At 42.8% G+C, this 57,671-nt stretch carries 48 protein-coding genes (2 of these 48 cut by a window edge); 21 read left to right on the top strand and 27 right to left on the bottom strand.

Translation table 11 applies throughout. The annotated features are described in order from the left end of the window. Together ACE1CD_RS25485 and ACE1CD_RS25490 are read right to left on the bottom strand one after the other, a co-directional pair. Positions 1 to 1,517 carry the start of a PAS domain-containing protein gene (locus ACE1CD_RS25485; RefSeq protein WP_374826654.1) on the bottom strand. 3,511 nt of this gene lie to the left of the window's left edge, so the window shows 1,517 of its 5,028 coding nt (coding positions 1–1,517); the start codon lies at positions 1,515 to 1,517; its stop codon lies off the left edge, out of view. Positions 1,518 to 1,531: 14 nt separating this feature from the next. Then, positions 1,532 to 3,493 carry a response regulator gene (locus ACE1CD_RS25490; RefSeq protein WP_374826655.1) on the bottom strand — a complete coding sequence of 654 codons (1,962 nt, stop codon included), beginning with the start codon at positions 3,491 to 3,493 and terminating at the stop codon, positions 1,532 to 1,534. Between the two features lie 210 nt (positions 3,494 to 3,703). Here ACE1CD_RS25490 and ACE1CD_RS25495 point away from each other — a divergent pair, with 210 nt between their 5' ends. Further along, positions 3,704 to 4,039 carry a hypothetical protein gene (locus tag ACE1CD_RS25495; RefSeq protein WP_374792758.1) on the top strand — a complete coding sequence of 112 codons (336 nt, stop codon included), beginning with the start codon at positions 3,704 to 3,706 and terminating at the stop codon, positions 4,037 to 4,039. Here ACE1CD_RS25495 and ACE1CD_RS25500 read toward each other — a convergent pair. After that, on the bottom strand, positions 3,988 to 5,082 hold the full coding sequence (locus tag ACE1CD_RS25500; RefSeq protein ID WP_374826656.1) for a glycosyltransferase family 4 protein: 1,095 nt from the start codon (positions 5,080 to 5,082) through the stop codon (positions 3,988 to 3,990). The two genes, ACE1CD_RS25495 and ACE1CD_RS25500, sit on opposite strands and share 52 nt — an antisense overlap. A 246-nt stretch (positions 5,083 to 5,328) precedes the next feature. After that, complete coding sequence (locus ACE1CD_RS25505) at positions 5,329 to 7,878, bottom strand: glycogen/starch/alpha-glucan phosphorylase (RefSeq protein ID WP_374826772.1); 2,550 nt, start codon at positions 7,876 to 7,878, stop codon at positions 5,329 to 5,331. Positions 7,879 to 8,250: 372 nt separating this feature from the next. Here ACE1CD_RS25505 and ACE1CD_RS25510 point away from each other — a divergent pair, with 372 nt between their 5' ends. Both ACE1CD_RS25510 and ACE1CD_RS25515 read left to right on the top strand, forming a co-directional pair. Further along, positions 8,251 to 11,241, top strand: a complete 2,991-nt coding sequence (locus ACE1CD_RS25510) for an ATP-binding protein (protein ID WP_374826657.1) — start codon at positions 8,251 to 8,253, stop codon at positions 11,239 to 11,241. Between the two features lie 408 nt (positions 11,242 to 11,649). Continuing rightward, a complete protein-coding gene (locus ACE1CD_RS25515) occupies positions 11,650 to 11,979 on the top strand; it encodes a hypothetical protein (protein ID WP_374792764.1) in 330 nt (109 codons plus the stop codon). A gap of 491 nt (positions 11,980 to 12,470) precedes the next feature. On the opposite strand, the gene ACE1CD_RS25520 is transcribed toward ACE1CD_RS25515, so the two are convergent. The 10 genes from ACE1CD_RS25520 to ACE1CD_RS25565 form a co-directional block, all read right to left on the bottom strand. Further along, entirely contained in the window at positions 12,471 to 14,093 is a 1,623-nt protein-coding gene (locus tag ACE1CD_RS25520) for a response regulator (protein ID WP_374826658.1), read from the bottom strand. A 147-nt stretch (positions 14,094 to 14,240) separates the two neighbouring features. After that, complete coding sequence (locus ACE1CD_RS25525; protein WP_374792768.1) at positions 14,241 to 14,681, bottom strand: response regulator; 441 nt, start codon at positions 14,679 to 14,681, stop codon at positions 14,241 to 14,243. Between the two features lie 2 nt (positions 14,682 to 14,683). After that, entirely contained in the window at positions 14,684 to 17,002 is a 2,319-nt protein-coding gene (locus tag ACE1CD_RS25530) for a PAS domain S-box protein (RefSeq protein WP_374826659.1), read from the bottom strand. Positions 17,003 to 17,304: 302 nt separating this feature from the next. Next, complete coding sequence (locus ACE1CD_RS25535; protein ID WP_374826660.1) at positions 17,305 to 21,765, bottom strand: response regulator; 4,461 nt, start codon at positions 21,763 to 21,765, stop codon at positions 17,305 to 17,307. A 238-nt stretch (positions 21,766 to 22,003) separates the two neighbouring features. Beyond that, entirely contained in the window at positions 22,004 to 24,664 is a 2,661-nt protein-coding gene (locus ACE1CD_RS25540) for an EAL domain-containing protein (protein WP_374826661.1), read from the bottom strand. A 122-nt stretch (positions 24,665 to 24,786) separates the two neighbouring features. After that, entirely contained in the window at positions 24,787 to 25,203 is a 417-nt protein-coding gene (locus ACE1CD_RS25545) for a hypothetical protein (protein WP_374792777.1), read from the bottom strand. A gap of 323 nt (positions 25,204 to 25,526) precedes the next feature. Further along, complete coding sequence (locus ACE1CD_RS25550) at positions 25,527 to 25,907, bottom strand: response regulator (protein WP_374792779.1); 381 nt, start codon at positions 25,905 to 25,907, stop codon at positions 25,527 to 25,529. Next, positions 25,879 to 29,850: a PAS domain S-box protein gene (locus ACE1CD_RS25555; RefSeq protein WP_374826662.1), complete on the bottom strand. Its 3,972-nt coding sequence runs from the start codon at positions 29,848 to 29,850 to the stop codon at positions 25,879 to 25,881. Before ACE1CD_RS25555 ends, ACE1CD_RS25550 begins: the two co-directional genes overlap by 29 nt. Before the next feature lie 46 nt (positions 29,851 to 29,896). After that, entirely contained in the window at positions 29,897 to 31,897 is a 2,001-nt protein-coding gene (locus tag ACE1CD_RS25560) for a response regulator (RefSeq protein ID WP_374826663.1), read from the bottom strand. 209 nt (positions 31,898 to 32,106) lie between these two features. Then, positions 32,107 to 32,775 carry a dienelactone hydrolase family protein gene (locus tag ACE1CD_RS25565; protein WP_374826664.1) on the bottom strand — a complete coding sequence of 223 codons (669 nt, stop codon included), beginning with the start codon at positions 32,773 to 32,775 and terminating at the stop codon, positions 32,107 to 32,109. 244 nt (positions 32,776 to 33,019) lie between these two features. Between ACE1CD_RS25565 and ACE1CD_RS25570 the strand changes: the two genes are divergently transcribed. From ACE1CD_RS25570 to ACE1CD_RS25605, 8 genes are all read left to right on the top strand, one after another. After that, complete coding sequence (locus tag ACE1CD_RS25570; protein ID WP_374792787.1) at positions 33,020 to 34,297, top strand: DUF6745 domain-containing protein; 1,278 nt, start codon at positions 33,020 to 33,022, stop codon at positions 34,295 to 34,297. A 54-nt stretch (positions 34,298 to 34,351) separates the two neighbouring features. Next, positions 34,352 to 35,005, top strand: coding sequence for a hypothetical protein (locus ACE1CD_RS25575; protein ID WP_374826665.1), 654 nt, complete (start codon positions 34,352 to 34,354; stop codon positions 35,003 to 35,005). Positions 35,006 to 35,268: 263 nt separating this feature from the next. Further along, entirely contained in the window at positions 35,269 to 36,210 is a 942-nt protein-coding gene (locus ACE1CD_RS25580) for a hypothetical protein (RefSeq protein WP_374826666.1), read from the top strand. Positions 36,211 to 36,266: 56 nt separating this feature from the next. After that, positions 36,267 to 37,187: a hypothetical protein gene (locus tag ACE1CD_RS25585; RefSeq protein ID WP_374792792.1), complete on the top strand. Its 921-nt coding sequence runs from the start codon at positions 36,267 to 36,269 to the stop codon at positions 37,185 to 37,187. Then, positions 37,187 to 37,924 (top strand): hypothetical protein, encoded by a 738-nt coding sequence (locus ACE1CD_RS25590; RefSeq protein WP_374792794.1) that lies wholly within the window; start codon positions 37,187 to 37,189, stop codon positions 37,922 to 37,924. Before ACE1CD_RS25585 ends, ACE1CD_RS25590 begins: the two co-directional genes overlap by 1 nt. 324 nt (positions 37,925 to 38,248) lie before the next feature. Continuing rightward, positions 38,249 to 39,421 (top strand): serine/threonine protein kinase, encoded by a 1,173-nt coding sequence (locus ACE1CD_RS25595; RefSeq protein ID WP_374826667.1) that lies wholly within the window; start codon positions 38,249 to 38,251, stop codon positions 39,419 to 39,421. A 148-nt stretch (positions 39,422 to 39,569) separates the two neighbouring features. After that, entirely contained in the window at positions 39,570 to 41,354 is a 1,785-nt protein-coding gene (locus ACE1CD_RS25600; RefSeq protein ID WP_374826668.1) for a pentapeptide repeat-containing protein, read from the top strand. Positions 41,355 to 41,651: 297 nt separating this feature from the next. Next, on the top strand, positions 41,652 to 42,263 hold the full coding sequence (locus ACE1CD_RS25605) for a DUF1349 domain-containing protein (RefSeq protein ID WP_374792798.1): 612 nt from the start codon (positions 41,652 to 41,654) through the stop codon (positions 42,261 to 42,263). A gap of 169 nt (positions 42,264 to 42,432) precedes the next feature. Here ACE1CD_RS25605 and ACE1CD_RS25610 read toward each other — a convergent pair whose 3' ends face one another. From ACE1CD_RS25610 to ACE1CD_RS25620, 3 genes are read right to left on the bottom strand one after another with little or no spacing between them, the layout of a single operon-like run. After that, positions 42,433 to 42,669, bottom strand: coding sequence for a type II toxin-antitoxin system HicB family antitoxin (locus ACE1CD_RS25610; protein ID WP_374792799.1), 237 nt, complete (start codon positions 42,667 to 42,669; stop codon positions 42,433 to 42,435). Next, the gene (locus tag ACE1CD_RS25615) at positions 42,666 to 42,881 is read right to left on the bottom strand and encodes a type II toxin-antitoxin system HicA family toxin (RefSeq protein WP_374792800.1); all 216 of its coding nucleotides are present in this window, start codon (positions 42,879 to 42,881) and stop codon (positions 42,666 to 42,668) included. The genes ACE1CD_RS25610 and ACE1CD_RS25615 overlap by 4 nt, the downstream gene beginning before the upstream one ends. Continuing rightward, positions 42,865 to 43,095 carry a hypothetical protein gene (locus ACE1CD_RS25620; protein WP_374826669.1) on the bottom strand — a complete coding sequence of 77 codons (231 nt, stop codon included), beginning with the start codon at positions 43,093 to 43,095 and terminating at the stop codon, positions 42,865 to 42,867. The genes ACE1CD_RS25615 and ACE1CD_RS25620 overlap by 17 nt, the downstream gene beginning before the upstream one ends. Before the next feature lie 7 nt (positions 43,096 to 43,102). Between ACE1CD_RS25620 and ACE1CD_RS25625 the strand changes: the two genes are divergently transcribed. The 4 genes from ACE1CD_RS25625 to ACE1CD_RS25640 are packed head-to-tail and all read left to right on the top strand — an operon-like array spanning position 43,103 to position 43,832. Next, positions 43,103 to 43,366 (top strand): hypothetical protein, encoded by a 264-nt coding sequence (locus ACE1CD_RS25625; RefSeq protein WP_374792803.1) that lies wholly within the window; start codon positions 43,103 to 43,105, stop codon positions 43,364 to 43,366. Then, positions 43,366 to 43,518, top strand: a complete 153-nt coding sequence (locus ACE1CD_RS25630; RefSeq protein WP_374792805.1) for a hypothetical protein — start codon at positions 43,366 to 43,368, stop codon at positions 43,516 to 43,518. The genes ACE1CD_RS25625 and ACE1CD_RS25630 overlap by 1 nt, the downstream gene beginning before the upstream one ends. Beyond that, a complete protein-coding gene (locus ACE1CD_RS25635; RefSeq protein WP_374792807.1) occupies positions 43,515 to 43,679 on the top strand; it encodes a hypothetical protein in 165 nt (54 codons plus the stop codon). Before ACE1CD_RS25630 ends, ACE1CD_RS25635 begins: the two co-directional genes overlap by 4 nt. Before the next feature lie 18 nt (positions 43,680 to 43,697). Beyond that, entirely contained in the window at positions 43,698 to 43,832 is a 135-nt protein-coding gene (locus tag ACE1CD_RS25640; RefSeq protein WP_374826670.1) for a hypothetical protein, read from the top strand. On the opposite strand, the gene ACE1CD_RS25645 is transcribed toward ACE1CD_RS25640, so the two are convergent. The 3 genes from ACE1CD_RS25645 to ACE1CD_RS25655 all read right to left on the bottom strand — a co-directional run bounded on the left by ACE1CD_RS25645 (position 43,829) and on the right by ACE1CD_RS25655 (position 45,472). After that, positions 43,829 to 44,068, bottom strand: a complete 240-nt coding sequence (locus ACE1CD_RS25645; RefSeq protein WP_374826671.1) for a hypothetical protein — start codon at positions 44,066 to 44,068, stop codon at positions 43,829 to 43,831. The genes ACE1CD_RS25640 and ACE1CD_RS25645 overlap by 4 nt on opposite strands. Before the next feature lie 229 nt (positions 44,069 to 44,297). After that, complete coding sequence (locus tag ACE1CD_RS25650; RefSeq protein WP_374826672.1) at positions 44,298 to 45,011, bottom strand: GUN4 domain-containing protein; 714 nt, start codon at positions 45,009 to 45,011, stop codon at positions 44,298 to 44,300. A 146-nt stretch (positions 45,012 to 45,157) separates the two neighbouring features. Further along, positions 45,158 to 45,472, bottom strand: coding sequence for a hypothetical protein (locus ACE1CD_RS25655; RefSeq protein WP_374826673.1), 315 nt, complete (start codon positions 45,470 to 45,472; stop codon positions 45,158 to 45,160). Between the two features lie 178 nt (positions 45,473 to 45,650). Here ACE1CD_RS25655 and ACE1CD_RS25660 point away from each other — a divergent pair, with 178 nt between their 5' ends. Next, on the top strand, positions 45,651 to 47,036 hold the full coding sequence (locus ACE1CD_RS25660; protein WP_374826674.1) for an ATP-binding protein: 1,386 nt from the start codon (positions 45,651 to 45,653) through the stop codon (positions 47,034 to 47,036). A gap of 148 nt (positions 47,037 to 47,184) precedes the next feature. Here the strand turns inward: ACE1CD_RS25660 and ACE1CD_RS25665 are convergent, their stop codons facing one another. Genes ACE1CD_RS25665 through ACE1CD_RS25675 form a run of 3 tightly spaced genes read right to left on the bottom strand, consistent with a single transcriptional unit; the run spans position 47,185 to position 48,315 of the window. Then, positions 47,185 to 47,760 (bottom strand): Uma2 family endonuclease, encoded by a 576-nt coding sequence (locus ACE1CD_RS25665; protein WP_374826675.1) that lies wholly within the window; start codon positions 47,758 to 47,760, stop codon positions 47,185 to 47,187. 47 nt (positions 47,761 to 47,807) lie between these two features. Beyond that, positions 47,808 to 48,056 (bottom strand): BrnA antitoxin family protein, encoded by a 249-nt coding sequence (locus tag ACE1CD_RS25670; RefSeq protein WP_374826676.1) that lies wholly within the window; start codon positions 48,054 to 48,056, stop codon positions 47,808 to 47,810. Then, entirely contained in the window at positions 48,031 to 48,315 is a 285-nt protein-coding gene (locus tag ACE1CD_RS25675; RefSeq protein WP_374826677.1) for a BrnT family toxin, read from the bottom strand. Before ACE1CD_RS25675 ends, ACE1CD_RS25670 begins: the two co-directional genes overlap by 26 nt. An 82-nt stretch (positions 48,316 to 48,397) precedes the next feature. Here ACE1CD_RS25675 and ACE1CD_RS25680 point away from each other — a divergent pair, with 82 nt between their 5' ends. The 4 genes from ACE1CD_RS25680 (at position 48,398) to ACE1CD_RS25695 (ending at position 49,419) form a co-directional block, all read left to right on the top strand. Continuing rightward, entirely contained in the window at positions 48,398 to 48,619 is a 222-nt protein-coding gene (locus tag ACE1CD_RS25680) for a hypothetical protein (RefSeq protein ID WP_374826678.1), read from the top strand. 66 nt (positions 48,620 to 48,685) lie between these two features. Continuing rightward, a complete protein-coding gene (locus ACE1CD_RS25685) occupies positions 48,686 to 48,931 on the top strand; it encodes a hypothetical protein (RefSeq protein WP_374826679.1) in 246 nt (81 codons plus the stop codon). Beyond that, positions 48,924 to 49,175 carry a type II toxin-antitoxin system RelE/ParE family toxin gene (locus ACE1CD_RS25690; protein ID WP_374826680.1) on the top strand — a complete coding sequence of 84 codons (252 nt, stop codon included), beginning with the start codon at positions 48,924 to 48,926 and terminating at the stop codon, positions 49,173 to 49,175. The genes ACE1CD_RS25685 and ACE1CD_RS25690 overlap by 8 nt, the downstream gene beginning before the upstream one ends. Further along, complete coding sequence (locus tag ACE1CD_RS25695) at positions 49,162 to 49,419, top strand: hypothetical protein (RefSeq protein WP_374826681.1); 258 nt, start codon at positions 49,162 to 49,164, stop codon at positions 49,417 to 49,419. Before ACE1CD_RS25690 ends, ACE1CD_RS25695 begins: the two co-directional genes overlap by 14 nt. A gap of 10 nt (positions 49,420 to 49,429) precedes the next feature. On the opposite strand, the gene ACE1CD_RS25700 is transcribed toward ACE1CD_RS25695, so the two are convergent. From ACE1CD_RS25700 to ACE1CD_RS25710, 3 genes are all read right to left on the bottom strand, one after another. Beyond that, positions 49,430 to 50,269, bottom strand: coding sequence for a TdeIII family type II restriction endonuclease (locus ACE1CD_RS25700; RefSeq protein WP_374826682.1), 840 nt, complete (start codon positions 50,267 to 50,269; stop codon positions 49,430 to 49,432). A gap of 14 nt (positions 50,270 to 50,283) precedes the next feature. Next, positions 50,284 to 51,654 (bottom strand): DNA cytosine methyltransferase, encoded by a 1,371-nt coding sequence (locus ACE1CD_RS25705; RefSeq protein WP_374826683.1) that lies wholly within the window; start codon positions 51,652 to 51,654, stop codon positions 50,284 to 50,286. 154 nt (positions 51,655 to 51,808) lie between these two features. Next, positions 51,809 to 55,777, bottom strand: coding sequence for a magnesium chelatase subunit H (locus ACE1CD_RS25710; protein ID WP_374792819.1), 3,969 nt, complete (start codon positions 55,775 to 55,777; stop codon positions 51,809 to 51,811). A gap of 555 nt (positions 55,778 to 56,332) precedes the next feature. On the opposite strand from ACE1CD_RS25710, the gene ACE1CD_RS25715 reads away from it, so the two are divergent. Further along, positions 56,333 to 57,259, top strand: a complete 927-nt coding sequence (locus ACE1CD_RS25715) for a hypothetical protein (protein ID WP_374792821.1) — start codon at positions 56,333 to 56,335, stop codon at positions 57,257 to 57,259. A gap of 243 nt (positions 57,260 to 57,502) precedes the next feature. Here ACE1CD_RS25715 and ACE1CD_RS25720 read toward each other — a convergent pair whose 3' ends face one another. Further along, a protein-coding gene (locus ACE1CD_RS25720) for a methyltransferase (protein ID WP_374826684.1) crosses the window boundary here: on the bottom strand, positions 57,503 to 57,671 show its 3' portion. It continues 950 nt past the right edge of the window; 169 of the gene's 1,119 nt are visible here — the last part of the coding sequence; its start codon lies off the right edge, out of view; the stop codon is at positions 57,503 to 57,505.

A 57,671-nucleotide genomic window follows, 5' to 3' on the forward strand; every position in this document is an offset into this window, starting at 1 on the left:
CTATCTTCGGGATGAATAATGCTGGCAAAACTTCGCACTTTATTGGCAATAAATTCACTTGATGGATAGCCAGAAATTTCTAAAATAGCATCGCTGATAAACTCCATTGTCAAGTTAGAATCGCAAGCACAGCGGTAAACAACGCCTTGAATATTCGATACTAAAGTTCTGTATCGTTCTTCTCTTTCTTGCAGTTCTGACTCTGCTTGTTTGCGTTCCAGTTCGGCTCCCGCACGAGCGGCAAAAATTTGTAAAATTAATTCTTTATCCGGAGTGCAATCGATCGGCTCCGTATCCATCACTGCCAAATGGCCTATGATATTTCCGTTAGAATCTACAAACGGAATTCCCACAAAGCTTTCTATACCTAGCTCCGCTAAAGTTATATCTTCGGGAAAGAGCGCTTGCACGCCCGAATGGTAGTAGCAAGTTATCCCACCTAAAACTTTTTCGCAAGGAGTATTTGCAATTTCGTACTCAATATTTTCATCCCATGTTTCTTCATTCCAGAATGCCAAACTACGAGCTATAGTCTTGTCATTATCGGCAAATTCGGTAATGAGGGCGTAACGAACTTGCAGCACCTCAGCGAGATAACGAACGCAGCTGCGAAAAAATTCCCTGCCGGTAGCCGAAGCAGTTCCCTCGAAGATTAATCGTAGCGCTTCTTCCCGGTGTTTGCGATCGCTGATATCGTAACACGACCCGATAAAGCCAGCAAAATTACCTTCAATATCGTTAAAGGGTCTGCCGAAATTAACTATCCATCGGTACTCGCCGTCGCTGCGCCGCAAGCGATATTCTGTCTCAAATGGCTGACGATACTCCAATGCCTGAAGGTATATTCTCAGACAGAACTCTCGATCGTCAGGATGAATTCCTTGTGTCCATCCATCTCCCCATTCTTGCGACGCGGTTCGACCCGTAAAACTCAGCCAAGCTTCGTTGAAGTAATTACAGTTGCCGTATCGATCCGATTGCCATATTAGTGTTGGAAAAGACTGAAATAACGTTAAGTAAAAATCTCGCGATTTGGCCAATGCCGTTTCTGTATCTTTGCGATTGCGGATTTCCTGTTGCAAGCGAGCATTTTGCTTCTTTAATTGCCTTTGTAACCTTTGTATCGTCAGTTGATTCTCAATCCTAGCTAAAATTTCTTCGGCTTGAAATGGCTTAGTAATGTAGTCTACTGCACCTTCCTGAAAAGCTTTTACTTTTTCTGTTACATCTTCTAAAACGCTAACAAATATTACAGGTATTTCCTTAGTTTTTTTATTAGCTTTCAACTTTTTGCACACTTCATAGCCATTCATTTCCGGCATTACAATGTCGAGCAAAATCAAGTCGGGCGGAGAATCGAACGCTGCATTCAATGCTAGCTGCCCGCAAATAGCTCTTTGAACCTTATAACCTTGCGATATTAATATATTGGATAAAAAACGGAGATTTGCTGGTTGGTCGTCAACTATTAAAATTTTGGCTTGCTTGTTATTAAACACCGACATTAACAACTCCATTATTGCTAAAAATATTATGAATTATCCAACAATAATTTGGTCAACCGCACGATCTCATCTAGACGAAAATCATTAACCAAATCTGTTAAAGCTTCAGCCAGAGTAGATCTATCTGACCCTATTTGTTCAATTAGTTGTACAATCAACTCCTCATTAACTTTATTAGCTGCCTGATATAGTTTTCTCACCCAAGTTGGAGACATTTTTGCTAATTCCTCACGCCAGAATGAGTCCGGTCTAGAGACAGGATAGCATTTGACGGCAAAAGCCGTCGTCGATCGTGATAAGTCTTCGTAAATATATCGCACTCCTAAATATTCAGCTAATTTCTGAAAAATCACCTCTTTTTGGAAAGGCTTGCTCACAAAATCATTACAGCCAGCTGCCAAAATATCCCCTCGCCTCTCCTCAAAAACACTGGCAGTCAGGGCAATAATAATGGTTGGCGACTGATAATTGCCAGAAATAGGTTTTTCTCTTGTTTTTGCTGCCTCAAAGCCTCTTTTACTCTTTTTTTCCCTCGCTCTAATCTGTTTGATCGCTTCTACCCCATTAAGCACTGGCATCCGGGTATCCATCCAAATTAGGTGCGGTTGCCAATTTTCCCACACTTCAACAGCTTGTTGACCGTTGGCTGCTTCGCGCACTTCAAACCCGATCGGTTGCAACAATTTAACTACCAATAAACGGTTGTCTTTCGTATCATCAGCTACCAAAATTTTATATGCTTTTTGGTTCGGTTCTAAGCCTATTACCTGCTGAATCGGTTGCATTATTACTTCCGAGGAATCGGCTTCTTTAAATTTAATATTAAATTTAAAAGTCGAGCCTTGGCCTAAAATACTCTCCACGGTAATATCGCCTCCCATCAATTGTACGTACTTGCGGGTAATCGTTAAACCCAAACCAGTTCCTTCGGCAGATTTCCGCCCAGTTTCTGTTTGTACAAATGCGTCAAACAATTTTTCAATTTCGTCAGGAGCAATGCCGGGGCCTGTATCGGCAACTGCAAACAAAAGTCGAAAATCGTTCTCGGTAGATGGCGAACCATCTACTCTTACGCGCAGCGTTACGTTACCTTTTTCGGTAAATTTAATGGCGTTACCCAAAAGATTTATTAAACAGCCACGTAACTTTTTTTCATCAGTCTTTATATACTGCGGCACATCTGATGAAATATAGAATCTCATCTGTAACTTCTTTTGTTCTACTTTCAAATGAAAGGTTTCTTCTATATTATCGAGAAGGCGATACAAGTCAAAATTACTTTCATTTAGTGCTATGATGCCTGCTTCAATTTTAGATAAATCCAAAACATCATTAATTAGCTCCAGCAAATGTTTGCCGCTGCGACTGATGATTTTCAGATTTTCCCGGACTTCGTTACTGAGCGATGAATCGCGGTTGATTATTTCAGTGAAGCCAAGAATAGAATTTAACGGCGTTCTCAGTTCGTGGCTCATATTAGCGACAAATTCACTTTTGGCTTTCGATGCAGCTGCGGCGGCTGCTTCTGCGTTGCGGCGCTGTTCAACCTCTTGTTGTAGTTTTTGATTTTGCTCTTGTAGTTGCTTTTGCAGCTTTTTGATAGTCAACTGATGCTCAACTCGCGCCAAAACTTCTTCCACTTGAAACGGTTTGGTGATGTAGTCTTCGCCACCAACAGTGAAAGCTTTAACTTTGTCGAACACTTCATCGGATGCACTAATAAAAATTATGGGTATTTCGCAAGTTTTCTCATCTGTTTTCAGTTGTTCGCAAACTTCGTAGCCGTTCATTTCCGGCATTCTGATATCGAGTAAAATTAGATCTGGTGGAACCGATCGCGCAGATCTGATCGCCATTCCACCTTTAATCGCTCCCCGGACTGCATAACCCCGTTCGCGAAGAGTTGCGGATAACACTTCTATGTTTTCTGGGGTATCGTCTACGATTAAAATGTTGCCTCTGGTTGTCTCCGTAGAATTACTGTTCATTCTGTTAAAATTCTATCCAAAAAGTTTAACCCTTCACTCATTCCTTTTTATTGTCATATATCTCTAGAGGTATTATCGGATGATTAGCCGCAATAGGCCACCTGGCAAGGATGACTGGGGTTTGGCCGCAGTTGGCAATGCCAAGGACAGAGGGACTCCAATACTGTTCGGGAAAAACTAGATCCCTCGGACGGAACCTAAAAAAGGGGGTTGACGAGATCTCCTCCTTCCCTTGCCTTGAGAGTCCCAGGCGACTTTACACAACCGCTTTCATCCGTATTTTACCCGGTTGATATCCTCTACTTAGGTTCGATCGACAGTCCGATCGCATCGGGTGTGCGGGAGTCCGATCGCAAACTCAGTTCCCTCTCCCAGTTCGGAAATCACCTCAATTTTCCCCTTGTGCTTTTTATCAAAAAAATAGGTATCCTCAAATACATCGTACTGAGGATACCAAAGCTATTCGCCAAAAGCGATCGCGATCTGGAGGCTTACTATCTCGGATTTTCGTTGATATATGCCAACTTAGAATGTCCGTGGACGTGACCGTTTTCAGCAAAGCGTTCGGCCAATATTTTTTGATAGACTGCTAAATAACCTTCCGCCATCCTTTCCATACTGAAATTCTTGACTGCGTGTTCCCGACAAGCGTACCGATCGATCGCACCAACTCGATCGACAGCAGCGACAGCTTCTGCGACGTTGTTACATATAAAACCAGTCTTGCCATCCACAATCACTTCTGGCACCGAACCCAGCGACATCGCAATCAACGGCGTACCAACTGCCATAGATTCAATCATCACTAATCCAAACGGTTCGCGCCAAGTAATCGGGAACAAAGTTGCCACCGCACCACCCATCAAGGCGCACTTTTGCGGATGATTCGCTTCACCTAAAAATTGAATCTGTTTGCCATCAATGTGCGGTTTGACTTCCTGTTCGTAATATTCCACATCAACAACATCTACTTTTCCAGCAATCTTCAAATTCCAACCAGAACGCTTGGCAATTTCAATCGCCAAATGCGTTCCTTTCTCAGGAGAAATTCTACCCAAAAAGGCAAGGTAAGGGGGTTCTTCCGGCTGTTGATGAAACTCGTAAATGCTCGTATTAATACCGTTGTAGACAGTGCCAACATAATTTAAATTTAACCTTGGCTCTCGCTGCGAATTGGAGATGCTAACATATGGCTGGCGGCGAGCATGAACAAAAAGCTTCTCGTTATCGGGGGTAAAAATCCCATGCAGCGTGTGAATTGTCGGCGTTTTTACTAAGTTAGTGTATGGCAGGGTGGCGCAACCCATATGAGAATGAATAATGTCAAACTCGCCCGCCCGTTCGTACACACTGCTCAGATGCAGCATTTCGTAAATATTGTATTCCTTGATACTGGGATCTAAACGCAAGGCGCGTGGGTGAATGGATTCTAATTTGGCAGAAGTGATCGAATCACCCGAAGCAAACAAAGTAACTTCATGTCCGCGCCGTACTAATTCTTCGCACAACAAGCTGACAACCAGTTCGGTACCGCCATAAGTTTGAGGGGGTACTCTTTCCCATAAAGGGGCAATTTGAGCAATCCGCATTTCAATCTCCCTTATGAAAAAGTCAACAGTCAAAAGTCAAAAGTCAAAAGAAAAAAAACGAGCTACCCACCAATAAAATAGAAACGATCGTCTGCAAATATCATCTACCAATGGTTATAAGTAAAAAGAGGTAAGTAATGTTGAAATCGCTTGTTTGTAAGCAGCGCAGTTAAGATATTTAGTTTAATTTTAATTGTAAGCTGGGTTGGTTAAGTTCAACCCAACCTACTACCATAGGGGAACTTACTATCTAGTACCCAGCGGTTTGTCATCTGGTAAATTTACACGAACTGGCTTGGTGTGCCAAATATCTTGGCAGTAATCTCGAATGGTGCGATCGGATGAAAATTTGCCCATCCGAGCGACATTCAAAATTGACATCCGAGTCCAATTAGCGCGATCGCGATAAGCTTGGCTGACTCTTTCCTGGCACTCAATATAGGATTGGTAATCAGCCATAAGCATATATTCATCTCCGATCAGGAGAGATTCTACAATCGGTGCGAACAACTTGGGATTTTCCGGGGAAAAGTAACCGGAAGCAATGCGATCGATCGTCTCCCGCAACTCGGAATTGGAATTGTAGTAATTCCACGGGTTGTATCCCCTACTTTTCATAGCGAACACTTGTTCGGCTGTTAAACCGAATAAGAAGAAATTTTCCGCTCCCACTTCTGAGCGGATTTCGATATTAGCACCATCCAAAGTGCCGATCGTCAGCGCACCGTTCATGGCAAATTTCATATTACCAGTTCCGGAAGCTTCTTTGCCAGCAGTAGAAATTTGCTCGGAAAGATCGGCGGCTGGATAAACCCGCTGACCTAAAGATACAGAGAAATTGGCCAGGAAAACAACTTTGATGCGATCGCGCACATCCGGGTCGTTGTTGACAACTTTCGCCACCGAGTTAATTAACTTGATAATCAGTTTGGCAATATAGTAACCCGGTGCCGCTTTGCCTGCAAAAATAAAAGTTCGCGGCTGGATATCAAGATGGGGATTCCTCTTGATGCGGTTGTACAGGGTAATGATGTACAGCACGTTCAACAGCTGACGTTTGTACTCGTGAATGCGCTTCACTTGAATATCAAACAAAGAATCGGGATTCACCTCAATATTGTTGTAGAGGGAAATGTAATCTGCCAGTTCTTTCTTATTTTGATACTTAATTGCAGAGAAGCGATCGCCAAACTCCGGATCGTCAACAAACGCCTCTAGCTGCCTTAACTCATCCAGATGCGTCACCCAATTATTGCCAATCTTTTCCGCAATCAATTCAGACAGCTTCGGATTGCTCAACAAAAGCCATCGGCGCGGCGTCACCCCGTTAGTTTTGTTATTAAACTTTTCCGGCCACAATTCATAGAAATCCTTCAGCACTTTCTGCTGCATCAAATCCGTGTGCAGCGCCGCCACCCCATTGATAGAATGGCTACCCACACAAGCTAAATGCGCCATGCGGACATATTTTTCAGCGCCTTCCTCGATCAGCGACATTCGCCTCAGCCGTGCATCGTCGCGAGGATATTTAGCACGCACCTCATTGAGAAAACGGCGATTAATTTCATAGATAATTTCCAAATGACGCGGCAACAAACGTTCAAACAAACTCACAGGCCAGCGCTCCAAAGCTTCTGGCAGCAACGTATGATTGGTGTAGCCGAAAGTATTTTTGGTAATGTGCCAAGCTTTGTCCCACTCAAAATCGTGTTCGTCGATCAACAGGCGCATCAATTCGGCAACGGCAATTGATGGGTGAGTGTCGTTGAGTTGGATAGCTGCTTTTTCGTGCAAGTTATCCAAATTCGGGTGAATTCGCCTATGAATAGTGATGATATCTTGTAGAGAACAGCTGACGAAGAAATACTGTTGTTCTAGTCGCAGTTGCTTACCCTGAGATGTATTGTCGTTGGGATAAAGCACTTTGGAAATATTTTCAGAGAAAATTTTGTCAGTAACAGAACCGACATAGTTGCCGCTATCGAAAACTTGGAAGTTAAAGTCTTCGCTAGCGCTGGCACGCCAGAGGCGCAGGGTATTGGCTGTATTGTTGTTATATCCCGGTACTGGGGTATCGTAGGGCGTACCCAAGACTTTCCGTTCCGGAATCCAACGCACGCGATAATTCCCTTTATCGTCGGAGTAAGCTTCTGTATGTCCGCCGAACTTGACTTCAACGGTTAATTCTGGGCGTCGGATTTCCCAAGGGTTGCCGAAACGCAGCCATTTGTCGGGGTGTTCGATTTGAGCGCCATCTTTTATCCATTGATCGAAGATACCGAATTCGTAGCGAATGCCGTAGCCAACCGCTGGGATTTCTAAGGTGGCGAGGGAGTCGAGAAAACAAGCCGCCAAACGTCCCAAACCGCCATTACCGAGTCCGGGTTCCGCTTCCATCAAGCGCAGGTCGTTAATGTCGAGTCCCGACTCTTTGATGGCTTCGGTGGCGCGTTCGTACAAACCCAAGTTGAGCAGGTTGTTCGCTAACTGGCGACCCATCAAAAATTCTGCCGAGAGGTAAAATACCGCCTTGGTTTCCGGTTTCATGTATGTTCTGACCGTGTTAATCCAGCGATGCAGGAGGCGATCGCGCACGGTGTATGCCAAAGCCGTATAATAATCGTGAGGTGTCGCCCAGGACTCATCTTTTCCCAGCAGGTAATACAGGTTATCTGCAAAAGCCCGTTTCAGGGTGTCTACAGTCATGCCGGTGCGATCGTCCTCCACCTGGATTTCAATGGCGGGGCTGGGGGTTATGGGTGTGTTTACTTCCTCGGTCTGTTCTTCAGTTTGCATTTGCGAGAAATCGCTTTGAGTCATTCTGCGTCTCCAAGTCTGCGTAATTGTTTTGCCTGCTTTTGTGGGAAGAATTGCACTGTTTTTCTGGGGTGGAAAAACCGCTCTGGGATACCGAGAATTACGGAACAGGGAACAAAGCGATCGATGTGGGGCGATCGCCTAGTTAAATGAGGAATAACCCCAAAAAAATTTTCCCTACAAATTTAAAATACATGATGGCAAGTAGCTTGTTGCGCTCGTGTAAATTTATATTAAAAAGAAGATGAAATTATTAAGAAAAGTGCCTATAAAATAGAAGTGTTTTAAGCTACAAAAAACTAACTTCATATTTGTTATTATTAAGACAACCTTTGTTCTCCTCCTGATTTTATGGCAGATCGCCCCCCGGTAAATCACAGAAAAATAGTCAAGGAACGGCGAGATTATAACGCTTGGGTTGCGAATGAAACCATCGAAGATTATTCGCTGCGCTACGCTCCGCAATCGTTTCGGAAGTGGTCGGAATTTTTAGTGGCCAACACCGCACTGGGAGGCATTTCCTTTCTGGCGTTAGAAGCGATCGGCGGTTCGCTGATCGTCAATTACGGTTTTGGTAACTCATTCTGGGCTATTTTGGTTGTCAGCACCATAATATTCCTTACCGGAATACCGATCTCATACTACGCCGCCAAATACAATATAGATATCGATTTGCTCACAAGAGGGGCTGGGTTTGGCTATATTGGCTCGACGATTACGTCATTAATTTATGCTTCCTTTACTTTTATTTTTTTTGCCCTGGAAGCAGCAATTATGGCGCAAGCATTGCAACTATATTTTCATTTGCCTTTAGCAATTGGATATATAGTTTGCTCTTTAGTAATTATACCTTTGGTTTTTTATGGAGTCACCTTAATTAATCAGTTGCAGTTATGGACACAACCGCTCTGGTTAAGCTTAATGATATTGCCTTATATTTTTGTTCTTTACAAAGAACCGGATGCTTTTAACAATTGGCTGAACTTTGCGGGAAACTCGCCTAGCAAAGCAGCGTTCGATCCCTTATTGTTTGGCACCGCTGCAACAGTATCTTTTTCTTTAATTGCCCAAATAGGGGAACAAGTAGACTACCTGAGATTTATGCCCGATCGCCAAGAAAATAATCGCTTTCGGTGGTGGCTGGCAGTAATTTTAGCAGGTCCGGGTTGGATTATTTTAGGAGGTGCAAAACAGTTAGGAGGAGCTTTCCTAGCGTCTTTAGCAATTAGTCACGGGATACCGCCATACATTGCTAAAGAACCCATCCATATGTACATAGCAGGATTTGCAGATATCTTTGCTCGTCCGGAAGTAGTTTTATCGGTTGCTACCTTGTTTGTGGCGATCTCCCAAATCAAAATAAACGTCACCAATGCCTATGGCGGTTCTCTAGCTTGGTCAAACTTTTTCTCCCGATTGACTCACAGTCATCCGGGAAGGGTAGTTTGGTTGATATTCAATGTCGCGATCGCTTTACTTTTAATGGAAATGGGAGTATTTGATACCTTAGAAGCCATATTGGGGTTGTATTCCAATGTAGCGATCGCTTGGGTGGGTGCTGTAGTTGCCGATCTCGTTATCAATAAACCATTAGGATTAAGTCCGTCTTACATCGAATTCAAACGAGCCTACCTGTACAACTTCAACCCAGTTGGATTTGGCTCGATGGTTATCGCGTCAGCCGTGGCGATCGCTGCTTTTGTAGGTATTTTTGGAATTTATGCCCAAGCTTATTCTCCCTTCATTGCTTTGAGTTTGGCTTTGATTCTCTCTCCTGCGATCGCTTTCATCACTAAAGGTAAATACTACATTGCCAGAAAAGACGATCGTCGCCACATTTGCATTTCCGATTCTTTCATAAATTGCTGTATTTGCGAACAAAAATACTCAATAGCAGATGCCGCTTACTGTCCGGTTTATGACGGTTCTATTTGTTCCTTATGTTGCAGTTTAGATGCTCGATGTCACGATATTTGCAAAACCTCTAACCACCCCAAAAACAATTTTATCGAGCCTCTAAAAAAAGTCATTTTAATAAATAAAATTTCTCCAAAAATTGGAATAAGAATTATAAAATTTCTCCAGATATTTTTATTAATAGCTGGGATAATAGGAGCTATTTTTGCATTATTCTACTCTTTGTTAAGATGGGAAATTAGAGATAGCCTCCAATTAAATTATACTCAAATATCTGAAATACTGGTATCCTTGTATGTACCGCTGTTATTATTAGCGGGAATTGCTGCTTGGTGGTTAGTTTTAAGTGAAGAAAGCCGGGAATTGGCTGAAAATGAACTAGAAAAACAAAATAGATTACTTCAGCAAGAGATATCCGAAAGGCAACAAGTCGAAGTAGCATTACAAAAACTTACTCACGAACTAGAGATTCGCGTCGAGCAACGGACAGCAGAATTATCCGAAGCTCTGAGAATTTTAAAACAAGCTCAAACGCAACTCGTGCAAACCGAAAAAATGTCCAGTCTGGGACAATTAGTAGCGGGAGTAGCTCACGAAATTAATAATCCTCTCAACTTTATACACGGCAATTTAGACTACGCCTGTACTTATGTTGAGGACCTGCTAAAGCTGATTGAAATGTATCTCAAAGAAATACCAAATGCAACGCCTAAAATTAACCAGTATATCGAAGAAATCGAATTTAATTTCATTCAAGAAGATTTACCTAAATTGCTTTCTTCAATGCGGTTAGGAACCGAGCGCATTCAATCTATTGTGGTCTCCTTGCGAAACTTTTCTCGGTTAGATGAAGCAGAAGTGAAAGCTGTGGATATCCACGAAGGCATAGACAGCACTTTAATGATTTTAGGACATCGGCTCAAAGCCAAGCCGGAGTGTCCGGCAATTCAAGTTATTAAGGACTACGGCAACTTACCTTTAATCGAGTGCCATGCCGGACAAATAAATCAGGTATTTATGAACATTTTGGGTAACGCTGTTGATGCCTTAGAAGAACAAAATTTTGGCCGCTCATTTGCGTATATTCAAGCTAACCCAAACCAAATTACCATTCGCACAACTGTTATACAAGGAGGGAAGTACATCAATATTTCGATTCGAGATAATGGGCCGGGAATGACGTCAGAAGTAAAGCAGAAAGTGTTTGATTACTTGTTCACTACAAAACCCGTCGGCAAAGGCACGGGTTTAGGATTATCTATTAGCTATCAGATAGTGGTGGACAAACACGCAGGAGTGTTAACTTGCGAGTCGGAATTAGGTAAAGGCACAGAATTTAACATTACTATTCCTATTCGTCAATCTATTTGCTCATCCATTCCTATCCAAACGAAATGCTTTCTTAAAAGCAATACCAACATTTAGGCGCAGTCAGAAGTTTGAACTCAATACTATCTAAGGGCGAGTTTACCGCGCCCTTACTTTTATTCTCCATTTGCTTTTAGTTTTTAAGCCATTGGCTTTCATCCCCGCATGGTAGAAATTGGCATCGATCGACTTCTGCCAAAGGAAGGATGTATTTCTATCTAAAGATTTAGCTTAATTATCGGTATGCTTCTACTTGTCAATCATCCAGACAACCTCATCTATTGCAAGCCGACTTAAATACCGACCCTGGAAATAATCCAAACGGAGGGTGTATCGAATGCGAAATTAATCGCTGACTTATCTCTGGCGATCGCAAATTCTCTCCTTTGAAGGAGTTAGCAGCTATTTCTATTCTTTAAACTAGGTTTAGTAACGTTGAAAATGTTGAAATTTCTGGTAAATAGCATGAATAATCAAACAGAAAATTCCATCGAGCAACCAGTTAGTGTAGATTGGCATTCCAAACAAGAACCAGGCCCAAAAGAAAGAAACTTAACCGCAAATCCTGGAGATAGAATTGCCGACGAACCTCAAACAATAGAGGAAAAAGCCAAGCAGGTAGCTGTAGATGTACCTGACATCACAGGAGACCATATTACAGTACCTACCTACTTTATTGTAGAAGACGAAAATGGCGAGAAAAAGGCACTTCACCACGTTAAGGATGCCGAAGAAATTTCTGATGTAATTCGGCAAGCACGAGTTGATGAAAATGGAAATCGGGTTTGGTGGTAGTAGCCATCAAGTCTTCGCCAGTTAAGCGAAGACTTTTCTATTCCAAAAATCCCCTAGACGAGCGGTCGGGGATTGTTTTTTTATTTTTAACTTTTAAATTCTCCGTGTCTTGAAACGGGACAGACAAACCTCAAGATGGGGACAGCCTTCACAGTATTGATGTTTACCTGGATCGGAACAGCCACAAGCAAGGTTAAGCAAACAATCGGCAGGCTGTTTCGGTGCTAAGTGAAAAGCTGTTTCTCGCAAACAGATAATTAAATCGCGACAAAGCATAAATTATATATAGTCGTGAAACCTTTAATTCTATATTCACTAATTTTTTTCCTTAGTTAATCTTCCTTTAGGCGCATCTCAAAAAGTGCCAGACTTGCGTTGCTTCCATAAAAATTTTCAAGCGATCGACACAGGACTTTCTCGCTAGGGAAGAGGGAGAGGAGCTAAAAGTCAAAAGTCAAAATTCCCCTTCCCGACGCCCGACGCCCTAATAACTAAATCCTTCCTACTAATAAAGCGATCGCACCAACCAAATCATCGGGTTCAATGGGTTTGGGTAGGTGCATTTGAAAGCCGGCTGACAAAATGCGATCGCGATCCAACTGTCCCGCATAAGCAGTCAAAGCTATGGTCGGAATTTGGCTTAAAGGCTCAATTTCTCTCACCTGACGGATCAGATCGTAACCATTTTCTTCTGTCATACCGATATCGCTAATTAACACATTCGGCGGAAACTCTTGCATTAATTTCAGCGCTTCCTTTACCGAAGCAGCCGTCTTCACTTCAGCTCGGTACTGTTCGATGACAAACTGAAGCAAATCCCGCGTGTCCGCATCATCATCGACTAGGACAATTCGCACGCCACTCAGCGAAGGTGAATAGGATGAAGTCGTTTCAAATTCCGCCAATAAATTTGTTGGCTGAGTATTGCTGTGCGGCAAAGGAAATTGCACTGTAAATGTTGCACCTTTTCCTATACCCGGACTTTCGACTTTGACGGTGCCGCCGTGCAGTTCAACCAAGTGTCGCACAATTGCTAACCCCAAACCTAAACCGCCAAAACTTCGGGTTATGCTACTATCAGCCTGCCGGAAGCGATCGAATGCGTAGGGCAAAAATTCAGGGTCAATACCTTGTCCCGTATCGCTGACCGTAATTTGGGTATAGGACATTGGGGAAGCGCTAGATTTTTCCTCTGACCGATCGTCAATTACTGTAGAGAGCCGAATTTCTACACTTCCCCCTCTGGGCGTAAACTTAACAGCATTTGATAACAGATTCCACACGATTTGTTGCAAGCGACTGGCATCACCTAAAATAGGTTGTACTTCTAAATCGTTGACAAAATTAATATCGAGCGCTTTTGTCTCTGCCGCCGGACGGACTGTATTTAAAGCAGCTTCAATTACAGGTGCAAGTTCGATTTGTTCAAAATTCAGAGAAAGATTCCCAGTAATTATGCGCGAAACATCGAGCAAATCTTCAATTAATCTGGCCAAAGATTTAGTATTGCGCTCAATAGTTTCTACCGCTCTACGATAGTCATGTTCGTTCAGTTTTTTCAGGCGCAGCATCTGCGCCCACCCTAGCATACTGTTGAGGGGCGTTCGCAATTCGTGGGAAAGGTTAGCCAGAAACTCATCTTTGAGACGGTTTGCTGCTTCCGCGTCTTCACGAGCTGCCTTTTCTTTTGCTAGCAGTTGTGAGCGTTCTGCCTCTAATTGTGTCGCTCGACTGCGAATTTCGGCTGCCTTCAAAGCTTTGCGAATAGCGATGGGGACTCGGATGTAACGATTGGGAGCCTTAATTATATAGTCATCAAGACCGGATTTCATTGCTTCTACTGCAATTTCTTCGTTCCCGCTATTGGTGAACATAATCACCGGGAGATCGGCATAGCGAGACTTAAGCTTTTTCAAAATTTCCAGTCCATTGTTCCAGCCAAGTTGATAGTCTGTAACCACAACATCAAAATTATTTTCCGTCAGCGCTTCTGACCATGTTTGGTCATTTGTAATTTCTTTTACCCGCACTTCTGCAAATTCGCGCTCTATTTCGCGCCTAATCAGAAGACGGTCTGTAGGATTATCATCTATGACGAGTATATTTAATGACATCGCAAATTTTAAATGGCAGATTTGAAATGAAAAACTTCCCCTGGGGAAACATTTTTGCTATTTATTGTTCGAGATGCTGATTAGAGCAACCTTCATGGCGTAACGAACGTTCTTAATTCCACCAAACTCTCTTCCCGACGCCTAGCATCAGGCAACTTCCGGTTGTTCGTTATGCAGGAGCCAGTACAGGTTAATAGTTTTTAGCATTTCCCCTAAAGCACCAAATCCTGGCGGCTTGACCAGATAGGAATTAACTCCTAAATCGTAAGCTTGGTTAACATCAATAGTTTCTTTTGAAGATGTGAGTATAATTACTGGCAAACGTTTGAGTTGAGGCTGCTGTCGCAACCAAGCCAAGACTTCGTGACCGGAGCGGCGCGGCAACTTTAAATCTAACAAAATTAGGGCGGGTATGGGATAACGTTCGCGATCGCAATATTCGCCTTCACCGCTGAGGTATAAAACCGCTGCATCGCCATCTTCGACTACTTGCAGCGAGATATCAGATAAATCTTCCTTGCGAAAAGCGCGTTTCATTAAAAGAACATCAGCTGGGTTATCTTCGACTAACAAAATCGTATGCTTCACGGTTATCCCTCCTTAGTAGTATCGTTTCTTAATTTAATCCAAAATTTGCTTCCTTTTCCTAGCTCGGATTCGACGCCCACAGAACCGCCCATCCGCTCTACCGCTTTTTGCACAATTGCTAAACCGATACCTGTACCGGGATAAGATTCAATGCCGTGCAAACGCTCAAAAACTCGAAAGATACGTTTTTGATGTTCTGGCGCGATGCCAATGCCGTCGTCTGCCACCCATAATTTTACGCATTCATCATCTGTTTCAGTCCAAATATGCACTTGCGGTTGACTATCTTTATCAACAAATTTAATCGCATTGCTGAGTAAATTTACGATCGCCTGAGCTAAGGTATTGCGATGAGCTTGCACTTTCGGCATTGACGGCATCGCAGTCACTTGAGCTTGGCTTTTTTCCAAATCAGTTTTTAGTTGCGCGATCGCCTCCGAAACGACCGTATTTAAATCTACCGCTCCCAGATTTAATTCCGTGCGACTGAGACGGCTGTAATCTAATAAATCGTTGATTAAATCATCTAAATGATGTGCTGAATTAACTATGTGACGGGCATACTCTTGACCGAGATCGTCTAATTTGTCACCATAATCTTCCAGCAGAGCTTCAGCAAGTCCGTGCATTCCTCGCAAAGGCGCACGCAAATCGTGAGCGATCGAGTAAGCGAATGCTTCTAAATCTTGATTGGCTTGTTCTAATTGGGCAGTGCGTTCTGCTACACGTTGCTCCAACGTTTCGTTAAGTTCGTGGATTTCAGCTTCGGCTTTTTTGCGTTCTGTAATATCAATTCCTGTGGAAATAACCAAATTTCTGCCATCATATAGTGTCCCCAAATGAGCGGAATGAAACTCCCAAATTCGGGTTTCGCCGCTGCGGGTAGCAATCGTATATTCTCCTTCTACAATTGGTTTATTTAATTTGTATAAAACGTCAATATCTGCTTTGACTGATTCTTTTCTGCTGCCATAGGCTTTTTCGAGCCAGTCGGCAATTGTGGGAATGTCGGAGTGAGCGTAGCCTGTCAGTTCTGTCCAAGTACGATTAATTTGCACAATTTCGCCATCTTCTGCATGAATCATTATCGGTAACGGAGCCTCCAGAATAGCACGACGGAAACGTTCTTCAGAAGATTGCAATTCTAATTGTGCCTGTTTGCGATCGGTGATATCTGTAGATGTGCCGCCGATCGCATACACCAACCCAGTCGCATCGTACAAGGGAAACTTGGCTGAAATGTAGGTGTGCGCTCCATCTTGCTGAAACACTTCTTCTTCAAACTGGATCGGTTCTCCCGTCTCCATTACTTGACGATCGTTATCCCTAAAGCTATCGGCCAAATCTTTAGGTAAAATGTCATAATCGGTTTTGCCAACTATGCGATCGCGAGTAATGTTAAATAACCTCTCAAAGTGTCGATTGATCGTCAAAAAATGCCCTGCGATATCTTTGACGTAGATGGCGGCTGTGGTATTATCTAAGATAGCTTGTAGCTTTTCTTGGCTTTCTTGCAATGCGGCGTTAGCTTGCGACAGATGCAGGGTTCTTTGCCCAATCTGCATTTCTAAATCGCGATAAGCTGCTTGCAGAGTTGCTTCTGCTTTTTGGCGATCGCCTATCTCTACTCCCAATTGTTTGAGAATTTGTTTGAGTTCCGATGTCCGCTCTTCGACTTTATTTTCCAGTTCTTCATTTAGTTTTTGCAGCTTTAATATTAATTCTTGGCGTTCGGTGACATCTTGGGCAACACCCGCTATGCGGTAAGTAATGCCTGCTTTGTCGTAAATTGGAAAAGCCCGATCGCGTATCCAGCGCACTTCCCCATCCGGTCGGACAATGCGATACTTGAGGTCGAAGTCTGCCTTTCCCGCCAGATATTTTTCAATGCAAGCGATAACGCGATCGCGATCGTCTGGGTGAATGGCATCCGTCCACGACATCGGCTGTTGGTATAAACTTTGACGACTTTTGCCCCAAATCTGCTCGTAAGCCGGACTGACGTAGAGGATCTCGTTCAATTGAGGAGGTTTGAGCCAGAAAACTTCGTCGATGTTTTCCGCTAGCTGACGGAAGCGTTCCTCACTCGATCGCAGCGCCGCTTCGGAAAGCTCAAGTGCTGCCATACTCTGCTTGATGAGTGCGTAAAGCATTCCGGCTGTGACGAATACGTAGAACCAACCTTTCAAAGTTTGAAGTTCTGCCAGCAAGTGAGAATTCTTGACCAGGGTGAATACCAATCCATCGGAAAATAGTATCCACACTCCACCAACAACCACGTACAGTGCAGCGATTTTCAAAGGAGTCAGTCGCCTCGTCAAGAGTTTCTTTACGATTGAAAATTTAGGCATGACGACTATGTATCCCTAAAATCGTTAGGCTTTTCCATTTGCCGAACCAGAGGGGCGAAAATAATTACTCCCATGCGGGTAAGATTGTGTTTTCCCTTACCGGACTCGCTCCCAAAAATTTTCTGGCTGGAATTTTCCGGAGCCACTTCTAGATTGTCAAATAGAATACCCGATCGCATCTACTCAAAGCAATAATTGACGTTCTCTCCCAAGAAAGCTGATTTTTTGAGGGCTAACTTCCAACAGAAAACCGGTTTTAGAAGCAGGAGGCTTTAGATCGATTTTTGCGGTAATTGCAAAGCCGCTTTTACTCGATCGTATTCTGCGGAAAGTTGACCGATAAATTGAGATGCACCCGCTGTAGAACCTTTACGACCCATCGTTTCTAATTTTTCACATATTTGAGCCAGGGGAATTGCGCCCAGAGTCGCACTCGCCGATCTGAGTGCGTGGGCTGATTTTTGCAATGATATAGGATCTTCCTGAGCAATCGCGTTAGTAATAGCTTTCAGTCTTTTGAGTCCATCTTCCAAGTAGCTCTCAAGCAGTTCTTGGAGAATTTCTGCATCTGTATCTTCGCCAACCATTTCTTTTAAACTTTGAAACGTCTTGCGATCGATCGCCGGTGCAGATGGGGACTGGCGGCTGGGGACGAGCGAAAGCCCTAGCGTACTGGAGTCATTAGTATTGGGAGAGAGATTTTTGGAACTGAACAAAAGACTCTCATCTGTTGTGGGAAGGAGTTTATGCTTCGTCCCTACCGAATCTCGATCCCAGGACGGCGAGACATTTTGCTCTGTTCGATCGCTTCTATTTTGCTTGCGTAGTTTACCGTAGTTGTTGAGCGCTTCGATCAGCGCTTCGATGTGAATCGGTTTGCTGATATAGTCATCCATACCTGCTTTGAGGCACTCTTCGCGATCGCCCTGCATAGCATGGGCAGTCATCGCCACGATCCAAGGGCGATGAGTGGGGGAATTAATATTTTGACTTTTGACTTTTGACTTTTGACTTTTGACTTTCCCTCTGCCCCATTCCTGACAAATGCGACGAGTCGCTTCCAGTCCGTCCATCTCTGGCATCTGCACGTCCATGAACACCAAATCGTATGGCTGGCGGTGCAAAGCTTCCAGCGCTTCTCGTCCGTTATTGGCAACATCGGCGCGATAGCCCAACTTCTGGAGCATTTGCAAAGCTACCTTTTGGTTTAAGCTCACGTCTTCTACCAGCAGAATGCGTAACGGCAGTTCTTTTGCTATTTGGCAATCAAATTGGGAAAGCGAGGGGCGGTCGGAACTTAACGAGATCAGTTGTTTGCTTAAAATCCGAGTCAAAACATTATAAAGCTGAGATTGCTTGATCGGCTTACTCAAAAAAGCTGCAAAGTTAGCTCGCTGAGCGGCTTGTTCTTTTCCCACCCAAGCGACAGAACTGAGCATCACTAAGGGTAGTTTTTCGCAGCTCGGTACCGAGTGGATCTGCGCCGCCAGAGTTATACCATCCATTTCTGGCATCTGCATATCCAAAACGGCAATATCAAACTGCTCTCCAGTGCTAAGCAATTCTAGAGCTTGAGGGCCGGAATTAGCAGCTTGCACCAGCATTCCCCAGGATTCGGCTTGCAGGGTCAGAATTTTGCGGTTAGTGGCGTTGTCATCTACTACTAGCAGTCGTTTTCCGCTTAAATCTGGCTGTAGAACTTGAAGGTCAACTAGAGGTATAGCGGGAGCGGACTCGGCTCGCACGCTGAAGTAAAATGTAGAACCATTTCCTGGAGTGCTTTCTACCCACATTCTACCGCCCATCATTTCGCTGAGCCGTTTGCTAATTGCCAATCCCAGTCCCGTACCGCCGTAGCGGCGAGTCATTGAAGAATCAACTTGGCTGAAGGGCTTAAACAGTCGCGCTAAGCGTTCTGGAGAAATACCGATACCGGTATCTTTGATGGCAAATTCAATTTCGTAAGTTGTCAGTTGTCGATCGTTTCGATCGCTCGCATTTGATAGCTGACGGCTGACGGCTGAGACAACGACTTCGCCGCGTTCTGTGAATTTAACCGCATTACCGATCAGATTTACTAAAATCTGTCGCAGTCGCGTCACATCTCCCACTATGGCGATCGGTGTTTGCGGATCGATTAAATAAGCTAAATCTAGATTTTTTGCTGCTGCTGCTGGGGCTAAAAGGTCTAACGCTTCCTCAAGGCAAGTACGAAGGTTAAAGGATTGTGTCTCTAAATCCAGCTTGCCAGATTCAATTTTAGAAAAATCTAAGATATCGTTAATGATGGTTAACAAGGCGTCGCCGCTAGCGCGAATCGTTTCCACAAAGTCCTGCTGTTGGGGAGTAAGCTTTGTATCCAGCAGCAATCCGGTCATACCGATGACTGCATTCATGGGCGTGCGAATTTCGTGGCTCATCATCGCCAAAAACTCGCTTTTCGTCCGATTTGCTGTTTCTGCTTCTCTTTTTGCCTGTTCTAGTGCCATGTTTTTGATCGTTAATTCTGAGCGCCGTTGGGTTTCCACTTTGAGCAGATTGGCTTGTGCAAGGGCGATCCCGACTTGCGCCGCTACTGATTCCAGCAGCTCGATTTCGTCTGCTGTCCACTCGCGCAAGCGATCGCACTGATGCAAGCATATTCCTCCGTTTGCTTCTCCTTGGTAGGATGCGCGAACTGACAGGATAGATTTGACGCCTAGCTGGCGCAAAATCGGTTCGCCCTCTTTTACAAGAGGGTTGGCGTAAACATCCGTGCAGGCTAAAGTTCGCTCTTGTGCGATCGTCTGTTCTAGATAGCAATTGCCAACAGTAGGAATGTTTATATGTAGTGCGGATGGGTAAGCGGGTTCCACATACTCTACAACAAAGGGAATTTCAGGAGTGGGTTGAGTTACGTAGGTATAAATTAAGCAGCGATTGACACCAAACGCCTTACCCAGCAAACTACTTGCTGTCTCAAAGATTTGCTTGGTATCGAGGCTCTGGCGTATTTCTTGGGTTATTTGTTTGAGCAGCAAAGTCCTACTAAATTGTTTTTCCAATGCTTCTTGTGCTTGCTTTCTTTTTGTAATATCAAAGCGAATTGCTAGATACTGATATGGTTTTCCTTTGCTATCTAAAAATGGCACAATTGTGCTATCAGCCCAATAAAATGTGCCATCTTTGGCGCGATTTTTGATTTCGCCTTGCCAAACTTCCCCACGGGTAATGGTTGACCAAAGTTCTTTAAAGAAATCCGGGGGATGATAATCGGATTTGAGTATGCGGTGGTTTTGACCGATCAGTTCTTCTCTGGAATATTGACAAATTTCGCAGAATTTATCGTTAGCGTAAGTAATATTGCCTAGTCGATCGGTAATCGCTACTATTGCCGCTCGATCGACAGCCAATTTTTGAAATGTCAGTTCTCGCAGCATTTTATCGAAAGCTTCTGCCGATTTTTTGCGTTCTGTAATATCATTAGCTATACCTAAAAATCCAGTAATATTGCCTGCTGTATCTCGCAATGGCGTTACCGACAAGAGTACTGGAAAACGGGAACCATCTTTACGAATATACGACCATTCGCGCTCGTCGGGTTGGCCCTGGCGTGCCTTCGCAACAAATACTTCAAACCCTGGCTCGATCCTAACTCCAAGCTCCTGGGATAGTTCTTGCGCTCGTTGTGCAATTTCGTCTTTATCGTGAATAATGGCAGAGGTTGTTTTGCCGATCGTTTCTGCTGCTGTGTATCCCAGCAATCGTTCGGCGGCGGCGTTAAAGGTGCAAATTGTACCGTCTGCTGTGGTGGAAATAATTGTATAATTAGTGCTATCTAAAATTGCTTGCTGTAAAGAGGCAAGTGCCTGAAGTTTTTCTTCCGTTTTTTCTCGATCGGTTATTTCTTGTTGTAACTTTCTGTTAGTAATTTCAACTTCTCTGGTGCGAAGCTTTGCCGTTTGTGCAAAATATATTGCTACTGCCAATGTCCATGCTGTGAGCAAACCGCCTATCAATACTACTGTGGGCAGCGGAGTGCGGACTTTTTCTAGTAATGTTGGTGCTGACCAGATTTGCATATGCAATTTATTATTATCAAACCCAATTTCGGTTTTTTGGCTCCATTTATTATTTAAATTAATCTGATTGGGATTATAGCTATAAATTTGTTCTTTGTCGTCAAATATGGCAATGGCATATCCATCTAAATGATGTTCCGTTAAAACTTTTTGCATTAAGGAATCAACTCGAAATACCCCCAGGATAAAACCGTCATTTTTTTTACCTTTGAAAATAGGGACATACGCTAAAAATCCCTTGCCTCCTTGGACTAAATTGACAATTTTAGTAACAGTTGTTTTCCGGTTTTTTAGAGCGTTTTCTAGTGCCACTCGTCGTCGCGTATCGACACTAAGGTCAAGGTTTTGCGCTGCTTCGTTGCCTGCTAGAGGTACGATCCAGCGAACCCGAAATGAGGTGTCTACCCATTCGATCGCCTGATAACCTCCGAAGTCGTTTATGTAAAATTTGGCATCAGATTCCCACTCGGCTCTGGGCGTTCCTCCTCGCATTTGCCAGCGTTCTTTCATCCGTTCCAATGCTTTGAGGCGAGTTTCTACCTGCTGTGTAATTTCAGTTTGCAAAAATTTTGATTCAACTTGTATCAAATGTTCGATTTGTTCGTTTTGTTGCGCTATTATAGATTGCCAAATAAAAATAGTTGCTATTGTCATAGCAATAGCTATATACATAGGGATCGAATACAGTTTATGGTTGAATTTCTTGGAAGTAAATATCATATGATAACCTAAGTTAAAATTTCTAAGTATAATAGCTTAAGTTTGTTGTAAATGCGTGGCGATCGTCTGCTACAAAGTTTCAAATTTTCTCGTTTTTCGTAGATAATCATAAATATTTCCAGAAAATAAATTATGTTGGGAACATAGCATTTCCTCAAGTAGTAAGTTATGAATTAGATGCTCTAAAAATTTACCGAAAACGATTGAGTAAAGCCCATGCAGTTTCGCTGGGAATCGGCTTAGAAAAAAAGTACCCTTGTCCGTATTCGCATTGCAGCGCCTGGAGTTGCGCCAGTTGCTCGACTGTTTCTACACCCTCTGCGATCGCATCCATAGCCAAACTGTGAGCCAAGGTGACGATCGTTCGCACAATTTCCAAACTGTCGCTATCGACGCCCAGACCTGAGATAAACGAACGGTCGATTTTTAAAGTATCGATCGGCAGTTGGTGGAGACGCGCCAAACAAGAGTAACCGGTGCCAAAGTCATCGATGGAAAGCTGAATGCCTAAATCTTTTAACTGTTGCAACATTCTCTTTTCGGAAACCATATTTCCGGCTAACTTGCTTTCGGTGATTTCCAGCTTCAAACTGCCAGGGTATATGCCAGTTTCCCGCAGAATGCGATCGATTTGCTCGATTAAGTCAAGTTGCGATAACTGGAAGCCAGATAAATTGACGCTCAAAGTCAAGGGAAATTCGGTTGGAAAAGCCTGCTGCCAAAAAGAGATCTGGCGACAAGCTTCCCGCAGCACATAGCGATCGATCCCTGCGATCAGTCCTGTTTCTTCTGCCAGAGGGATAAACTCGCTTGGGGAGATCGTACCTCTCTTGGGGTGCTGCCAGCGCACTAGCGCCTCAAATCCGCTAATGCGACTGCTTTTAAGCGCGACGATCGGCTGATAGTAAACTTGCAACTCGCGACGTTCGATCGCTCGCCGCAAATCTGTTTCCATCTGCAATTGCGCTACAGCACCTGTGTGCCATCCAGGTTCAAATATTGCATAACAAGCTTGTTTGACGCGCTTGCAAGCGTGCATTGCCGTATCGGCAGCTTGCAGGAAATCTTCCGGTCGCCTATATCCTATAGAGCTGAGGGCAATGCCAATACTGGCGCTGATGTAAACTTCGCGTCCATCCAGTAGGAAAGGTAATTGTAGAGCGTCGTAGATAGAATTTGCGATCTCGGTCACTTCCTCCTGTTGCTCTACAGGAGTAAGAATAATGGCAAACTCGTCTAATCCCACTTGCGCCACGAAAAATTTGAGATTTTGGCTCTTTTCCTGGCAATTGTATGGAAATGTTGATGTTGAATTGTCACAGAGGCGATCGATTTCTTTTAATTCTCTCCATTCTGTATTCTCAATAGCAGATTTGGATGGAAAATCTGCTTTTTCAAGTTCCAAGTTGTTAACGAGTAGGCATCCAAAATTGCTCAGGCAATCCTCTAAGCGACGAGCTGTGGCAATCAGGAGTCGATCGGCAAGCAGGTGTCCCAGGCTGTATTTAACTATCTGGAAGCGGTTCAGATTCAAAAACAGCACGGCAAATTTGCCATCCGGGACGGGGGAGAATGTTTCTGTGCTACCCTTGTTCCGTCTGGCAATCAAATTTCCCAGTTGTTCTAGGAACAAAGCTCGGTTGGGCAGTTTGGTGAGGGAATCGTAAAAGGCATAATAACGCAGTTGTTCTTCCGCTTGTTTGCGATCGGTAATATCGGCGATCGTAGCCACGTAGCCGGTTACTTTTCCATTTGGGTTTGTTTCGGCGATCGCCTGACCCAATACCCAAGTTACAATGCCATCCGGACGCGCAAATCGGTACTCGGATTTAAAGCACAAATTTTCTTTGGCTTCCCGATACCATTGCTTGAGTACGCGCTCTCGATCTTCGGGGTGTATCCCTTTTGTCCACCCTTCACCCAAAGCTTCTGCTAGCGTCAGTCCGGTAATTTCGCACCATTGCTCGTTGACGTGCAGGCAGTAACCTTCCGCATCTGTGTAGAAAATCCCGACTGGCGATACTTTTTCCAAAATTTGATAGCGACGTTCGCTCTCTTGTCGCTTTTGCTCTGCTCGTTTGCGATCGGTAATGTCGCGACTGACTGTGGCAATCGCGACGGGCTTATTTGTATCCGGGTCTTCGATCGCAAACGAGTTCTGATAAATTGCGATCGGTGTGTTAGTCTTCAAATGCCTAAAGCGATATTCTCCTTGCCAAGAGCCATTCTCCACGATTTTTGGCCAAATTCTCTTCTGATAATCTACCAGATCTTCGGGCATCAAGTAGTCGAATATTAATGTTTTTTTAACTTCTTCATCTCCATCAATTCCCAGGAGATTTTGGCCTGCCTTGTTAACGAATGTCACTTTTCCTTCTAAAGTAGCCAAGCTAATAAAATCATAACTGCTTTGAATAAGCGATATTAAATTTTGCTGTGTTTGCCTTATCAGTTTGCTCTCTGTAATGTCGCGGGTGATGTTCATAACTCCCATAATATCTCCATAAAAATTGCGCCAAGCTACTGAATAGATTTCCAGCCAACGCAATCCACCGCACAACCCCACGACGCGGAATTGCAATTTTCCTGTTTTTCCTTCACAAACTGATTGGTGTAGTTTTTTAAATGCCACGCAATCTTCTGAATGAATCAAGTTTATGACTGGGTTCCCCAAAATTTCTTCAAGTGATTTGGCTTCAATTATTGCTAGAAATTCTGAGTTTACTTCTACCAATATCCCATCTCGACTTACGAGCATCAAGCCTTCTGCGTGTTTTTCTATATTTTTTTTATAGGTTATGTTTTTACATGACAGCAAATTAGCTATTTCTTGATGGTTTGGAAAGCTCATAAATTTAATTTAGACTTGAGTCGTACCTTTGTATAAAGAAAAAAATTGACTTGATTTCCTGAAATAGACAACATTTTTAGGTGGATTTAGCACAAATTTTTTCTAAACAAATACTTTACCCTTCAATTATGAATTTGTAAAACTTCTTCTAGGAGTAGACTATTGACTGTGGAATTATCCTGCAACAATCGACGCTTCGCCCACTCGTTAAGTTGTAATTTATCCTGGTAATCGAACTGAAAATCTTTACCATACACAAAACCACAATTCTCAAGTTTCGCAATAGCAAAAGCTTTCGCCAAATATAGTACATCCATTTCTGGCATCAGATAATAATGATTGCGTAAAAGCCAGCGACAGCTATCCATATCAATATTCGCCAGTTGATAAAACGCTACGGTCAAAACTTCCTCAATACATTTAGGATTCGGTAAAACAGTCAGAAAGTTTTTCAGAGCAACTAGCATGGCTAAATTTTTTGTTTTGAAAACATCGATTGCTAATTCAATATCGAGTTGATAAGTACTGGATGCACACACGATCGCTGCTTTCTCCTTGAGCGCTTTCTGGCTATAGCTTTAAGTTAGAATCTAAATGTGAAGATTTTGTGAAGTTTAAATTTATTGATGTTAGTATCTGCTATTTTAATATTTAAATAAAATTACTTTCTATGAAGTATTTTTAAGGATTGCAAAATCTTCACAAATTCAAAATAATTTCAAATTATCACAGCTTCAGCCATTGAGTTGTCTGAATATCGATGATAGCAATAAGTCGCAAACAAGGCTCGTACCGAGTTGCGTTCACAAGGTAGTACAGCAACCGACTTGGCAGTCAGCACACAGCACTCAAGAAATCCCCGTTAATCTTGCCAATTCAAAATATTTCGGATCTGATTAACTAAATCGCGAACCCCAAAAGGCTTAGTGATGACTCCGGCTACGCCCAAATTGATAAACTGCTTTTGTTCGCTAATTTTTGCTTTGGCAGTTAGTAGAATAGTGGGGATGTGTTTGGTGCGATCGCTTGCTTGCAAATGCCCGAAAGTTGTAGGCCCATCCATATCCGGCATCATCACATCTAAAATAATAGCATCGGGTTGTTCGGCTTCAGCTAAAGCTAATCCCTCGCTACCGGAAGCGGCAGCCAAAACTTCCCAACCTCCTGCCGTTTCCAGAGAAAATTGGATAATTTCTCGTACACCATCTTCATCGTCAATGACTAAGATTCGCTTGGTTGTCATAGTTGTTTTCGTCCCTTACTGCAATCGGCAAAGTGAAGTAAAAACAGCTGCCTTCACCTAGAGTACTCTCAACCCAGATCGATCCACCGTGCTGTTGCACAATGCTGCGACAAATCGCTAAACCCAACCCCGTCCCGCCTTTTTTGCGCGAATCGGAGACATCAACCTGGTGAAAGCGCTCGAAAATAGTTTCTAGTTTTTCAGCAGGAATACCCCGTCCGCAATCTTTCACTTGGAATAGTACATTTTGGGGCATAAGGCATGGGGCATAGGGCATGGGGGATGGGTTGTGAGTGACTTGCGTTTCTGTTTGTTGCAATTCGACACTTAACCAAACAGTGGCACCGCTCTGGGAAAACTTGATTGCATTACCGAGTAAATTTGTCAATACTTGAATAATGCGATCGGGATCGGCATCAAACTCGATATTTTGGAGAGAAATTGATAATGCGATGCCAGCACGATTTGCCATCACCTGCATTAAATCGGTAGCTTTTATCATTAATTCCGCCGCATTGCAAAGCTGCTTGGACAAGCTAATTTTGCCTGACTCCAAACGTTCCAATTCCAGAATATCGTTGACGAGACGTACCAGACGTTCGGCACTTTCGGCAGCAATTTCAATCACACGTTTACCTTTGTCAGAGTGAGGGTCTACCAAACCGGTGGAGAGCAAGTTCAATGCACCGTGTATGGAGGTGAGAGGGGTGCGTAGTTCGTGACTGACAACGGAAATAAATTCATCTTTCATTCGTTCGATCACCTGACGTTCGGTAATATCTTCTCCGATACTTAAGGTGCCGATCGCATCGCCCGGTAAATTTTTTAGCAGGGTGTTATTCCAAGCAATTAGTTTTTCTTCGCCGGATTTGGTGAGGATATAATTCTGATAGTGGGGGTGAAAATCTTGTCCTAAAACTTCTTGAAAACATTTGTTTACTCGCTGTTTATCGAATGGCGGGATAAAATTTTCAACCCAGTCTTTTCCCAGCACTTCTTCTTGAGCGTAACCGGTCAAACTCAAAAAGAAAGGATTGACATAATCTACTTTGCCTGTGCTATCCAATCCTACTACCACCAAGCGCACGTTTTCTAGTAAACTGCGCCAACGTCGTTCCGCTTCCCGCAGCGTTGCTTCCACTTGTTTTTGTTGGGTAATGTCGCGAGCAATAGTGGAGAGCATTTTGACGCTGCTATCTGCTCCTTTGTGGGCGATAATCAGTTGGCTGACCGGCATTTCGCGTCCGTTGTAGCTTAAAACAGCCGTTTCGCCAATCCAAAGCCCATCTCGCATTGCAGCTGGAATGCCTTCGTTTTTAAGAATATCGTAAGCCCAGTCGGGATGACCTTTGGGGATGTCGAAGTTGGCAATTTCTACATTTTCGGGAATGCCCAGGTTTTTGCGGGCAGCTTTGTTGAAGTAAAATACTTGTCCATCGAGGCTGGCAGAAGAAACTAAGTCAGGCGTAGCTTCTAGAATGGCGATCAGTTTTGCGCGTTCCTCTTCTACTCGTTTGCGATCGCTAATATCGAGGACGAAAGCAATTGCCAGATCGTCATATCCATCCAACAAAGCACCGCCGATCAATACGGGAACGCGACTGGCATCTTTGCGAATAAATTCCTTTTCCCAAGGAGATCCCGCTCCCGTTATTTTCGCTCTTTCCATCGCCTGTCGATCGATATGGCTGTATTCTGGTGGGGTCATTTCATCCCAACGCAATTTTCCCAAACACAGATCTTCTCTCGTGTAGCCTACCATTTCCAGAAATAAATCGTTTGCTTCTGTAATCCGACCGCTGAAATCTGCAAAAATTACGCCCACAACATTAGATTCAAATAATCTTCTAAATCGAGCTTCGCTTTCTCGCAGTGCTGCTTCTGCTGCGGTACGCTCTTTGAGTTCTCGTTGCAGAAGATTGTTTGCCTGAGATAATTCTACGGTGCGCTCTATAACTCGCATTTCTAGTTCTTCTTTTGCTTGTTTGAGGGCTAACTCGGCTTGTTTGCGATCGCTGATATCCATGACTGTTCCCATCATGCGATAGGCTCTACCTTCCGTGTCGTAGAAAAATTTTCCTTTTCCTTCTATCCAGTGAATGGTAGCATCCGACCAAATTATGCGGTATTCCTGAAAGTAACTATCCCGACTCAACATAGCGCGATCGATCGCCTGTTGTGTAGATTCTCTGTCATCTGGGTGAAGGCGATCGTCAAAAGTTTGGTAACTGCCATCAAAAGTACCAGGTGCCAAACCGAATAACTTTTCGTGACCGCTTGACCAAGTGATGCAATTATTTAGAATATCCCAATCCCAAATACCTACGTTAGCTGCTTCCACAGCCAATCTCAGTTTTTCTTCACTTTTTTGCAGTGCTTTCTCTGCTTCTGCACGAGCGTTGCTAGTTCGCAAAGCCACAATACCGTAAGCCAAATCTTCTGCTAGTTCGGTTAGTAATTTTACTTCTGCCGCATCAAAAGCGTTGGGTTCTGCTGAATATATATTAATAGTGCCAAAAACTTTTTTATCGGCAATCAGTGGGAGAGCAATAGAAGAAGCATAGCCGCAACGGATCGCTTGCTCTCGCCAGGGTACATAATCGGGATTAGTTTGCAAGTTTTGTGCAATAAACACTTTTCCGGTACGAATTGCCGTTCCCGTGGGGCCGCGTCCTCTTTCCGTATCGGCCCAACTAATGTCGGCAGAATCTAGATATCCATCTTCGTATCCCGCTAAAGCGACTGGAAGAACGTTTTTGTTTGTGTCTTCCAAGGCAAATCCCACCCACACAAAACGATATCCTCCAACTGTTATGATGATCTGGCAGATATTATTGAGCAGCTCGAATTCTTCTGTGGCGCGAACGAGGGCTTGGTTGCAGCTACTGAGGGTTTTAAGGGCGCGGTTAAGTCGGCGCAGTTCGAGCTCGGCTCTTTTGCGATCGGTGATATCAAACATTGTCGAGTGAGTTGCCACAAAATTACCCATTGCATCTTTAATGCCAACTGCACTCAAAAGCACGGGTAGTACCGTACCATCTTTACGAATCATCTGGAATTCTAAATCTTTTGCCCAGCCTTTTTGTTTAAAGATATTAAAATTTTCTGCAAAGGTTAGCACGCTCTCAGGTGCGAGTAAATCAGCAAATTTAAGCTTGCCGATAACTTCGTCGCGACTGTAGCCCAACCAAATAAGTTCAGTATCGTTAATCGCGATAAAAATGCCGTTTTCATCTAGGGAATGATAACCGTAGGGAACGCTATTATATAGGTTTGGTATTTTTGCTTCGGCGTGCTGACGCTTAATTATCTGACCTTCTAACAGAAAGTAAACCACCAAAAAAATAGCTAAACTAACGCTGGTACCAGTTAGCAATACGCTCAGGGTGTTTTTAATCTGTAGTGCGAATTGCTGATTGTTCTGCTTTAATATTTGTCGCTGTTCGTTTTCTATGTGTTCGATCGTCGAGACAATGCGATCCTGAATTTCTTTTCCCGGATGTTTGCGCTCCTTTTGAATAGCAATATTAAAACCTTTTTGTTTTCGTAAAACGATCGACTCGTTCAGCAACGATCGTCTTTCGATAATCAAATTTTTCAGTTGAGCTAAGCGCTCTTTGCCTGCGGCTTCGTTGGCAAGCAATTGCTGTAGCTTATCTAATTGCTCGTCAATGGAGGAATTTGCCCTATTGTACGGTTCTAAAAAATTTTTTTCCCCCGTAATTATGTAACCCCGTTGTCCACTTTCAGCGTCCGTAATTTTCATCAAAATTTCTTCCAACACTACCAACTTGGCGTGGGTATTTTTTTCTCGTTTAACTATTTGCAACAATTCGATCGTGCTGCGATAGGAGGCTAAACCGACAGACAAGAGAGTCAGCAAATTCAGCAATGCTAACCCAAATCTGCTGTTGACAATTTTTTTTTTAAGAAACTGTTTCATGAAACGTCTCGTCAGATGTTTTTTGGAGAGGTCTAATGAGTATTAACTACTGGCTGTTAACTAATTTTCGTAGTTTGCGTAGAATTTTTGTCCTCTCCAGTCGGTTCAGGACGCGGGCGACTAGCTCTGGCCCTACAATTGGCTTACTCACGTAGTCATCCGCACCGGCTGCAAACACCCGATGTATAGTTTCGGCATCCGTGCGAGCAGATAAAAACACCACCGGTAAATCGTTCCAGTAGGCATCATTACGTACAACTTGGCACAAATCGATACCGTTAAACTCTGGCATTTCTACATCCAGAATGAGCAAATCGGGTGCAGATTGCGCCAAGACATCCCAAAATTGTTTTGGGTCATCCAGTAGGGTGAGCTGAAATCCCCAAGGTTCCAGTAAGGTAAGCAAAAAATCTAGCAACTGAGGGTCATCGTCTACAATCAGCAGATTTGCTTCCGGTGTAGTGGGTTGTTGCAAGAGTTCGGCTAAAACATCTATTACCTGACACGGAGATACTGGCTTGTGTAAAAAGCCGCGTCCCCCCAAACGAGCGACTTTAACGCGATCGACTAAATTATCGGTAGCAGTAAATACCAGTACAGGCAGTAGCGGCTGATATTTACTCAGTTCTACTAACAGTTCAAAACCGTTTTCCTGGGATTCGGGAAAAGAAAGATCCAGCAGCACAGCATCCGGTCGAGCTTGAGCTATTATTTGCCTAGCTTTGGCTAAATTTGTGGCAATTTCTGCCTCTATTCCCCTACCTTCTGCTTCTGAAATTAAAAGCTCGGCCAAATCCGTATCGTCATCAACAATTAACAGTCGCGCCGATGGAAAACTGAGGAAATTTTGAATTTTTAGTTTTGAGTTTTGAGTTAAAAGATTCGTCTGCTTTTTTGCTCTTTTGCTCCTCTGGTCTTCTGCTATCGTCTGGTTGTCTTGACTGAGTTGCAATTCCTGACGCAACTGCACAATTAATTTTTGCAGTTGCTGTATTTGGGTCTGCGGCAGGTTTTCTTGAGCTTGAAATATTTGTTCGATCGCACGAGAAAGGCTGTCAGCTCGCTCAAAGCCATAACTGCCTAACGACCCTGCCAATGTGTGAGCTTGTCGCTCTGCTCGGACACGCAATTCTTCTGTGAAATTATTTTCTACCAGAGCAGTTACAACTTCTTCTATGACCCCAATGCGATCGCTGTATTTGTGTTTATTTTTATCCCAAATATCGGCTAATTTGTTGGCGATTGTTAATGGTTGAATGTTGGCTGTTAAACAAGATGAAATTTTTTCTCTTTTTCCTGTTATTTTTTCGGTGCGATCGCCAGCATTTACTTGACAATAAATACCCGCTTTTTCGCTCTTTTCTTCTTTATCTTCTTCTGTTGATTTGAGCCGATATCCCAATCCGTAGATTGTCTCGATCAATTCGGGTGCGCCAGCTTTTTTGAGTTTCGATCGCAAACACTTTATGTGCGCTCTGACGGCATTTTCTGTGGGAGGTTCATCAAAAGACCACAGATGATCTAGTATAGCACTTTGGCTGAAAATGCGGTGATTGTTACGTAAAAATAGCTCCAATAGGCCGTACTCTTTGGCTGTAAGATGCAAGTGCTGACCTGCGTATGTCACCTCGCAGTTGCTGGGGTCAAGACGCAGGGAACCCCACTCCAGTACTGGCAAAGCGATCGAACTGCCTCGTCGCAGCAAAGCTCGCATCCTAGCCAATAACTCTTCCATGTTGAAAGGCTTGACAATATAATCATCTGCCCCCGCATCTAACGCCGCGACTTTGCTGGTAATGGCGTTTTGTGCCGTGAGTAGTAAAATGGGGGTGCGATCGCCCTGTTGCCGTCGCCGTTTGCAAAAACTAATACCATCCAGCTTAGGTAGCATTAAATCCAGCAAAATCAAATCGTAGTTTATTGATTCTGCCAACTCCCAAGCCGCTTGACCGTCATTAGCAACTTCGACTAAATAATGCTGACTTGTCAGAGCTTTCTCAAGTCCTTCCGCCAGACACTCATCGTCTTCTACCAGCAGAATTTTCACATCAAATTTTCTCGAAATAAGTTATTTTTTTAGATTACAGAATAATTGCTATCAAGGCAACTAACATTTTTGGTTGTCAAGACGTTTCATGAAATGTCTCTACAATGTTCCGGCTCAAATTTCAAAGGGGAGCAATCAACCGGGGTTACGTATAAATCCGTACATCCGTAGCATCCGTTTTCTGCATCGGGGAGAGCGGACTCATTTGTTTATTTGAGGTATTGCACAAGCCAATCATGTGCGAGGCGCACCACCTGTTCCAAAGCACCCGCTTCCTCAAATAGATGCGTTGCTCCGGGAACGATTTCCAGTTTCTTTTCCACTTGCAGCTGTGGCAGCGCCCTCTCGTTGATCTCAATTACTTGAGTGTCGTTTCCGCCTACGATTAGCAGCGTCGGTGCTTGCACTTTTGGCAGGGACGATTCAGCCATATCGGGGCGTCCACTGCGAGAAACAACTGCGCCGATGGCTTCCGGGAGTTCTGCGGCTGCCACCAATGCAGCACCCGCACCCGTGCTGGCACCGAAGTAAGCGATTTTGAGCTTGTGAGTATCAGGGTTTTGTGCAACCCATTCGGTGGCATCAATTAGCCGTTCGGCTAAAAAGTTGATGTTGAAGCGCAATAGTCGCTTTTGCTTATCTGTTTGTTCTTCATCTGCGGTCAGCAAATCGAACAGTAATGTCGCAAATCCCGCCTGATTTAGCTGTTGTGCAACAGAACGATTGCGAGGACTGTGCCTGCTGCTACCGCTACCGTGGGCAAATAGCACAATCGCACGCGCTCCTTCGGGTACGCTCAAGTTACCTTCTAGATCGATGTGGCCAGATCCTATCCAGATCGATCGCTCTTGAACCTTCAATTCCAAGGTGCTTTCCATAGCTAATTCTCAATGTGAGAGGATGATGAGCCATTAATTTTGTTTTGGCTATCTTACTTTTAAATTCAAGTGCAAAATTAGGCGCTGTTAAACAGCCTATATCAGCTCTAACTTGTCCAAGAAATAGCTTAAAAATTCTTGACAATTATTGATATTAGCTAACAATCCTTTATACCAAGGAAGATTTATTTAACTGACCGCTTCGCTGTGTTAATCTTAACAAGTAAGCACTTAATTAATAGCTATGGGAAAAAAACTTACTCCAGAACAAGAAGATCTGATTTCGGTTTATCAGGAAAAATGGGAAGGAATTGCCCTTTCTACTGAGCCAATAGATAAAATAAAAGCAACAATGGCGCTGGAGAACGCCGATCGTTTAATTCGTAAGAAAAAACCCAAACCAAAAATTATTTTTTTTGATAGCCCTTTCGCAGCTTTGAGCTATATAACGTCATTTATAAGCGAGCAACTGCAAAATACAACTACAGAAGAATTTGAGTCAAGTTTCTGGTCAAGTAGTCTGGCCATTAGAGATAACAGTGAACTGAATTTATGGGAGAAACTGGAAACAAAACTGTGGGCTTTATATTGGAAAGATCCCTATAACACGCAAGCAGAAAAAGTTTCTTGGAGAAGTTATCTGTGGCAGCAACTGAATGAAAAAATAGGAGATGAACTGTGCGAACAACTGGAAATATTGTTGGTCGAACAAACAGAACGTAGAATTTGGGAGCAAATGGAAGAACATCTAGTGCGAAAAATGATAGAATACATGGGAAGCGAACTAAAAAAAATCTTTCAAGCAAATATCGATTTAGAAGTTGAAGTGCCTTTATATAGTTTAGAAGATGCAGCCGATCGAATGCTGTCTGGATTAATCCACAATCACTTTTATCACGGTGCTATGCGTCTGTGGAATTTGAATTCGTGGAACAGTCGGGCTGCTTTTGTTGATTTTTGTTTTTCCGCATTGAACTGCGATGGCGATCGAGAAAAATGGCTTCTATTTCAATCGCTAGTTAAAGAATGTAACTGGGTGTTTCCATTAGAAAATCTTTTCCTAGTGTGCGATCGCCCCCGCATTCTTGACTTCGATAACCAACAACGCCTGCACGCCGAAGGTGACCCGGCTATTCAATATGCCGACGGTTTCAGTATCTACGCCTATCATGGTGTTATCTTACCTGAAGAATACGGCAAACTGCATCCGGATCGATGGCAAGCTGAGTGGCTTTTATCTGAGAAAAATGCTGAGTTGAGGCGAGTGCTAATTCAGGGAATTGGATATGCGAGAATTTGTCAGGAATTGCAACCTGTAGAATTAGACAATTGGCAAGAATATACATTGTTAAAAATTGATAATGATGTAGATATAGAGCAAATTTATATGTTAAAAATGACTTGTCCGAGTACGGGGTACATTCACGCTTTGCGAGTACCGCCGAATATGCGATCGGCTAGAGAAGCGATTAAATGGGTAAATTGGGGAATCGACCCACAAGAGTTTTCTGTGCAAACTTGAAAAAGAGAAATTTCAACGGAAAATTTCATAGTTTCTTGGATAGGAGATTAGGTTATGGCAGAAAATAGCGATCGACCAACAGACTTCGATGCCGTGTTGGGAGGACAGACTCCACCGCCAGTGGGAGGCGTAGTTTTAGGAGGAATGGAAGGATTGCGGCGACGTTTCGCTGCTTCTATTGTCGAAGAACGAGTAGCAGTTCTTTCTGATGCGCTCAATTACGGAGATGCAGGCATAGATTTATTGATAGAAGCAATGAACGATCGAGAAATAATCGTTAGAGTCACTGCTTATAAATTATTGGAAAATGTATCTGCGGCTAAAGCTAAAAAAGCGATCGCCAGAGGGATACCCTTAAACATAGGCGACAGGATTTACAGCGTTTACGAGTCAGATATTTCTTACGGCGATGATTTATATTACATTACAGATTCAATTAATCAATATTACGAGCAAGAACATCCTCTTTACAAGCCAGGGAACGAGGACGGCGATCAAAATTTATACTACATCACGAATGCAGAAGATGCAATGTTTAAATATTACGATGACTGCGAACCAAAATTAATCTCTCGTTATCTTTTCAAAGACAGTGCTGAAGTTGAGGCACAGGAAATTCATCAAGAGAGAATGATGGAAGTTGATATTTCTACTATCGATCCAGAATACCATAATGAGAATTTCAATATTAATGACTGGTGTGCGTAAAATGCAAGCGATGTAGTTTGTCAACGTTATGATTATGAAGAAGATTGGGAATTTAAAAATCGGCTAATAATCAGATTGCAAAATGACAAGAAAGTGGAATTGCTTGGACAATTGTGGCAATATCTGGGATATGGAAAGCTTGCCTTTGTGCATGAAGATATCATCAACAAGAAAGCGTACTTCAAACCTCAAGTAAATTTCTGATGAGAGCGACGATCGCAACTAATGATAAACTATAGCAGTATGGCTGAGGGAATTAGGCAATGGCAGAAAATTCTAATCAACCAAGAAATTTCGATGCCGTTTTAGGAGGACAAACTCCACCACCAATGGGAGGCGTAGTTTTAGGAGGAATAGAAGGATGGCGGCGACGTTTCGCCACTCCCATTATCGAGCAAAGAATAGCAGTTATTTCGGATGCGCTCAAATATGGAGATGTAGGCATAGATTTATTGATAGAAGCAATGAACGATGCGGCGCTGCTTGTGAGAGTTACTGCTTATAAATTATTGCAAGGTTTATCTTCTGCCAAAGCTCAACAAGCCATTGCCAAAGGGATTTTGTTGAATGAAGGAGACAGGATTTACAGCGTTTACCAATCAGCAATCTATTACGGAGACGACTGGTACTACATCAACGATTCTATAAGTGAATTCTATGCGGACGATAGTTACCTCGATCCTCAATTTGTATCACGCCATTTTTTGAGAGAAACTGCTAAAGTGGAAGCCGAACTGTTCCATAAAGTGAGATTGTTGGAAATAGATGTTTCTGGATTATACAGGGAAAAGTGGTCTAACTATAATATCGATAACTTCGCTCTCAATCAATGGTGTGCAGACAACAAATTGTCTTTGTTTTGTCAAGCTAATGAAGATCGGGAAGCTTGCCTAGAAAGATTGGTCAACACTCTCGATCGGAACCAAAAAAAAGAATTATTGTTAAAGTTATGGGATGATTTTGGAAAAAATACAAACATCGATATAAATGAGTGGTGTGCAGAGAATCGAGTCACTTTAGTTCGGCAAGAGGACGAGCAAGCACGGCAATTTGAAAACAGAGTCTTTAAAAAGTTTCAAAATGATAAAAATTCGGAAATACTTAACGAAATTTGGCAATTGATTGGTTTTGGTCGTCGGCTTGCTTTCGTCCACGAGGAGATTGTCAGCCAAGAAACCTATTTCGATACAGGAGTAAATTTCTGATGCTCGCGATCGCAACTAATGATAAACTATAGCAGTATGGCTGAGAGAATTACGCGATGGCAGAAAATTCTAATCAACCAAAAGAATATGACGCCGTTTTAGGAGGACAAACTCCACCACCAATGGGAGGCGTAGTTTTAGGAGGAATAGAAGGATGGCGGCGACGTTTCGCCACTCCCATTATCGAGCAAAAAATAGCAGTTCTTTCGGATGCGCTCAAATATGGAGATGCAGGCATAGATTTATTGAGAGAAGCAATGAACGATGCGGCGCTGCTTGTGAGAGTTACTGCTTATAAATTATTGCAAGGTTTATCTTCTGCCAAAGCTCAACAAGCCATCGCCAAAGGGATTTTGTTGAATGAAGGAGACAGGATTTACAGCGTTTACGAATCAGTAGTTTCATATAACGACAGTTGGTACGAATTTATAGAGTTTATTGAAGAAGAGGAAGAAGAGGAAGAAGAGGAAGAAGAGTATGAGCGGCGTGAACCTAAATTAATTTCCCATCATCTCTTTAAAGGCAGTGCAGAAGCAGTTGCGAAAGTTCATCATCAGTGGCGAGTGATGGAAGAGGATATATCTTCTTACGGTTGGTATGGCAGTTACTACAGAAGGGGTAATTTTAATATAATTGAGTGGTGTAAAGCTAATAATATTTTAGTCAGCTTGCCTGGTGAGAGTAGATCGGAATTTAGGGAAAGGATGACTAATAGTATTACCGCTAGCCACAATCGGGAAGATTTTAGGTTAGATGAAGTACAGGAGCTAATTAGGAAAGAATATGAGAGGGACGATTCTGAGGTAGAAAACTGTTGGGAAGTACGGGTGGAATTAGAGCAAAGGGTGGTGGAACTTCTGAAAGCGAGCCAAAATTATGAGTTGCTCGGAGAGCTTTGGGTAGAAAGTGTTGGTAATTTTGCTTTCGTCCGCGAAGAGATTATTACTCAAAAAATATACTTTACGGGGGATCTATAATGCTAGGACTCAGTATTACAGCAATTGGAATGCGATCGCTCGCAGAGTGCCTAGAAATTTTTGAGAAACTCCGCGAACCGATGAAGCTGGATTATTTAGAATTAGCAATAGGCAGCATTTGCTCTGTAGATTTTGATTACTCAGGAATACCGCTGATTTTGCACGATTCTTGCCTTTACAAAGACGGTGTGCGATCGCGCCTTAGTTTGTTGCATCAGAAAACCTGGAAAACTTACTCAGATTTCATCGCCAATCATGATGTTCGCGCCGTCTCAATTCATCCGCCGCTTCAGCGCGAATGCAGCAGACAAGAGTTAGAAACTGCTTTATCCCAACTTGAAAAAACTTTGCAAGTTCCCGTTTATCTAGAAGTTATGCCGTCTCCAGAATATTGGTGTTCGAGTTGGGAAACTCTAGTCGATCGTCCCTTGTTGGTAGATGTTTCTCATGTGCTAATCTGGTTTACAGGCGACCGAGAACTCACAAAACAAACTTGCTTGTCAATGCTAAACTCAAAAGCAGTAGGAGAGATTCACTTGAGTCACAACAACGGACGTTCTGACGCTCACGATCTCATACCTACAGATGTTTGGTTTAGCGATTTGATTGAAAACTGGAACGAAAATTATTTTGTAACGTTTGAAAGCCTTGCTGTTGAGCATTCGCAATATGAAAGATTAGATAAACGCAAACCAAGAAAAATAGCTGTTGATTCACATCTTACATCACGAGGCTGAGCCTCTGTATTTTCGTTCCCAGGTTCAACCTGGGAACGAGTTAAACGAGTTGTCCGGTAACATCGGTTGCACAAAAAATTGCTTTCTTATCTGCGTTTATCTGCGTTTATCTGCCTACATCTGCGGTAAAAATTTAACCCCCGATTCCCACAGATAATGTTTCGCATCACTCATGTACTACCGATGCAACCGGACGCGATATTAAACAAAGGAGGAAAAAGATCGCATTGTCAGCGCGATCGAGCAAAACTACTTGCATTCCCAAGTCTGACTAGCTCATATTTGTATTGAGAGTCAGAAAAGTTCGATCGCAAATCTCTACCGATGGCAATAATTATGTTTGAATCAGGACAGATACTGCAAGAAAGATACCAATTACAACAGCAGCTCGGACATACTGGTGCAGGTAGGCACACTTGGCTAGCTCTCGATCTCCATTCTCCACCACCGCACGAACAAGCGATCGTCAAATTACTCGCCTTCAGTCCCCAGATGCAGTGGGAAGAACTGAAATTATTTGAAAGGGAAGCCAAAATCTTACAAAATCTCAATCATCCTCGCATTCCTCGCTACCGCGATTATTTTTCCTTAGATAGACAAGCAGGTGGAGGTTTACCCTGGTTTGCTTTGGTACAGGATTACATTCCCGGCGTTACCCTGCAAACACTTTTGGATAAGCGACACACTTTTTCGGAAGATCAAGTGCGCCAAATTGCCGCAGAAGTTCTGGATATTCTCATTTATCTACACGAATTGAATCCACCCGTGTTGCACCGAGATATTAAGCCCAGCAACTTAATTTTGGCAGAAAACAAGCAAGTTTATTTAGTTGATTTTGGTGCTGTGCAAGAGAAAGCCGCAGTGACGGGAATGACATTTACCGTTGTGGGAACTTGCGGTTATACGCCGATCGAGCAATTTTGGGGACGGTCGGTTCCCGCTTCGGATCTTTATGCTTTGGGTGCGACATTAATACACCTTTTGACTGGGACAGTTCCTACCGATTTACCGCATCAGGATTCGCGCATTCACTTTGCCGATCGCGTTAATATAACTCCCAGCTTTGGGCGTTGGATTGATAAACTTACAGAACCGGCAGTGGAAAAGCGCTTCCCATTCGCCCGCGAAGCTTTGCAAACACTTGCATCCGGGCTGGTTCCCGTTAATCCTCACAAAATCCGCAAGCCAAGACAAACTTGGCAACGGCGCAAAACTAGCGCCAAATTAGCTAAATCCAATCAAGTTCGGGCAAATGGGATCGTTTTGTCTAACGGATTGGGATTAATTTTCTTGGGAGGTTGCTTTACGATCGGCATCATGATGACCCTGTTCTTCGGTTATTCTGGCGTTAATCCTGCCATTCTCAACGCCCCAGCCGTGAAAATTTTTCTCTTCACCCTCTACGTGCTTGCCTTCGCCTGTTTTGGCGGTGCAGCATCCCTAATCACCATTGCTTTGGGCGGTTTCCTAAAAATAATCAAGGATAGAAGAAGTTAGAGCTTTTTATCTTGAGATTAATTAACATTTGGGCAAAGTGCGATCGCAAATGCTACTTTTGTGGCAAACATAGTAGTTAATCGTGTTTGCCTACGACAAGAAGAGCGGTACACCTACGGCACGCTAAGTCAACGCAGCGAGTATCATTATGAGCAACTTCCCCGATTTTTCTAGCCACGGCTATCAAATTGAACGAGAACTCGGCCACAATCGCGCCTGCGGTCGAGTCACGTACCTGGCAATTGACACAAAAACACATTTGCCTGTAGTCATCAAACAGTTTCAGTTTGCCCAATTCAATGCGAGTTGGTCGGACTACGACTCTGTGAATCGAGAAATTCAAATGCTGCGGCAACTGAATCATCCCAGCATTCCACGTTATCTCGATTCCTTCCAAACCACAGCGGGCTTTTGCTTGGTGCAGGAATACAAACAAGCGCCTTCTTTGGCGCAGTCGCGTTTATTTAATGTTGAAGAAATCAAGCAGATTGCTGCTGCTGTTTTGGAGGTTTTAATTTACCTGCAACAGCAAATCCCATCGGTGATTCATCGCGACATTAAACCTGAAAATATTTTGGTCGATCGCACTTACGATCGCGATCGACTCAGCATTTACCTCGTCGATTTTGGCTTCGCCCGCAGCGGTAGCGGAGAAGTTGCCCTCAGCAGCGCAGTCAAAGGCACCTTGGGATTTATGCCGCCAGAACAGCTATTCAACCGCCAGCTGACAGAAGCCTCTGACCTCTACAGTCTGGGTGCTACCCTAGTTTGCTTGCTGACAAACACAAAATCAACAGAAATCGGTAACTTAATCGACGAAAATTACACCATCAACTTCAAACATCTGCTACCAAATCTAAGTCAGCCTTTTATTAAATGGCTGGAAAAAATGGTAGCACCCAACCTCAAAAACCGTTTTGCCAATGCCGCTGCTGCTTTGGAATCACTCCGACCGATCGATGTTGTCCGCAACAACACAACAGCAAGTCTGGCAAGTGCCGGCAAACCAAGTCGGGGAAAAACTTCGATCCATTTGACTATGTTCGCTTGCTTCCTCGGCTTGTTCAGCACGAGCTTGCTAATTTTCACTTTATCTAATCATAAAAAGTTGGCAATTCCTCAAGATGGCTTCCGGCAGTTGCTGGTGACTAATGAATGTTTCCGGTGCGAACTAACTGGTGCTGACTTGAAACAAATTAACTTAAGCAATGCCAAGCTGGCATATGCGAAGTTAGACGGTGCCAACTTAACGGGTGCCAATCTCAGGTATGCCTATTTAGAGGGTGCCAATTTAGGAGATGCCAAGTTAGCATACGCGAATTTAGGCGGCGCGAAGCTATCTTATGCTAATTTAGGCGGTGCCAATTTAATCGGTGCCAAGCTATCTTATGCCAACTTGGAAGGAGCCAATTTATTAGGTGCAAAGTTAATGGGCGGTAAGCTTGGTTATGCCAATTTAGTCAGTACAAATCTAAGTAATGCCGATCTCACCGGTGCTTACCTATGGCGTGCCAAATTAGGCTATTCCTACTTAAATAATGCCAACTTGGAACGTGCCAATTTAGAAGGTGCCCAACTGAACGATTCTAAGCTTGAGGGTGCGGACTTGGCTGCTGCGGACTTAAGCGATGCCAATTTAGAACGTGCCGACTTAAGGGGTGCGGACTTGGAAGGTGCCAACCTAGAGGGAGCCATTTTGGAAGAAACTAAGCTATGGGGTGCTTATTTGGAAGGTGCCAATTTAGCTAATGCCGATCTTAATAATGCCGACCTCAGAGCTGCTAATTTAAGCGGTGCTAATTTAAGCGGTGCTTATCTGCGCGGTGCGAATCTCCGAGGTGCCAATTTAATCGGTGCCAATCTCCAAGATGCTTATCTGGCAGATGCTAATTTGAAGGGTGCAACAATGCCCGATGGCTCGGTTCATAAATAGATGGTTTTTCTCGATTGCTTCTACCAAAATGAGCGGGTTATCAAACCCGCTCTTACTATTATAAATATGTGCAATCTGGGGGAATAAATATTAGATGATTTCGATAAAAATGGGCGCAATTTATTGTGCTATTTCTTATTTTATCTCGATACAATGTATCTTGAGTATAGGGCAACGCACTAAACGATCGTTAGAGTCTCTATGAAAATAGCAAGTCAAATTTTATCAAATTGATTCAACATTGAGGTATAATCTCGCCAAATGAATCAGCTAGCGCAGTAATAGGTTAACTATACTATGAAGGTTTATAATTTCATCTCGGCTCAAATTCCTGACGAATTTTTTTGGCTGAATGAGCCAAAAACATATTTTTTCGAGCGAGGTCTTCATTTAGTTACTAAATCAAAGACTGATTTTTGGCAAAAAACGCATTATGGCTTCCAACGAGATGACGGTCACTGTTTATTAACTAATATTCAAGAGGATTTTTCCTTAAAAACGCGAGTTCAGTTTAACCCAAAATCACAATACGACCAGTGTGGACTTATTGCCAGAATAGACAGTGAAAATTGGATAAAATGTTCAATTGAGTACGAAAATGAGGAAATTAGTCGGCTTGGCTCAGTTGTCACAAATTATGGTTTTTCAGATTGGTCAACACAAGACATATCTTCCGATGTCAAATCAGCGATGTATCGACTTAGTAAGCGGTCGCAGGACTTTCTGCTTGAGTATTCACTCGATGGGATAAAATGGCACCAAATGAGGATTGCTCACCTCCATGACTTTAAAGGTTCTATCGATGTAGGAGTCTATGCGTGCAGTCCTATTGGTGAAGAATTTCAATGCAAATTTGACTTCATTGAAATTGACAAAAATAATTGGCATTATCAAGAAGCTAACAATTAAATCCCCTTCAATCCGCTCCTCAACCTCCTGATATAATTACCCGATCGCACTTTGCCGAAAAGGAGAGTGCGTTGGCGAAGAAAAGCGCGTATCGCATACCGCAGCCTACGCCAACCCAATTTTCATAAGAGCAAACATCAAACGACCTTTCGCCTTTCACCTTGACTTTTCAAGCCACAGATAGCGGCTGCTGCGGAATAGTTCTCGGTTGTGGCAGTGGTTTTCCTTCTGCTTCAAACCACTCAATTAAGGAAGCAATAACCTCTTGTCCATGCCTTGCAGCTTCCTCATGAGTCTGTCCATCTGTGCAAGGTTGCATCACCAACTCAGCAAACTCTGGCAGAAACACTACAAAACAACCATCCTCATCCGACCATTGAATAACCATACTGTAAAGTGAGTTCATTCCTCAGAATCCTCCATTTCTTCTAGTTCTCTCCTTGCCGCATTCACCTGCTTTTCTAAATATAATGGTGCATCATCTCCATCTTTCCGAGCAATCACAATTGGCTGACTTAATAAGGGATGACTCCACACCTGATGACTACCCTTCCCTTGTCGATAAGTAAATCCTGCATCCAAAAGTAACTTTTTCAGTTCTCTAATTTTTTTCGGCATCTATTTTCATTTGCATTGCCATTACTAAAGCGATTTTTAAATGCTTGTTAACCAAGGTAACATAGAAAGTGAGGATAGAGGGCGATCCGCGATACGCGCTTTTCTTCGCCAACGCACTTTGCCGAAAAGGAGAGTGCGATCGCTCCGGTAGATATACTGCAAAGGGAAGAGCGCCTATGCTACAATATTTAGTATTATTAATGTAAAAATCCAAACAGTGTATGCTACACACATTTGAAGCCGTACTGAAAGGAAACGTTTTAGAGTGGTCTAACGACGCTCCAAAACAAAGCGATCGTCCCTTAAAAGTTTACGTTACTTTATTAGAAGAAGATTCAAGTTTAAGCGCCGATATACGCCGTCAAAAAGTTGGTGAAATTTTCCAAAAAATTGCGGCGAGTAATGCCTTTGCTAGTGTTAGCGATGCGGTTGAATGGCAGCGAGAGTTGCGTCAAGATCGTTCGCTTCCGAGTAGGGATGAATAATGTTACTTGATAGCAATATTATTATCTACGCTTCCCAGGCAGAACACCCACAGATCCGGCAGTTTATCGGCGAACATGACATAGCAGTATGTGCTTTAGAATCTAAAATAGGGTTAGGAAAAATTATCGATCGCTTGGAGAGATTGCAATGAAAAAAATACCGGATGAACGGGAATTGTTGGAATTATTGGAAATGGCAAGAAACTTTGAACAGCAAATAAGAGAACAGTGCCAGCAGGCTAAGTTAATCTACGATCGATGCGAAAAACAAATCAGTGAAATCAGCGAATCAACTGTGCAGAAGACTCGTTGACTGTTAAACAGATTAAAAATGCGATCGCATTCTGGGGGAAGATGGAAGTGCGATATGCCTACGGCAGGCTACGCCAAGGCATTCTGGGAAAGATGGAAGTGCGATCGCATTTTTGGAGAAGATGGGAAGTGCGATCGCTCGCTCGCTTATTAAGTAAAAACTGCGGGAATTACCTTGATGCCCTTCTGAGCAGCTACATAAACTCTATGTCTGCCACTATATACTTCGTAAGGGGGTTTACCCTTGTTAAGTGCGATCGGATCGCTTTTGCTGTGAATTAGGCGTTCGATAGAGTCAGGAGAATTTTCTATTGAGCGTATTTTACCCTCATTGAGTTCGCTTCTCTTGGGAACTCTAATATCTGACATTTTTACAGGCGTAGTTTCCATGTTCTTTCCTCCCTAGTTTATTTGTTTTTAACTTCTTGTTTACGCATCCACTGAGCTAAACGCTCTAGTTGATGTCTGACAAAAATTTTAATTTTTGGCTGATTTCCCACATATTGAGCTATGCCAGGACTAATTTGGTAGTAGAGATTAACTAATAGAACTCATAATTAACTCGTTATAAAATATATATAAATTTAAGATTTTTTAAATCTAAATTTATACTTTTTTTCTACTCAAGACATTGGCTAAGCCGCTCGAACAAGTGGATCATAGCAGAGTAATGATGTATGTAGTGAGGATCGTATATAACTGGTAAATGACCCATTGGTGCTGAGTCTTTATAAATATAAATAGGGCTTATGTCGGCTGATTTCCAGCCTACTATGTCATTGAATTTACGCCAAGTATCGAACCCAGCTGATTGAGCAATTTCTTCCTCGCTTCTTTCAATTTTTTCTCGCTTATCAAATTCTTTTTTCTCAATGTAAAGATTAATAAAAATCTCACGGTGAATTTTATGTTGAACGCTAATACCAAAATGTTCTTCGCTGTATTTGACCCAGAGCCTATCTATAGTACATATATCTGTACAAGGAATTCTTTGCGTCTTCGTTTTTTCAGGATCGGGATTAGATAGGTTAAGGTCTATATAGGAAATCTTTTGGAAAAGAGATTTAGTTTCCTTGTTAGCGGATTCAAAGTCTTTTACTGCAAGAAAATTACGTAGGTTTCGATAATCTATTCCTACTGCTGAACTTAAATCATCATTTAGTTGACTCTCATCAACTTCAATAAATTTGTTTTGATTCGCGCTATTAGTCGAATTTTCTTTTATGCTGTCATATATGATCTGGATTAAATCGACTAAGCTTAAGTTGGTAGAGAATAAAAAATAAGCAATTGAAGCCCCTATTACAATCAATATAAATATAAAAAATCCCACGATTAATCCCTCACTTACTCAAAGAATTTATTTATATATACAACCGCAATAAGAGATTTAACTAAAGCGATCGCACCCTATTAACCGTCTCCCTATCCTTCTCACTTCTCCAGTGCGTTAAACTTCTTTAACGCACACTAAATTAGCTACAAAACGAGCTTGTCACCGCCTCTAATTCTATATTTGATTTTTCTCCACCATTCAGGCGCATCATTACTACCTAGTACAACACAATCAACCTCACTAGGCAATAGATCAAAAAGTTTTTGAACAAGTGCTGTACCACGACCTTTGTTTCTATTCGCTTCAGCTACTTCCACAACTTTGATTTTAACTTTAGTTGTTGATATTCTTTCAGCACTAATAGCATCATCAAAATTATCTCGACAACGGATTTTTATCCAGTTCCCAATTTGATAAAGATCGGCATCAGCACTCCTTGTGTCAATGTAAAGTTCCATATAGTTCACTTTTCCTCCATTGCCTATACCTATAGTTGTAAATTATCCTACCTAAATTAAAGTCTGTTAGTCAGAAATGTCGGTACTTTTGTAACCATAAAATGTCAGAAATGTAAGAAATATCAGAAATGTCGGATATTTCGCATATAATTAGGAGAAGCCATACGCCATTCCTGACATGATGGACATTAAAGAAATCTTAAAATTGGCAGACGAGCTAGTTTCCGCCAAAACGGGGGAACACTTGGACTATCTGCAAGAAGCTATTCTGCGTGGGACTCTGCAAGGTCGGAAATACTCAGACATCGCAGAAGAAATGCACGCCAGTGAAGGTTATGTCAGAGATGTCGGTTCAAAACTATGGAAAATCTTATCTGAAGTATTTGGAGAAGAGATTACGAAAAGAAATTTTCGAGCCATATTAGAGAAGGATAAAGTTTATAATTTTTCATATCATGGCCATGTATATAATCAAAAACATATAGGAATTAATAACCTTAACATCTGTTCCCAAACTCCTCAATCTCCACAAGTCGCGCAACAACCCCAGCAAACCCCAACGCAACCGCACATCGACTTAGGCGACGCACCGGAAATTTTCAGCTTCTACGATCGCACAACCGAACTCACCACCCTCGAAAACTGGATAGTACGCGATCGCACTCGCCTCATCGCACTTCTAGGAATCAGCGGAATAGGCAAAACCACCCTTGCATTACAACTGATAAAACAAATCAAAAATAACTTCGATTACGTTATCTATCGCAGTCTTCGCTTTTCCCCAACTCTAGAACAAACCCTGACTAACCTACAACAAATCTTCTCTCCCAAATCAGAACCGATCCAAAATATTGAAACGCAACTTTCCCAACTTCTCAACAACCTACGCCAGCATCGCTGTTTAATTGTCCTTGATGATGTACAGATGCTTTTCAGCGCCGGACAACTAGCAGGACAATATCGTTCTGGTTATGAAAATTATCACCTTTTTTTCCAACTAATTACAGAAATTAGCCACCCTAGCAGTTTAATATTAAATAGTTGGGAAAAGCCAAGAGAATTTGTCCAATTTCACCAAGAAAATAACCAGATGCGCTGCTTAGTTATAGAAGGTTTGAGAGATGCAGCTAAAGAAATATTCAAAAACCACGAATTATTAGATGAAAACTGTTGGCAAACTTTAATTGATACATATCAAGGCAATCCGCTTTGGTTACAATTTACTGCTAACTTGATTAAGGAGTTATTTCTCGGCAGCGTTTCTGACTTTTTGCAATGTGGCACTGTGATTTTAAGCGAACCTTTGCAAGCACAATTAGACCAACAATTTCAGCGTTTAACCCAACAAGAAATAGCGGTAATGAAGCAGCTTGCTAAAGAAACAGAACCCGTTTATTTACCGCAAATTTTGAAAGTAATGCAGTTATCGGCATCAGACTTATTAAATGCTATTCAATCACTGAGGTGGCGGTTACTATTGGGTGCAAAAGAAGAGAATAAGACCGCATTTTTTACTTTAAATACCGTGTTAAAACAGTATGTTAAAAATCGATATTTCAATTAAATTACAGCAAATTGCAGTCAGATGTCGTACACAGATACCCGACTTCTTGGAGAAGTCGGAGATCTCACCTCACTCGTACACAGATCCCCGACTTCTTGGAGAAGTCGGGGATCTGACCTCACTCAGAAAGCAATCCGCTATATTAGCGTCACCAAATTGATTCAAGATTTAACACAAATCCCGGTAAAATATCTTCTCCAGACAAACTAACAGGAGATTCTAAAATTTCCACTTCTTGACCTTGCCGATAAATTTCTACTCTTCGCGACGATCGAACAATCAACCACCCCAAACGAGTACCATTATCCATATACTCCTGCATTTTTTGTTGAGTTGCACTTAAACTATCGCTTGGCGAAAGTAATTCAACGACAAAATCAGGACAAAGGGGAAGAAATTTCTTCTGTTGTTCATTATTTAAAGCATTCCAGCGTTCTAAAGGTATCCAAGCTGCATCGGGAGAACGGTCTGCACCATTTGGCAATTTAAAACCTGTGGAAGAGTCAAAGGCAATACCTGTACCATCAAGATCTGTCCAGTTAAATAACTGTTGCGTCAACCTACCATTACGGTTTCCCGTTTCTCCTCCAGTCGGTGGCATAATAATTAATTCTCCGTTAGCATTGCGTTCAAATCTCAAATCGCGGTTATCCTGACATAGCTGGAAAAATTGCTCATCTGTCAGTTTAATGATGGAATTGAAATTGACGGTTAAAGCATTCATATCAAAATTAACCAGGTGAAAGTTTGCTGATTTTTGAATTTAAATCGTTAATCTTTCTGATGTTCAACATAAGAGCGCAGCACAGCATTCATCAAAGATTGATAACCCTTTCCTTGGCTTTTAAACCAATCTAACACATCGCTATCAACCCTGATAGAAATTGCTTTTTTGGTGATGGGTTTTACCAGTTTGGCTTTTGACCAGAAATTTGCATCTAACTCAGGAATATCAGATGTATCAATGGCATCTTCTGGGATGTTTTGTAATTCTTCAAGTCGTTTCGGCGAGATACTCATAGTAGGTTTTTATTTCTTGTCGAGTGGCTTTTCTGGCAGAGATGATGCGGATAACTCCATTTCTTTCAGTATGCGCTACTGTGACGATAACGACACCCTGTATTGCGCCGATACTGATTTCTCGGATTTCTCCGTAGTCGAAACGCTCATCAATGGCGGTAAATACGATTCCGTCAAAGATTTCTTGAGCTTCTTCAAAACTAATGCCATGTTTCCTCAGATTTTGGGCGTTTTTGTCTTCATCCCATTCAAACAGCATGAATATGTATATACAAAATGTATCTACTTATAAGATAGCATAAATCCGATACGCGCTACGCGCAGGCTAAGCGATCGCACTTTTGGGAAACGTAGAACTGTGCGATCGCACTTTGCCGACAATAACAGTGCGATCGCATATAGATCTGTTAGTTCTCAATAGTGGGATGGGGCGATACGCGCTACCCGCAGGCTACGCCAACGCATACAGCACCGTACCCCAATCCGCTTTTCACAATAGCAAACATCAAACTGGCACTCGGCGGATTGAAAAAGGCGATAAGTACACTCCCGTAGCACTCTAAAAAATAGAATTTTGCTCAATATTTAAATATAATAGATTTAAGTTATAAAATTACCAGCCATAGCCTATGCCTACTTATGAAGAGGTACTCAATCAAGTTCAAAGTCTTACTCTTACTGACAAATTCAAGTTGTTAGAAGAATTAAAAACTATAGTCAGCGTTTCTGGAGAAGTGGAAGATGATGATGAAATAATCACAGATGAAGAAATAGCAGAAAGCGAAGCAGCTTGGCAAGACTATTTAGCAGGACGCGATCGCGGTATATCTTCAAAAGAATTAAAACAAAAGCTGTTAGGAGAAAAAGTTGACTGATTATATTCTCTTGAAAGCAGCGCAACGTTATCTGGAACGGATGCAGCCAGATGACCAAATTCGGATTATTAATGCTTTAGATACTTTAATTAGCAACCCTACAGGACTTGATATTAAGCCACTAAAAGGCCGTCCTGAGTTGCGGTTGCGGGTGGGTAAATATCGGGTATTGTTTAGAGAAGATACGCAGAATCAATTGTATGTTGTTACGGCAATTGGTTCGCGTGGGGATGTGTACAAATAGGAGCGATCGCACTCTCCTTTTCGGCAAAGTGCGATCGCATCTAGGTCTGTTAGTCCTCAATAGTGGGATGGGGCGATACGCGCTAAGCGCAGGCTACGCCAACGCATACAGCACTCTACGCCAACCCGCTTTTCACAACAGCAAATATCAAACAACCTTTGCTTCAGGTATCGGACGACCTAACTCTTGTGCAGTTTCAATCCATTCTTGCACGATCGCTTGTACAGTTTACAAATACAAATAGCTGTACATATTTAAAACCCAAAAGCTAAAGCATCCAACATATATTTACTTTTCTCCCTTCCCACTTCCAGATATATTTCCAATAATTCCTCATAAGTAGCCAATCCGCCTACAATATTCCAAAACTCATCTCCAATAACTACTGTTTCATTAAAAGGCAGGTAATTTTTGGCCTGTGACCATTTATAATCGGCTTTTGTGACACCATAGGGATTATAAGGCATGGCATAATAAGCTTGCAGTTGTGGACGATTTCCACCCCGTAGTAAGTGAAATCTCAACAAACGTTGGGTAACTTCTAAGCATTGTCCTTTATTCGGCTTGGGAGCTTTTATTTCAAATAAGTATTCCGTTCCGTCATCAGCTAAAATATAAAGGTCAGCACGTACAGTTTTTGTTACTAAATCATCAATTCGCCTAGCATTAAGTACTGCTGTTATCATCTGCTCAAAAGATGGTTTAGCTTTTCCTTTATTAGCAGCAGATTCATAATATTCTTTCTGGCGTTCCGCTTCTGCAAAAGCTGCCTGACTAACTTCCGCTGTTATATCATATCCTCTGCGTGCATCTGGATGATATTCAAGAGCAATTAAACGAGCGCATTCTTCCAGAGAATTTCCTAATCTGGTACTTAAACCCCGCTCAAATTGATTTATGCGTATTAATTCTGGTGGAATTAGCGCGGCTTGAAAAGGTTTTAATTCTCCTTTGTCGGAAGTGCGGGATAGGTACTCTATTGCCGTAGTTGGTTTTTCAATTACACGCCCTTTATATTCATCTACAATTCCTTGGATAAAGCCTTCTATATATCCTTTAATTATCTCACGTTTTTTTGCACTAATATCTGCCATATTTAACCACCTAATTACAAAATTACTTCTAACAAAGCTTTGGTTAAATGGTAAATAACCGGAACTGACACAGCATTACCAAATTGATGTTTGGCTGTAGTTTCATTATCGGCAATTTTGAACCATTGAGGAAAGCCTTGCAATTTGGCGTAATCTTGTGCAGTCAGAGGCCGAAAATTTTTATTTTGATATATTTCTCTAATAAATGTTTTTTTATATGCTTCTGGTTCTTGACATTCTATGGATATTGTCGCTACAAAATCTCTAGTTCCTGTTGCGGTTAAAGTTCCTATTGCATCCGCATGAGGTAAGAAAATTTTAGAAATTCCGTTAATCCCTGAAGAAATTTTAGAGTTGACGAATTCATAGCATTTTCCCTCTACTATTCGCAGAATTTCTTTGGCAACTAAAGTATCAAGTTCTGCTAAGGCTAACTCAGGAATAAGTGTTTCTAAAACTTGGAAGCTTAAAGGATTACCATCTTTGTTTCCATAAATCTTTTTGCGACGATTTCTCAGGATTGTCTTACAAATTAATTTTTCCCTTGCTGTTGTCTCGATTAAGTCCCAGGAATGAATGGTAGTGTGTCCATCTCTAATGTCAGTAAATAAGAAAAAATCATTTAATTCATCTATTTTTTGAAATCTCCCTCTTGCCGCTGGAATTTTTCCATCAAATAAAACTTGAGGAGAAAATTTTTTCTTAATAAAATTACTCCTCTCAATACCTGGAATAACATCATAAAGTTTTAGCTGCTTATCTAAGGGTTTAGGAAAGGTAAATCCCCAGCATTTTTCTAGGTCATTCCTAATCCCAACAATAAACAGTCTATCTCTATCTTGCGGCACTCCAAAATCGTAGGAATTTAGTACCTTGTATTTGACTACATAACCTGATGCGGTCAGATTATTAATTATGTATTTTAGGCTTTGTAGATTTCTTGGTTCTGTTAAACCTTTAACATTTTCAAATATAAATGCTTTGGGTTGATTAGCTTTTACTACTCTAAATACATCCATCCATAGCTTGCCTCTTGGGTCATCCAAACCTTGTAATTTACCTGCGATCGACCAAGGTTGACAGGGAACACCACCAACTAATACATCTACTCCAAAAGGAAATTGACTCAGCTTGGTAATATCTCCCAAATTTGCTTCCTCTGAATTGGCATCTTTAATAAAATTTTGTTGATAAACTTTAATCGCTTCTTTATCAATTTCTGAATAGCCTAAACATTTTCCTCCTAATTCTTCTAGAGGAATTCTAAATCCACCTATACCAGCAAATAGGTCTACAAACGTAAATTTGCATTTTCCCGGTATAATAGATGTGGGCTTAAATAATTCAAATAATTCAAGCTGTTGAGCATAAACACTTGGATTCATTTGATTTTCGATCTAGCTGAATTCAAATATAGTATAGCAGATTTGGGCAATTATCTGAACAGGTGAATGCCTATAGCAGGCTAGGCGATCGCACTACATGGTCTGTGGGAAAATGCAGAGACGTTGTATGCAACGTCTCTGCATCTTAGTAAAACTATTCTACCCCTTCAATCCGATCCTCAACCTCCTGATACAACTCCCTCAACAGATCCAAATTACTCTCACTCGTTTCCCAATAACCGCGACCGTTTACTTCCAATAAAGTGGAAACAACTTTGCGGAAAGAATGAGGATTCAGATTCATCAAACGATTTCGCATTTCCTCATCTTTGATAAACGTGCTGTTAGTATCTTCGTAAATCCAGTTATCCACAGCGCCAGCGGTCGCACTCCAACCCATCGTATTTACTAACCGTTTGGAGAGTTCGCGCACGCCTTCGTAACCGTGCGATAGCATACCTTCATACCACTTGGGATTGAGTAGTTTGGTACGCGCATCTAAACGGACGGTTTCTGATAGCGTCCGCACCTGTGCGTTGGCGGTGGTGGTGTCAGCAATATAGGATGCTGGGGTTTTGCCATCGCCGCGCAAGTTGGCTACCACTTTGGTGGGATCTGAATCGAAGTAGTGGGAAACATCGGTTAAGCTAATCTCGGAAGAATCGAGATTTTGGAACGTGACATCGGCAGATTTAAGTGCAGTTTCAAAAATCTTCCGAGACTGTTCCATCGTGCCGGGACTATCGGATGTGAAAGCAAAGGATTTGCGAGTTAGGTACATTTCCTGTAACTCAGCTTCGCTTTCCCAAGTGCTGTTCTCTACTGCCAAGTTGATGTTAGAAGAATAGGAACCGGAAGCGTTGGAGAAGACGCGAGTGGCAGCTTGCCGCAAGTTAATTCCCATTTCGGCAGCTTGTTCTAATGCGTGTTTGCGAACGAAGTTCATTTCTAATGGTTCGTCTGCTTCCGCCGCCATCTTCACAGCTTGGTCGAGTAAGTTCATCTGATTGATGAACAAATCGCGGAATACTCCGGAACAGTTGATGACAACATCAATCCGAGGACGACCTAATTCTGCTAATGGAATTAGTTCGAGTTTGTTCACTCGTCCCAAAGCATCCGGTACTGGTTTTACACCCACCATCCACATAATTTGGGCGAGGGATTCGCCGTAGGTTTTGATGTTATCTGTTCCCCAGAGAACGCAGGCGATCGTCTCCGGCCATTTGCCGTTTTCAGCACGTTGCCGATCGAGCAATCTATCTACTACTATTTTCGCAGATTTCACCGCTGCTGCTGTGGGAATTGATTGCGGATCTAAAGCGTGAATATTCTTACCCGTCGGCAATACATCCGGATTGCGAATCGGGTCGCCACCCGGCCCGGGTAAAACATATTCGCCTTCCAAAGCTTTCAGCAATCCACCCAATTCGTTATCCGCACAAACTTGTTTGAGGCAGAATTCCAAATATTCAAACAGCGGTTTGATCGCTTCCGGATCGACTTTGGTGTAACCAGCTTTGTGCAATGCTTCGATCCAAGGTTCCTTCTTACCCATATTGAAGAAGTTGAGCTTGGAAACGAGGGAAACGCGACCGTCTGCATCGGTTTGTTCTTTCACCAAAGCAGAAACAGCGGCGCGGGTAGCTTGGGTGATGTCTTGCAATAGTTGTACATCTGACAACACACCTTTATCGTTGTTGCTGTAAATTTCGTCGATATTGCGATCGATACTATTGGCGATAATCCGAGGCAAACTCAGAATCTCTTCCTCTGTGCGATCGAGATTGGCTATATTCACCAAAGTTGCGATCGCTTCCTCTGCACTCGGCGGTTTCCCAATTACGTGCAAACCGCAAGGTAACAACCGCGATTCAATTTCCATCAAGCGCCGATACACCAAACCGATCAGGGTATCCCGTTCCTCAGCAGTTAAATCTTTGGCATCTTTTTCCGGCAAATCGATATCTTTATCCAGATTCACCATCCGGCATTTATCCATAATTGTGTTCACAATCGGAATGCCGCGTCCGGTATCTTTCAAAGTTTGATAAGAGGCGATCAATTCGCTCAATTCTTGCAAACCTTTGTAAAGTCCGGCATTCTCTGCTGGTGGCGTCAGATAGCTGATCGTTTCCGCGTAGCTGCGGCGCTTGGCGATCGTCGCTTCGCTGGGATTATTTGCCGCATAATAATAGATGTTGGGAATCTTGCCGATCAGCGAATCTGGATAACATTCTCCAGACATTCCCATCTGCTTTCCTGGCATGAATTCCAACGAACCGTGAGTGCCGAAGTGCAGCACTGCATCCGCTTTCCAAATCCGTTCCAAATAAGTGTAATAAGCGGCGAAACCGTGGTGCGGACTGGCAGAACGGGAGAACAACAAGCGCATCGGGTCGCCTTCATAACCGAATGTCGGTTGCACGCCGATAAACACATTGCCGAACTGTTTGCCGTAAATTAATAAGTTCTGTCCGTCGCTGTTCAGATGTCCGGGCGGTGGCCCCCAATTTTCTTCTAAGCGTACTGAGTAGGGAGTTAATTCTTCATACTCAGGTACTGACATTTTGTAAGCGATATTTAATTCTGGGGTGCTGTATTGCGCTTGGGCGTCGTGGATGACTTCCTGCATTAATTTTTCGGCTGAATCTGGCAATTCCGGTAAGTCGTAGCCGTTATTTTTGAGGGCTTTCATCACCTCATAAATTGAGCCGAAAACATCGAGATAAGCAGCAGTTCCGACGTTGCCTTTATCGGGTGGGAAGCTGAAAACTGTGATCGCAACTTTCTTTTCCAGTTTCGGTTTGCGACGCAAGTTAGCCCATTTGAGGGCGCGTTGCGCGATCGCTTCAATCCGATCTTGCAGTGCGATCGCTTTCCCGGTTGCCCCATCCCGACCGGATAGTATAATCGGTTCGATCGCGCCATCCAATTCTGGAATTGCGATCTGCAAAGCTACTTGAATCGGGTGCAATCCCAATTCGCTATCTTGCCATTCTTCGGTGGTTTGGAACACCAAAGGTAAGGCAACCATGTAAGGACGATTCAACCGTTTGAGCGAATCAATTGCTTTTGGATGGTCTTGTCGGGCTGGGCCACCTACGAGGGCAAATCCTGTCAGTGAAACTACCGTATCTACTAATGTTGTCTTCGTAGCTGCATTGTAGAAATACGTATCCACCGGTTTGGAGAAGTCCAACCCACCGGCAAACACAGAAATTACCCGTGCGCCCATCGCTTCCAATTCTTGCACCATCGCTACATAATGTGCATCATCGCGAGTGACGAGATGGGTGCGCTGCAACACCAAACCAACGCAAGGCGCTAAGGGATCTTTGAGATCGGCGGGAATATCGTTGCGCGTATTATACCAGTTAAAGTATTCTTTGACATCCTCAAACATTGTCGGTGCTAAAGGATGCCAGATGCCCATATCCGGATAGGTGACGGGATCTTGGAATTGGACTTTCTGCTGTCCTTTGAGAACGTATTTGTCTGCTAGCATCAGCAGGAAGTTTTCCAGGTTCTCGGAGGAACCGCCCAACCAATATTGGAAGCTGAGCATGAAGTTGCGGGCATCCTGCGCTTTGTCCATTGGCAGGTATTTCAGGACTTTGGGCAGGGTTTGCAGCAGTTTCAGCATTCCATCTTGGAAGCCAGAACCGGATTTTTCCTTCCGTTTCCGCATGAATTGGGCGATCGCACTTTTCGATTGGCCCAACTGCGCCATCGAGAAGCTGCCCATTTTGTTCAGGCGCATTACCTGGGGCATGGAGGGGAAGACAACGGCGACATCGAGCTTGTCCCGGTGCGGTTCCACTGCGGCTACGACCTTTTCCGCTAAGTCCTCGATGAATATCAGCGACGCAATAAAAACATCGGCAGAGGCGACATCCCGCTTGAAGTCGTCGTAGTTGTCGCGATCGCGCAGTTCTTCGATCAAATAGCCGCTGATTTCGATCGCTAGATTTGGGTTGTTTTCGTTTATCGAGCGAACCGCCGCTGATAGGGCGCTCTGATATTGCGGCTCTAACACGACATAGACCACCTTGATCAAAGAGCGCCCTTGCAGGTTGTCAGGCTTAATGTGTCGAATGGTGGACTTGACGTGGGTGAACATTCAGTTAGGCTCCTTATGATGCGGTAGATTCCTCAGTCAATTGTTGGATGCGGCATCGGTCAGATCGTCCCCAGTGTTGGCGGTTGAGCTTGACACCTCACACCCAACACAAAAGACCCCAGAGTCGCTCAAAGCGTCGCTCTTGGTGCCGATCGCTCAAAGTGGCTTATGTGTTGTTTTACCAGAAAACGCTTATCAGATGCGGGTTTTGGCCCTTATCTGACACAATTTGATAACAAATTCGCAATATTTTTTTACAATACTTGACATTTTTGACAGTATGTACTTAAATTCTATTGGCGCTGGGTAAACTTAATATCTTTGCATAAAAAATTGATAAGCTGCACAAGCTAAGCAGTTATTTTAAATTTTGATAAACTTTATAGTTAATTATTTACTATTTACTTACATAAAATTTATATCAGCACCATTAAACTAATAATATACTCGATCGAGGCAAGCATCTTAAAATCAACAACCATACTTTCACAGACATGAAGATGCGCTTATCCAACCGCATATTAGTGCCTCAATTATAACTGGAGGGAGATTAACATGAGTTTTGCTATCTTCAACGAGAGTTTCTACCTAGAAAATTATGCCGATGTCAGAGAGGCGGTCGCATCTGGGCTTTTTAGTTCTGGCTTGCAGCATTTTCAACAGTTTGGTGTAGTAGAAGGCCGTACTTTAATATCTCCATCCTTTGACGAAGCAACTTATCTGGCTAGAAATCCCGATGTAGCGGAAGCAGTTCGAGTTGGACTTTTCCGATCTGGGTTGCAACATTTCATCGTTTTCGGAGAAGCAGAGGGTCGTTCTGGAACTCCAGCCGCAGGCCCAGATCCAGTTACTTTTTTCAACGAAAAGGCGTATTTAACAAACAACCTCGATGTTTCTGAAGCCGTCAGGCTTGGCACTTTCAAGTCGGGTTTGGAACACTACCAAAAGGTTGGACAGTTTGAGGGAAGAACGGGTTATTTCACTGCTTCTAATGCTAGCGATGTTGTCACTGCCTTTGGCAGCAAAACTCAGATTTACGGAGTTGCTATTGCTAGTGCAGTAGGAGACATTAATAGTGCTACATACGATGTGAGAATTACAAGCAAGGGTGATGGAGAAATCGATACCCTGATTGGCAGTTCCGGATCGGATCAGTTTGTTGTGGGAGTCGGTCGCATTACAAGCAGCACCGCTACAAATAGCTACCAATCTTTCTATCTAAATTCTAAGGATGTCGGCACTAACGATTACGCTATAATTCGTAATTTCGAGAAAGGGAAAGACACAATCGTACTCGGCGGCACACCAAATCAATTTACTTTGGTTCCCAATGGTTCTGGCGGTGACTATTTAATTTATACTGCCTCCAACAGCAATTTAGGCAAACAAAACGATTTGGTTGCTGTTGTAGAAGGAAATCCGAATTTAGCACTACTCAACCCATCAGACGCTGTGAAAAGCGGGTTTACTCTCCTGGGCTAAAATTCGGTTAAAATCTACAAAACAAGGGGCGGGTTGACGCACAACCCGCCCTTTTGTCAGGAGATGAATAATATTTTTAGATGGGGGACTGGTGTAGCAGAACAAAAAACTACTTCCCTTTGTTCAATAGACATCTCGAAAAATTCTTGTGGGGTAGGCATCCTGCCTGCCCTTTGAGATTCTTTTGGAGGAGATGTCTAAATACCCAGTCATCAATCCCCAACCACCGATCGATTTAAAATTCTACTTGGTGGCGATGATGATTCCGTGAGGAGTCCAAGCATTGCAGTCAATACGCTCCATTTTTGTGAAGCCGGCATCTCGCAGGCATTTTTCGTGATCTGCCCAGGAGTAAATCATGCCGCCTGTAGCGGGAAGCGCCATAAAGTAGGGTGAATCGAGTGCCGCCATT

Origin of the sequence: Aerosakkonema sp. BLCC-F183 (assembly GCF_041929145.1) — a bacterium.
Taxonomy (GTDB): Bacteria; Cyanobacteriota; Cyanobacteriia; order Cyanobacteriales; family Aerosakkonemataceae; genus Aerosakkonema.

What these genes read in the sequence shown, in the direction of transcription:
- ACE1CD_RS25535 (WP_374826660.1), bottom strand. Translation starts at nt 21,765, where the DNA reads ATGTATATAGCTATTGCTATGACAATAGCAACTATTTTTATTTGGCAA.
- ACE1CD_RS25675 (WP_374826677.1), bottom strand. Translation starts at nt 48,315, where the DNA reads ATGCTGTTTGAATGGGATGAAGACAAAAACGCCCAAAATCTGAGGAAA.
- ACE1CD_RS25715 (WP_374792821.1), top strand. Translation starts at nt 56,333, where the DNA reads ATGAGTTTTGCTATCTTCAACGAGAGTTTCTACCTAGAAAATTATGCC.
- ACE1CD_RS25630 (WP_374792805.1), top strand. Translation starts at nt 43,366, where the DNA reads ATGTTACTTGATAGCAATATTATTATCTACGCTTCCCAGGCAGAACAC.
- ACE1CD_RS25700 (WP_374826682.1), bottom strand. Translation starts at nt 50,269, where the DNA reads ATGGCAGATATTAGTGCAAAAAAACGTGAGATAATTAAAGGATATATA.
- ACE1CD_RS25640 (WP_374826670.1), top strand. Translation starts at nt 43,698, where the DNA reads ATGCGATCGCATTCTGGGGGAAGATGGAAGTGCGATATGCCTACGGCA.
- ACE1CD_RS25565 (WP_374826664.1), bottom strand. Translation starts at nt 32,775, where the DNA reads ATGGAAAGCACCTTGGAATTGAAGGTTCAAGAGCGATCGATCTGGATA.
- ACE1CD_RS25660 (WP_374826674.1), top strand. Translation starts at nt 45,651, where the DNA reads ATGATGGACATTAAAGAAATCTTAAAATTGGCAGACGAGCTAGTTTCC.
- ACE1CD_RS25670 (WP_374826676.1), bottom strand. Translation starts at nt 48,056, where the DNA reads ATGAGTATCTCGCCGAAACGACTTGAAGAATTACAAAACATCCCAGAA.
- ACE1CD_RS25635 (WP_374792807.1), top strand. Translation starts at nt 43,515, where the DNA reads ATGAAAAAAATACCGGATGAACGGGAATTGTTGGAATTATTGGAAATG.
- ACE1CD_RS25490 (WP_374826655.1), bottom strand. Translation starts at nt 3,493, where the DNA reads ATGAACAGTAATTCTACGGAGACAACCAGAGGCAACATTTTAATCGTA.
- ACE1CD_RS25665 (WP_374826675.1), bottom strand. Translation starts at nt 47,760, where the DNA reads ATGAATGCTTTAACCGTCAATTTCAATTCCATCATTAAACTGACAGAT.
- ACE1CD_RS25575 (WP_374826665.1), top strand. Translation starts at nt 34,352, where the DNA reads ATGGCAGAAAATAGCGATCGACCAACAGACTTCGATGCCGTGTTGGGA.
- ACE1CD_RS25645 (WP_374826671.1), bottom strand. Translation starts at nt 44,068, where the DNA reads ATGGAAACTACGCCTGTAAAAATGTCAGATATTAGAGTTCCCAAGAGA.
- ACE1CD_RS25505 (WP_374826772.1), bottom strand. Translation starts at nt 7,878, where the DNA reads ATGCAAACTGAAGAACAGACCGAGGAAGTAAACACACCCATAACCCCC.
- ACE1CD_RS25590 (WP_374792794.1), top strand. Translation starts at nt 37,187, where the DNA reads ATGCTAGGACTCAGTATTACAGCAATTGGAATGCGATCGCTCGCAGAG.
- ACE1CD_RS25580 (WP_374826666.1), top strand. Translation starts at nt 35,269, where the DNA reads ATGGCAGAAAATTCTAATCAACCAAGAAATTTCGATGCCGTTTTAGGA.
- ACE1CD_RS25570 (WP_374792787.1), top strand. Translation starts at nt 33,020, where the DNA reads ATGGGAAAAAAACTTACTCCAGAACAAGAAGATCTGATTTCGGTTTAT.
- ACE1CD_RS25655 (WP_374826673.1), bottom strand. Translation starts at nt 45,472, where the DNA reads ATGGAACTTTACATTGACACAAGGAGTGCTGATGCCGATCTTTATCAA.
- ACE1CD_RS25520 (WP_374826658.1), bottom strand. Translation starts at nt 14,093, where the DNA reads ATGTCATTAAATATACTCGTCATAGATGATAATCCTACAGACCGTCTT.
- ACE1CD_RS25515 (WP_374792764.1), top strand. Translation starts at nt 11,650, where the DNA reads ATGAATAATCAAACAGAAAATTCCATCGAGCAACCAGTTAGTGTAGAT.
- ACE1CD_RS25615 (WP_374792800.1), bottom strand. Translation starts at nt 42,881, where the DNA reads ATGCCGAAAAAAATTAGAGAACTGAAAAAGTTACTTTTGGATGCAGGA.
- ACE1CD_RS25605 (WP_374792798.1), top strand. Translation starts at nt 41,652, where the DNA reads ATGAAGGTTTATAATTTCATCTCGGCTCAAATTCCTGACGAATTTTTT.
- ACE1CD_RS25710 (WP_374792819.1), bottom strand. Translation starts at nt 55,777, where the DNA reads ATGTTCACCCACGTCAAGTCCACCATTCGACACATTAAGCCTGACAAC.
- ACE1CD_RS25595 (WP_374826667.1), top strand. Translation starts at nt 38,249, where the DNA reads ATGGCAATAATTATGTTTGAATCAGGACAGATACTGCAAGAAAGATAC.
- ACE1CD_RS25585 (WP_374792792.1), top strand. Translation starts at nt 36,267, where the DNA reads ATGGCAGAAAATTCTAATCAACCAAAAGAATATGACGCCGTTTTAGGA.
- ACE1CD_RS25695 (WP_374826681.1), top strand. Translation starts at nt 49,162, where the DNA reads ATGTGTACAAATAGGAGCGATCGCACTCTCCTTTTCGGCAAAGTGCGA.
- ACE1CD_RS25610 (WP_374792799.1), bottom strand. Translation starts at nt 42,669, where the DNA reads ATGAACTCACTTTACAGTATGGTTATTCAATGGTCGGATGAGGATGGT.
- ACE1CD_RS25540 (WP_374826661.1), bottom strand. Translation starts at nt 24,664, where the DNA reads ATGAGCTTTCCAAACCATCAAGAAATAGCTAATTTGCTGTCATGTAAA.
- ACE1CD_RS25555 (WP_374826662.1), bottom strand. Translation starts at nt 29,850, where the DNA reads ATGAAACAGTTTCTTAAAAAAAAAATTGTCAACAGCAGATTTGGGTTA.
- ACE1CD_RS25625 (WP_374792803.1), top strand. Translation starts at nt 43,103, where the DNA reads ATGCTACACACATTTGAAGCCGTACTGAAAGGAAACGTTTTAGAGTGG.
- ACE1CD_RS25685 (WP_374826679.1), top strand. Translation starts at nt 48,686, where the DNA reads ATGCCTACTTATGAAGAGGTACTCAATCAAGTTCAAAGTCTTACTCTT.
- ACE1CD_RS25500 (WP_374826656.1), bottom strand. Translation starts at nt 5,082, where the DNA reads ATGCGGATTGCTCAAATTGCCCCTTTATGGGAAAGAGTACCCCCTCAA.
- ACE1CD_RS25705 (WP_374826683.1), bottom strand. Translation starts at nt 51,654, where the DNA reads ATGAATCCAAGTGTTTATGCTCAACAGCTTGAATTATTTGAATTATTT.
- ACE1CD_RS25510 (WP_374826657.1), top strand. Translation starts at nt 8,251, where the DNA reads ATGGCAGATCGCCCCCCGGTAAATCACAGAAAAATAGTCAAGGAACGG.
- ACE1CD_RS25600 (WP_374826668.1), top strand. Translation starts at nt 39,570, where the DNA reads ATGAGCAACTTCCCCGATTTTTCTAGCCACGGCTATCAAATTGAACGA.
- ACE1CD_RS25550 (WP_374792779.1), bottom strand. Translation starts at nt 25,907, where the DNA reads ATGACAACCAAGCGAATCTTAGTCATTGACGATGAAGATGGTGTACGA.